The 57363-nt window shown below is 33.1% G+C and carries 65 protein-coding genes, 1 other RNA gene and 1 pseudogene (1 of these 67 only partly in view); 41 read left to right on the top strand and 26 right to left on the bottom strand.

Annotated elements, in window-relative coordinates; all coding sequences use genetic code 11:
* Positions 1 to 271 precede the first annotated feature (271 nt).
* Both E7419_04370 and E7419_04375 read right to left on the bottom strand, forming a co-directional pair.
* Positions 272 to 673, bottom strand: coding sequence for a dinitrogenase iron-molybdenum cofactor biosynthesis protein (locus tag E7419_04370; GenBank protein ID MBE7014426.1), 402 nt, complete (start codon positions 671 to 673; stop codon positions 272 to 274).
* Between the two features lie 68 nt (positions 674 to 741).
* On the bottom strand, positions 742 to 1500 hold the full coding sequence (locus tag E7419_04375; GenBank protein ID MBE7014427.1) for a helix-turn-helix transcriptional regulator: 759 nt from the start codon (positions 1498 to 1500) through the stop codon (positions 742 to 744).
* Between the two features lie 114 nt (positions 1501 to 1614).
* Here E7419_04375 and E7419_04380 point away from each other — a divergent pair, with 114 nt between their 5' ends.
* From E7419_04380 to E7419_04400, 5 genes are all read left to right on the top strand, one after another.
* Entirely contained in the window at positions 1615 to 2379 is a 765-nt protein-coding gene (locus E7419_04380; GenBank protein MBE7014428.1) for an SDR family oxidoreductase, read from the top strand.
* 3 nt (positions 2380 to 2382) lie between these two features.
* On the top strand, positions 2383 to 3186 hold the full coding sequence (locus E7419_04385; protein MBE7014429.1) for a type I 3-dehydroquinate dehydratase: 804 nt from the start codon (positions 2383 to 2385) through the stop codon (positions 3184 to 3186).
* 4 nt (positions 3187 to 3190) lie between these two features.
* Positions 3191 to 4186, top strand: a complete 996-nt coding sequence (locus tag E7419_04390) for a Gfo/Idh/MocA family oxidoreductase (protein MBE7014430.1) — start codon at positions 3191 to 3193, stop codon at positions 4184 to 4186.
* A gap of 78 nt (positions 4187 to 4264) precedes the next feature.
* A complete protein-coding gene (locus E7419_04395) occupies positions 4265 to 5242 on the top strand; it encodes an NAD(P)H-quinone oxidoreductase (protein MBE7014431.1) in 978 nt (325 codons plus the stop codon).
* Complete coding sequence (locus E7419_04400) at positions 5239 to 5892, top strand: MBL fold metallo-hydrolase (protein ID MBE7014432.1); 654 nt, start codon at positions 5239 to 5241, stop codon at positions 5890 to 5892. The genes E7419_04395 and E7419_04400 overlap by 4 nt, the downstream gene beginning before the upstream one ends.
* A 275-nt stretch (positions 5893 to 6167) precedes the next feature.
* On the opposite strand, the gene E7419_04405 is transcribed toward E7419_04400, so the two are convergent.
* Genes E7419_04405 through E7419_04415 form a run of 3 tightly spaced genes read right to left on the bottom strand, consistent with a single transcriptional unit; the run spans position 6168 to position 8309 of the window.
* A complete protein-coding gene (locus E7419_04405) occupies positions 6168 to 7052 on the bottom strand; it encodes a hypothetical protein (protein ID MBE7014433.1) in 885 nt (294 codons plus the stop codon).
* A 14-nt stretch (positions 7053 to 7066) separates the two neighbouring features.
* On the bottom strand, positions 7067 to 8014 hold the full coding sequence (locus tag E7419_04410) for a sodium ion-translocating decarboxylase subunit beta (protein ID MBE7014434.1): 948 nt from the start codon (positions 8012 to 8014) through the stop codon (positions 7067 to 7069).
* A gap of 52 nt (positions 8015 to 8066) precedes the next feature.
* On the bottom strand, positions 8067 to 8309 hold the full coding sequence (locus E7419_04415; GenBank protein MBE7014435.1) for a hypothetical protein: 243 nt from the start codon (positions 8307 to 8309) through the stop codon (positions 8067 to 8069).
* A gap of 104 nt (positions 8310 to 8413) precedes the next feature.
* Here E7419_04415 and E7419_04420 point away from each other — a divergent pair, with 104 nt between their 5' ends.
* Genes E7419_04420 through E7419_04435 form a run of 4 tightly spaced genes read left to right on the top strand, consistent with a single transcriptional unit; the run spans position 8414 to position 9365 of the window.
* Entirely contained in the window at positions 8414 to 8644 is a 231-nt protein-coding gene (locus E7419_04420) for a helix-turn-helix transcriptional regulator (protein MBE7014436.1), read from the top strand.
* Between the two features lie 8 nt (positions 8645 to 8652).
* Entirely contained in the window at positions 8653 to 8880 is a 228-nt protein-coding gene (locus E7419_04425; protein MBE7014437.1) for a helix-turn-helix transcriptional regulator, read from the top strand.
* Positions 8881 to 8887: 7 nt separating this feature from the next.
* A complete protein-coding gene (locus E7419_04430) occupies positions 8888 to 9130 on the top strand; it encodes a helix-turn-helix transcriptional regulator (protein MBE7014438.1) in 243 nt (80 codons plus the stop codon).
* Positions 9131 to 9164: 34 nt separating this feature from the next.
* On the top strand, positions 9165 to 9365 hold the full coding sequence (locus tag E7419_04435) for an XRE family transcriptional regulator (protein MBE7014439.1): 201 nt from the start codon (positions 9165 to 9167) through the stop codon (positions 9363 to 9365).
* Positions 9366 to 9399: 34 nt separating this feature from the next.
* On the opposite strand, the gene E7419_04440 is transcribed toward E7419_04435, so the two are convergent.
* Positions 9400 to 11601 carry an ATP-dependent Clp protease ATP-binding subunit gene (locus E7419_04440; GenBank protein MBE7014440.1) on the bottom strand — a complete coding sequence of 734 codons (2202 nt, stop codon included), beginning with the start codon at positions 11599 to 11601 and terminating at the stop codon, positions 9400 to 9402.
* 357 nt (positions 11602 to 11958) lie between these two features.
* On the opposite strand from E7419_04440, the gene E7419_04445 reads away from it, so the two are divergent.
* From E7419_04445 to E7419_04460, 4 genes are read left to right on the top strand one after another with little or no spacing between them, the layout of a single operon-like run.
* Positions 11959 to 12618 carry an ABC transporter ATP-binding protein gene (locus tag E7419_04445; GenBank protein ID MBE7014441.1) on the top strand — a complete coding sequence of 220 codons (660 nt, stop codon included), beginning with the start codon at positions 11959 to 11961 and terminating at the stop codon, positions 12616 to 12618.
* Positions 12619 to 12670: 52 nt separating this feature from the next.
* Positions 12671 to 13057 (top strand): hypothetical protein, encoded by a 387-nt coding sequence (locus tag E7419_04450; protein ID MBE7014442.1) that lies wholly within the window; start codon positions 12671 to 12673, stop codon positions 13055 to 13057.
* 15 nt (positions 13058 to 13072) lie between these two features.
* Entirely contained in the window at positions 13073 to 14509 is a 1437-nt protein-coding gene (locus tag E7419_04455) for a spore cortex-lytic protein (GenBank protein ID MBE7014443.1), read from the top strand.
* A gap of 3 nt (positions 14510 to 14512) precedes the next feature.
* A complete protein-coding gene (locus E7419_04460) occupies positions 14513 to 14761 on the top strand; it encodes a peptidoglycan-binding protein (protein ID MBE7014444.1) in 249 nt (82 codons plus the stop codon).
* A 70-nt stretch (positions 14762 to 14831) separates the two neighbouring features.
* Here the strand turns inward: E7419_04460 and E7419_04465 are convergent, their stop codons facing one another.
* Both E7419_04465 and E7419_04470 read right to left on the bottom strand, forming a co-directional pair.
* Positions 14832 to 15089, bottom strand: a complete 258-nt coding sequence (locus tag E7419_04465; protein MBE7014445.1) for a TIGR03905 family TSCPD domain-containing protein — start codon at positions 15087 to 15089, stop codon at positions 14832 to 14834.
* A gap of 3 nt (positions 15090 to 15092) precedes the next feature.
* Positions 15093 to 16241 (bottom strand): amidohydrolase, encoded by a 1149-nt coding sequence (locus E7419_04470; GenBank protein ID MBE7014446.1) that lies wholly within the window; start codon positions 16239 to 16241, stop codon positions 15093 to 15095.
* Positions 16242 to 16369: 128 nt separating this feature from the next.
* On the opposite strand from E7419_04470, the gene E7419_04475 reads away from it, so the two are divergent.
* Positions 16370 to 17215: a haloacid dehalogenase-like hydrolase gene (locus tag E7419_04475; GenBank protein ID MBE7014447.1), complete on the top strand. Its 846-nt coding sequence runs from the start codon at positions 16370 to 16372 to the stop codon at positions 17213 to 17215.
* Between the two features lie 47 nt (positions 17216 to 17262).
* On the opposite strand, the pseudogene E7419_04480 reads toward E7419_04475, so the two are convergent.
* From E7419_04480 to E7419_04515, 8 genes and pseudogenes are all read right to left on the bottom strand, one after another.
* Positions 17263 to 17367: pseudogene (locus E7419_04480) on the bottom strand (transposase).
* A gap of 1 nt (position 17368) precedes the next feature.
* A complete protein-coding gene (locus E7419_04485) occupies positions 17369 to 17611 on the bottom strand; it encodes a helix-turn-helix transcriptional regulator (protein ID MBE7014448.1) in 243 nt (80 codons plus the stop codon).
* Between the two features lie 199 nt (positions 17612 to 17810).
* Positions 17811 to 18083 carry a transcriptional regulator gene (locus E7419_04490; GenBank protein MBE7014449.1) on the bottom strand — a complete coding sequence of 91 codons (273 nt, stop codon included), beginning with the start codon at positions 18081 to 18083 and terminating at the stop codon, positions 17811 to 17813.
* Positions 18076 to 18354 (bottom strand): DUF2508 family protein, encoded by a 279-nt coding sequence (locus E7419_04495; GenBank protein MBE7014450.1) that lies wholly within the window; start codon positions 18352 to 18354, stop codon positions 18076 to 18078. Before E7419_04495 ends, E7419_04490 begins: the two co-directional genes overlap by 8 nt.
* A 95-nt stretch (positions 18355 to 18449) precedes the next feature.
* Entirely contained in the window at positions 18450 to 20339 is a 1890-nt protein-coding gene (locus E7419_04500; protein ID MBE7014451.1) for a cell wall metabolism sensor histidine kinase WalK, read from the bottom strand.
* A 33-nt stretch (positions 20340 to 20372) separates the two neighbouring features.
* On the bottom strand, positions 20373 to 21080 hold the full coding sequence (locus E7419_04505; protein ID MBE7014452.1) for a response regulator transcription factor: 708 nt from the start codon (positions 21078 to 21080) through the stop codon (positions 20373 to 20375).
* 2 nt (positions 21081 to 21082) lie between these two features.
* Positions 21083 to 22954: a tRNA uridine-5-carboxymethylaminomethyl(34) synthesis enzyme MnmG gene (mnmG, locus tag E7419_04510; protein ID MBE7014453.1), complete on the bottom strand. Its 1872-nt coding sequence runs from the start codon at positions 22952 to 22954 to the stop codon at positions 21083 to 21085.
* A gap of 242 nt (positions 22955 to 23196) precedes the next feature.
* Positions 23197 to 24234, bottom strand: coding sequence for a rod shape-determining protein (locus E7419_04515; GenBank protein ID MBE7014454.1), 1038 nt, complete (start codon positions 24232 to 24234; stop codon positions 23197 to 23199).
* 160 nt (positions 24235 to 24394) lie between these two features.
* On the opposite strand from E7419_04515, the gene E7419_04520 reads away from it, so the two are divergent.
* The 3 genes from E7419_04520 (at position 24395) to E7419_04530 (ending at position 27806) form a co-directional block, all read left to right on the top strand.
* Positions 24395 to 25999, top strand: coding sequence for a polysaccharide biosynthesis protein (locus E7419_04520; GenBank protein ID MBE7014455.1), 1605 nt, complete (start codon positions 24395 to 24397; stop codon positions 25997 to 25999).
* 207 nt (positions 26000 to 26206) lie between these two features.
* Positions 26207 to 26479: an HU family DNA-binding protein gene (locus E7419_04525; protein ID MBE7014456.1), complete on the top strand. Its 273-nt coding sequence runs from the start codon at positions 26207 to 26209 to the stop codon at positions 26477 to 26479.
* Positions 26480 to 26939: 460 nt separating this feature from the next.
* Positions 26940 to 27806 (top strand): DegV family protein, encoded by an 867-nt coding sequence (locus E7419_04530; protein ID MBE7014457.1) that lies wholly within the window; start codon positions 26940 to 26942, stop codon positions 27804 to 27806.
* A gap of 46 nt (positions 27807 to 27852) precedes the next feature.
* Here E7419_04530 and E7419_04535 read toward each other — a convergent pair whose 3' ends face one another.
* Both E7419_04535 and E7419_04540 read right to left on the bottom strand, forming a co-directional pair.
* On the bottom strand, positions 27853 to 28296 hold the full coding sequence (locus E7419_04535) for a C_GCAxxG_C_C family protein (GenBank protein MBE7014458.1): 444 nt from the start codon (positions 28294 to 28296) through the stop codon (positions 27853 to 27855).
* On the bottom strand, positions 28281 to 29114 hold the full coding sequence (locus E7419_04540; protein ID MBE7014459.1) for an Mrp/NBP35 family ATP-binding protein: 834 nt from the start codon (positions 29112 to 29114) through the stop codon (positions 28281 to 28283). The genes E7419_04535 and E7419_04540 overlap by 16 nt, the downstream gene beginning before the upstream one ends.
* Before the next feature lie 183 nt (positions 29115 to 29297).
* Between E7419_04540 and E7419_04545 the strand changes: the two genes are divergently transcribed.
* From E7419_04545 to E7419_04565, 5 genes are all read left to right on the top strand, one after another.
* Positions 29298 to 30029 carry a 16S rRNA (uracil(1498)-N(3))-methyltransferase gene (locus E7419_04545; protein MBE7014460.1) on the top strand — a complete coding sequence of 244 codons (732 nt, stop codon included), beginning with the start codon at positions 29298 to 29300 and terminating at the stop codon, positions 30027 to 30029.
* A 14-nt stretch (positions 30030 to 30043) separates the two neighbouring features.
* Positions 30044 to 30562 (top strand): hypothetical protein, encoded by a 519-nt coding sequence (locus E7419_04550; protein MBE7014461.1) that lies wholly within the window; start codon positions 30044 to 30046, stop codon positions 30560 to 30562.
* A gap of 20 nt (positions 30563 to 30582) precedes the next feature.
* Complete coding sequence (locus tag E7419_04555) at positions 30583 to 31965, top strand: glycine--tRNA ligase (protein MBE7014462.1); 1383 nt, start codon at positions 30583 to 30585, stop codon at positions 31963 to 31965.
* A gap of 88 nt (positions 31966 to 32053) precedes the next feature.
* Positions 32054 to 34321 (top strand): hydratase, encoded by a 2268-nt coding sequence (locus E7419_04560; protein MBE7014463.1) that lies wholly within the window; start codon positions 32054 to 32056, stop codon positions 34319 to 34321.
* 311 nt (positions 34322 to 34632) lie between these two features.
* A complete protein-coding gene (locus tag E7419_04565; protein ID MBE7014464.1) occupies positions 34633 to 35379 on the top strand; it encodes a polysaccharide deacetylase in 747 nt (248 codons plus the stop codon).
* A gap of 58 nt (positions 35380 to 35437) precedes the next feature.
* Here E7419_04565 and E7419_04570 read toward each other — a convergent pair whose 3' ends face one another.
* Positions 35438 to 36745 (bottom strand): FAD-dependent oxidoreductase, encoded by a 1308-nt coding sequence (locus E7419_04570; protein ID MBE7014465.1) that lies wholly within the window; start codon positions 36743 to 36745, stop codon positions 35438 to 35440.
* Between the two features lie 93 nt (positions 36746 to 36838).
* Here E7419_04570 and E7419_04575 point away from each other — a divergent pair, with 93 nt between their 5' ends.
* Positions 36839 to 39430, top strand: a complete 2592-nt coding sequence (locus E7419_04575; GenBank protein ID MBE7014466.1) for a GTP-binding protein — start codon at positions 36839 to 36841, stop codon at positions 39428 to 39430.
* A 178-nt stretch (positions 39431 to 39608) separates the two neighbouring features.
* Here E7419_04575 and E7419_04580 read toward each other — a convergent pair whose 3' ends face one another.
* Entirely contained in the window at positions 39609 to 40376 is a 768-nt protein-coding gene (locus E7419_04580; GenBank protein MBE7014467.1) for a hypothetical protein, read from the bottom strand.
* A gap of 20 nt (positions 40377 to 40396) precedes the next feature.
* Positions 40397 to 40897: a hypothetical protein gene (locus E7419_04585; protein MBE7014468.1), complete on the bottom strand. Its 501-nt coding sequence runs from the start codon at positions 40895 to 40897 to the stop codon at positions 40397 to 40399.
* A gap of 113 nt (positions 40898 to 41010) precedes the next feature.
* Here E7419_04585 and E7419_04590 point away from each other — a divergent pair, with 113 nt between their 5' ends.
* Positions 41011 to 41244 carry a helix-turn-helix transcriptional regulator gene (locus E7419_04590; GenBank protein ID MBE7014469.1) on the top strand — a complete coding sequence of 78 codons (234 nt, stop codon included), beginning with the start codon at positions 41011 to 41013 and terminating at the stop codon, positions 41242 to 41244.
* 2 nt (positions 41245 to 41246) lie between these two features.
* The gene (locus E7419_04595) at positions 41247 to 41633 is read left to right on the top strand and encodes a hypothetical protein (protein ID MBE7014470.1); all 387 of its coding nucleotides are present in this window, start codon (positions 41247 to 41249) and stop codon (positions 41631 to 41633) included.
* A gap of 140 nt (positions 41634 to 41773) precedes the next feature.
* Here the strand turns inward: E7419_04595 and E7419_04600 are convergent, their stop codons facing one another.
* Positions 41774 to 42313, bottom strand: a complete 540-nt coding sequence (locus tag E7419_04600; GenBank protein ID MBE7014471.1) for a copper amine oxidase N-terminal domain-containing protein — start codon at positions 42311 to 42313, stop codon at positions 41774 to 41776.
* 89 nt (positions 42314 to 42402) lie between these two features.
* Here E7419_04600 and hrcA point away from each other — a divergent pair, with 89 nt between their 5' ends.
* From hrcA to coaBC, 12 genes are all read left to right on the top strand, one after another.
* On the top strand, positions 42403 to 43443 hold the full coding sequence (gene hrcA / locus E7419_04605) for a heat-inducible transcription repressor HrcA (protein MBE7014472.1): 1041 nt from the start codon (positions 42403 to 42405) through the stop codon (positions 43441 to 43443).
* The gene (gene grpE, locus E7419_04610; GenBank protein MBE7014473.1) at positions 43440 to 43985 is read left to right on the top strand and encodes a nucleotide exchange factor GrpE; all 546 of its coding nucleotides are present in this window, start codon (positions 43440 to 43442) and stop codon (positions 43983 to 43985) included. Before hrcA ends, grpE begins: the two co-directional genes overlap by 4 nt.
* 37 nt (positions 43986 to 44022) lie before the next feature.
* Positions 44023 to 45858, top strand: coding sequence for a molecular chaperone DnaK (gene dnaK, locus E7419_04615; protein ID MBE7014474.1), 1836 nt, complete (start codon positions 44023 to 44025; stop codon positions 45856 to 45858).
* A gap of 64 nt (positions 45859 to 45922) precedes the next feature.
* A complete protein-coding gene (gene dnaJ / locus E7419_04620; protein MBE7014475.1) occupies positions 45923 to 47056 on the top strand; it encodes a molecular chaperone DnaJ in 1134 nt (377 codons plus the stop codon).
* The gene (locus tag E7419_04625; protein ID MBE7014476.1) at positions 47056 to 47952 is read left to right on the top strand and encodes a 50S ribosomal protein L11 methyltransferase; all 897 of its coding nucleotides are present in this window, start codon (positions 47056 to 47058) and stop codon (positions 47950 to 47952) included. Before dnaJ ends, E7419_04625 begins: the two co-directional genes overlap by 1 nt.
* Before the next feature lie 1044 nt (positions 47953 to 48996).
* A complete protein-coding gene (locus E7419_04630) occupies positions 48997 to 49524 on the top strand; it encodes a hypothetical protein (GenBank protein MBE7014477.1) in 528 nt (175 codons plus the stop codon).
* Positions 49524 to 50003 carry a DUF1273 domain-containing protein gene (locus tag E7419_04635; protein MBE7014478.1) on the top strand — a complete coding sequence of 160 codons (480 nt, stop codon included), beginning with the start codon at positions 49524 to 49526 and terminating at the stop codon, positions 50001 to 50003. Before E7419_04630 ends, E7419_04635 begins: the two co-directional genes overlap by 1 nt.
* A 34-nt stretch (positions 50004 to 50037) precedes the next feature.
* A complete protein-coding gene (locus tag E7419_04640) occupies positions 50038 to 50931 on the top strand; it encodes a YicC family protein (protein MBE7014479.1) in 894 nt (297 codons plus the stop codon).
* 24 nt (positions 50932 to 50955) lie between these two features.
* The gene (locus E7419_04645) at positions 50956 to 51219 is read left to right on the top strand and encodes a DUF370 domain-containing protein (GenBank protein ID MBE7014480.1); all 264 of its coding nucleotides are present in this window, start codon (positions 50956 to 50958) and stop codon (positions 51217 to 51219) included.
* Positions 51182 to 51805 carry a guanylate kinase gene (locus tag E7419_04650; protein ID MBE7014481.1) on the top strand — a complete coding sequence of 208 codons (624 nt, stop codon included), beginning with the start codon at positions 51182 to 51184 and terminating at the stop codon, positions 51803 to 51805. The genes E7419_04645 and E7419_04650 overlap by 38 nt, the downstream gene beginning before the upstream one ends.
* Positions 51802 to 51993, top strand: a complete 192-nt coding sequence (gene rpoZ, locus E7419_04655; protein MBE7014482.1) for a DNA-directed RNA polymerase subunit omega — start codon at positions 51802 to 51804, stop codon at positions 51991 to 51993. The genes E7419_04650 and rpoZ overlap by 4 nt, the downstream gene beginning before the upstream one ends.
* 21 nt (positions 51994 to 52014) lie before the next feature.
* The gene (gene coaBC / locus E7419_04660; GenBank protein ID MBE7014483.1) at positions 52015 to 53223 is read left to right on the top strand and encodes a bifunctional phosphopantothenoylcysteine decarboxylase/phosphopantothenate--cysteine ligase CoaBC; all 1209 of its coding nucleotides are present in this window, start codon (positions 52015 to 52017) and stop codon (positions 53221 to 53223) included.
* A gap of 53 nt (positions 53224 to 53276) precedes the next feature.
* On the opposite strand, the gene rnpB is transcribed toward coaBC, so the two are convergent.
* From rnpB to E7419_04680, 4 genes are all read right to left on the bottom strand, one after another.
* An RNA gene (gene rnpB / locus E7419_04665) (RNase P RNA component class A) lies at positions 53277 to 53625 on the bottom strand.
* A gap of 39 nt (positions 53626 to 53664) precedes the next feature.
* Positions 53665 to 53907 (bottom strand): 30S ribosomal protein S18, encoded by a 243-nt coding sequence (gene rpsR / locus E7419_04670; protein ID MBE7014484.1) that lies wholly within the window; start codon positions 53905 to 53907, stop codon positions 53665 to 53667.
* A 46-nt stretch (positions 53908 to 53953) separates the two neighbouring features.
* On the bottom strand, positions 53954 to 54379 hold the full coding sequence (locus tag E7419_04675; protein ID MBE7014485.1) for a single-stranded DNA-binding protein: 426 nt from the start codon (positions 54377 to 54379) through the stop codon (positions 53954 to 53956).
* 29 nt (positions 54380 to 54408) lie between these two features.
* Positions 54409 to 54705, bottom strand: coding sequence for a 30S ribosomal protein S6 (locus tag E7419_04680; GenBank protein MBE7014486.1), 297 nt, complete (start codon positions 54703 to 54705; stop codon positions 54409 to 54411).
* A 269-nt stretch (positions 54706 to 54974) separates the two neighbouring features.
* On the opposite strand from E7419_04680, the gene E7419_04685 reads away from it, so the two are divergent.
* The 4 genes in view from E7419_04685 to E7419_04700 are tightly spaced (at most 19 nt apart) and all read left to right on the top strand, a layout consistent with a single transcriptional unit that may run on beyond the window.
* Complete coding sequence (locus E7419_04685) at positions 54975 to 55685, top strand: hypothetical protein (protein ID MBE7014487.1); 711 nt, start codon at positions 54975 to 54977, stop codon at positions 55683 to 55685.
* 1 nt (position 55686) lies between these two features.
* Positions 55687 to 56466: a CpsD/CapB family tyrosine-protein kinase gene (locus E7419_04690; GenBank protein MBE7014488.1), complete on the top strand. Its 780-nt coding sequence runs from the start codon at positions 55687 to 55689 to the stop codon at positions 56464 to 56466.
* A gap of 19 nt (positions 56467 to 56485) precedes the next feature.
* The gene (locus E7419_04695) at positions 56486 to 57187 is read left to right on the top strand and encodes a hypothetical protein (GenBank protein ID MBE7014489.1); all 702 of its coding nucleotides are present in this window, start codon (positions 56486 to 56488) and stop codon (positions 57185 to 57187) included.
* A 12-nt stretch (positions 57188 to 57199) separates the two neighbouring features.
* Positions 57200 to 57363, top strand: partial view of a polysaccharide biosynthesis protein gene (locus E7419_04700; protein MBE7014490.1) — the start only. It continues 1678 nt past the right edge of the window; only the first 164 of its 1842 coding nucleotides appear in the window; the start codon lies at positions 57200 to 57202; its stop codon lies off the right edge, out of view.

Below are 57363 nucleotides of genomic sequence, written 5' to 3' on the forward strand. Positions count from 1 at the left end.
TGATTACTACAACAACGAAAGAATTTCTATGAAACTAAAAGGAATGAGTCCGGTACAATACCGAACTCATTCACAAGTAAGTTAATATTTAATTTTGTCTAAACTTTGGGGTTCACTTCAGTTTTACATCCCGTTTGTTTATCTTTTAAATGCAAAATTCGAAGTGCAAAATGCAAAATTACCTTATTGTCATTCTGAACGAAGTGAAGAATCTCTTAATCCAATTAGGAATTAGGAAGGAAGAAAAAAACACCCTTGGTTTTCAACAATCTTATTTACAATGCCCTCCGCATTCGTGGTCAGAGCAGTCGTGCTCACCGCAGTTGTGCCCGTCTTCATGATGATGGTTACAGGTAGCATCAGGATTGTAATTTAAACGAAGATGTAAATAATCATCAACTGCCATATCGGCATTGCCTGTAACACCCGGAAGAAGTTTGATTCCCGCTTCAGATAAGGCAACTCTTGCTCCCATGCCTATCCCGCCGCATATAAGAATGTCAACGTTGTTTATTTTTAAAAACTGAGCAAGTGCACCATGACCGCTTCCCAGAGTTTCTATTACTTTAGAACTTATAACGGTATTTCCTTCTATCTGATACAATTTAAATTCCTTTGTGTGTCCGAAATGTCCGTAAACATCTCCATTTTCATAAGTTGTTGCAATTATCATTTTAATGACCTCTTTTCTTTTTTCTACTGTATAATTTTAACTCTAAAAACTTAATATGTCAATCATAATTATGACTTATTTTTGAATTTTGAAGGAGTGCTACCTGTGACATTTCTGAAAACCTTTCTGAAATGATTTTCAGAATTAAATCCAATTAGTCTGCTTATCTCGGAAATAGAATAGTTACCATTTTCCAGATATTTTATTGCATTATTAATTTTGATAGAATTTAAAAAATTAACGGGTGTTTGCCCTAATTCTTTTTGAAACAAGTGGTAAAGGGTAGATTCACTAACGAAACACTTTCTTGATAAATCACCAATGGAAAAATTGTTATTCCAATTATCAGTTATATATTCAATGGCTATTTGCAAGGTTTTATCATATGAAATATTTGACTGCACCATTTGAGGGAGTGCTTTTTTAAGCAGCTTATAAAACATTGAATACGCTTCCAGTTCCTCAATATAGTCAAGTGATAACAGATTGGCTATTTCTATCAGGCTGTTCTTGATTTCTTTATCGCAATTTATAATTTGTGGTTCATATCGGAACTGTTCATAGTGCATAAAACAACTTACATAAATTACTTCGATTTCAGGGCTTCCGTGCCACTCAGAATAACAATATATATTTTCCGGAATAAATACAACATCTCCCTCAGTTACACTAAGTTTTTTATTCAAATATATATAGGTTCCACTACCTTTTATTATAACGCCAACCCGTGTTTTCCTTTGATTGCTGTTTCCACGGCAAAAATGATAATTCTTAAATACATGCTTTGACGTGGAAAGGTCCGAAACATATATTTTCCCGACTTGCATCTCTTTACACACCTCCAGAATAACATAATTGCAGAATAGTTACTTTTTTTACAGTATATCATATTGATCTTGCTTTTGCAAGATGATATGATAAAAAGGTAAGGAGGATTAAATATGGATTTTACAGGGAAAACAGCAATTTCAACAGGAGCAGCATCGGGAATGGGGCTTTTGTTTGCACAAAATTTTGCACAATATGGCGGGAACATAGTTATGTGTGATGTTAATGAGGAAGTTCTTAATAAATGCGTTGATGAAATCAACCAAAAAGGCAAGGGAAAAGCTATCGGTGTAGTATGCGATGTTCGTGATTATAAAGAGGTGTGCCACGCAAGAGATAAGGCGGTTGAATGTTTTGGAAGTATTGATATTATGGTGAATTTTGCGGGTGGTACGGCTGTCAGAATGCAAAAGGTTGACAGGGAGAAATATCCCGAGTTTCCTGATGTTCCGATTGAAGTCTATGATTGGGGTATAGATGTAAATTTAAAAGGACCTTTTTATTTTGCACACGCTGTACTCAAACAAATGAGAGAACAAAAAAGTGGTCTTATTATAAATATCGGTTCAATCACAGGGCAGGAAGGCGACAAATACGGTATGGATTATCCTACATCAAAAGCAGGACTTATGTTTGGATTGACAAAGTCTATTGCACAATACGGCTCGAAATATGGTATCAGATGCGTATGCGTTTCACCCGGACCTGTTCTTACACGTGCAGCAATGGCGAATATGCAAACCCTTCTTGGCAGAGCTGCAGAGCCGCAGGAAATAATAGATTTAATTTTGTTTATAGCATCTGAAAAAGGTCAATTTATAAATGGCGAAAATATTATGATTGATGGTGGCAGAAATGCTGCCGGCAGGAGGTGCTGATATATGAAACCTACTTTTTTAAATCAGAATCGTCCATTGATTACAGGTATGATATTGAAGGATAATCCCGACAACATAAGATTTGCAGTAAAGAATTCAATCTATGATGGAGCAGATTGTCTTGGCATACAACTTGAATGTCTGAAAAAAGAATATAAAAATGAAGAAAATTACGAAAAGATATTTGCTGCGTGCTCCGGGCATCCAATATATATAACCAATTACAGAGGATATGAAAACAGTGGGTTTTCAGACGAAGAACTTGCAGACAGGCTTCTTAAGGCACTGTCTTGCGGTGCAACACTTGGTGATGTTCCGGCAAGTTGGTTTGATAAAGATAGCGGAATGGGTATAGGCCTTGAACTTTCTATGAAACAATCTGCAATTGATAAACAGATGCGTTTGATTGATAAAATGCATCAGATGGGAAAGGAAGTTTTAATGTCTTCCCATGTGCTAAAGTTCACTTTGGCAGAAACGGTTTTGGAAATTGCCTATGAACAACAACGAAGAGGTGCCGATATTGTTAAAATTGTAACAGCGGCAAATTCTGACGAAGAGCAAATTGAGAATTTAAGAATAACTACATTGCTGAAAAAAGAGTTAAAAGTTCCGTTTTTATTCTTATCAGGAGGTACACATTCTAAAATCCATAGAATGATTGGTCCTCAACTTGGTTGTGTATCTTATCTTGCGGTAAGAGAGCATGATGAACGTGCTGTTTCCACTCAGCCTACAATAAAAGCAGCAAAAGCTGTACGGGATAATCTTGATTATTTGCCGGATGTTATAGAGAAAGGGCAATAGCAATATGAAAAAGATAAAAGTTGCGCAAATAGGCACGAGTGAAAACGGCCACGGAAATTTCATTTGGAAAAGTATGATAAAACAAAAAGACATTTTTGATGTTGTCGGATATGCGTTGCCGGAAAACGAAAGAGAAAAATTTCCAGATCGTTCGAAGGCTTTTGATGGTTATAAAGAAATGACTGTTGAGGAAATATTAAACAATCCGGAAATTGAAGCGGTTGTAGTTGAAACTGAGGAAATATATCTCACAAAATATGCCTTTATGGTTGCAACTGCCGGTAAGCATCTGCATATGGAAAAACCCGGAGGTGTTGACCTTTGCAACTTTAAAAAAATTGTTGAAACACTAAAATCTAAAAAATTAACTTTTTCAACAGGATATATGTATCGCTTTAACCCGAAAATTCAGGAGGCTCTTAAAAAAGTAAAAAATGGTCAGCTTGGTAAAATATATTCGGTTGAAGCGCATATGGACTGCAAGCATCCTGCCAAGGTCAGACAATGGTTTCAAAATTTCCCGGGCGGAATAATGTTCTTCTTAGGATGTCATTTAATTGATTTGATTTATCAAATTCAAGGAGAGCCTGAAGAAATTATTCCTTTTAATTGCTCAACCGGATATGACGAGGTTACAGCCAACGATTACGGAATGGTCGTATTTAAATACAAAAATGGTGTATCCTTTGCCAAAACCTGTGCAATTGAAAACGGTGGATTTTTGAGAAGGCAGCTTGTTATTTGCGGTGAAAAGGGTACGATAGAAATAAAACCACTCGAAGCTTCGGCGGATGGAGGACTATATACTGTCATGAACGAAGCATATAGCACCGATTGGCACAAAGAATGGGACACAAGCAAATCAGAGGTATATGACCGTTATGATGGTATGATGCGCAATTTTGCTGAAATTGTGAGAGGAAAAGAGAATCCATATTCTTATGAATATGAGTTTGGTCTTTATAAGTTAACGCTTAGAGCTTGCGGAAAGGAAGTGTAAGTATATAACCAAAAAGGAACTTCCACATAGGCGTACTGTTTAATTGAAAAAAATATAATAAGTGAAAGGATACAAATTATGAAAGCAATACTTGTAAATAATGATAAGAGTTTAAGATGGGATGATGTTCCAAATCCTGTGCTTAAAGAAGATGAAGTTTTGATAAAAGTTGAATATGCAGCTCTGAATCGTGCAGACCTTATGCAAAGAGAGGGCGACTATCCTCCGCCGGAAGGCTGCCCTGAATGGATGGGGCTTGAGGTTTCAGGGGAAATTGTTGAAATGACAGAAGGTGCAAAGGCAAAATCAAATTACAAAGTCGGCGATAAAGTTTGTGCATTACTTGGCGGCGGCGGTTATGCAGAATTTGTTTCAGTAAAATTTGATATGTGTATGCCAGTGCCAAAAAATTGCACTATGGCAGAAGCAGCAGCAATTCCTGAAGCATTTGCAACTGCATATTTGAAGTTGTTTGTTGAAGGTCATGCCAAAGCGGGAGATACGCTGCTTATGCAGGCAGGGGCAAGCGGACTTGCAAGCGTTGTTATTCCTATGGCAAAAGCGTTTGGTTTACGTGTTATTACAACAGTCATAAGTGATCCTGAAAATATTAAGCATCTTGGTGCCGATCTCGTGGTTGACACAAGAGAGAAGAACTTGCCTGAAATACTGAAAAAAGAAGAAGACGAAGGCAGAGCTGTTGATATTGCTATTGACTGTCTTGGTGGTCAAAATCTTGGAGATTGCCTGCCTTATGTAAAATATGGATGTCGATGGATAGTAATTGCGGCCCTTGCCGGAGTAAATACAACCATTGACCTTAAAAATATTTACAAAAAGAATATCAGAATTGTTGGCAGTACACTTCGCTCGCGTACTCCCCAAATGAAAGCAAAAATTCTTTTAAGCCTTGTTAATGAAGTCTGGGAAAAAGTGGCAAATGGTGAAATAAAACCTACTGTATATAAAGTTCTTCCGATAACTGAAGCTGAAGAGGCACACGATATTCTTTACCGTGGTGAAAATATAGGTAAGGTAGTGCTGAAGGTACAGTGAAGATTATAGCATTAAAGTACGGAGAATCAGTATTTGGTGAAAACTATATATTAAAAGGTGGCAGAAAAGATGTTCTTTTGCCGATTACATTTACAATCTATTTGATACAAACCGAAAATAAGAATATACTTGTGGATGTAGGTTGCGATGATGGAGCAGGATTTGAAATGTCATTGTTTAAAAATCCGGTTGATATTTTAAGAGAATACGGACTTTCTCCAAATGATATAACTGATGTTGTAATTACTCATTCACACCACGACCACATAGAAGCCGTCAGGTATTACAAAAATGCCGTTATACACATTCAAAAAGATGAATATGTTAAGGGGAAAAAGTATATTCCGACAGATTTCAATGTTCATTTGATTGATGATGAATTCCTGTTAGATGAGAATATAATAATAAAAAAAATCGGAGGACATTCCATTGGTTCCTGTATTGTTTTAGCAGATAACTATGTATTGTGCGGGGATGAATGTTATTATGAAAAATGCTTAACGGACAAAATCTGCACAGGCTCATCCTATAACGAAGAAGAAAGCGAAAAATTTATCGCAGAATTTTGCAAAAATAAGTATATTCCTTTATTGTTTCATGATGGCAAAATTATGCAAGGGAAATCAGGTTGCTTAGTTATTAAAAACTAAATATTACAATCATAAAGGGCGCTAACTCAATTTTGTGAAAGAATCACTCGTTGAAGTACGCCCTTTTATCGTTTCTAAATACTAATCAAATCTTCATAAAACTTTTTAATGTTTTCATATATGTATGTTGGTTTTACATCACTATTTTTAACATCTTCAATAGTTCCTTCTCCGCTTAGCCGTCGGATAGCTCTCCGACGGCTAACACAAAAACAGTCGAAATACCCGCATTAAAACCACTTGCAATATCGGTATAGAGCCTGTCACTAAAAAAATTATTGGCTTTTCTTTTTTGATATATCAATATCAATTTCAGGTGTTCCTATGTATATATCTTTATACCCTTCAACAGTGTCATATTTGACAATGGTATAGTCATCATATTTGTATATTTTACTTCCACCGTCTTTATACATTATGTTTGGAATAATGCCTTTTTCAACATCCCTGTCGCACTTGCTTATTATATCCTCCATAGTGATTAAGTTATCTCTCAGTGCTGTTGAAAGAGGTGTCAAGCCTGTGCCTATATTAATATATACCCTGTCTAAACCATAACTATATACTATATATTCATAACTTAGTATACTTGAGGCATAGTCTTTTTCGGGAAGTTTTATTTTTCCAAAGAGTGCAGTAAGCGACGGAGTTTTAGAAGGTTCTACTACTATTTCTCCAAATTCTACTACAAGTTTAAAACTGTAGGTTACCATATTTCTTATAGGATAAATTGGTTTTTGGGGATAACTTACCCGTATCTGAAGATAGTAAGTGCCTGCTGCCTTAGGTGAAATTGTAAAAGAATTCTTTTTAAAATCAACACTTTGATTAAAAGGCTCCCTTATCAAGCGAATTTCTTCTATTTTTCCTGAAAGATTTTTAATATGGAATAAAACTTCCTCATTCTTATTTATAACAATAGTACTTTCCTTTGAATATATAAGTTCCTCTGCGACTGGGTAACTTGATTGTGCACCATTCCAGTTTGTAGGCAGAGTCAACCCCTTGTAACTTGCATCATCATCTTTATAAATAACAAGGTCAGGTGGTTCTTTTACATGACTGTATCCTGGGTTTAAAAAAATGTATAATAGCCCTGCCAGGAGTGTAACAATTAAAATGACAAAAAATATACTTAAAAATTTTTTGTTTTTTAACATACTTATTTTCCTTTCTATTCTATCGAAAATTCTGCGTAATAAGTTTTTGTATTAAATTTTCCCATTTCAATAAAATCCATTATCTCTTTTCCTACTCTGTATCGTCCTTTTTTTAGGGGATTATATACTAAAGAAAAATCAATATTAAATTTTGTTCGCTCGTTTTTTAATATATTATAAGCAACCTGATTCCAGGCAAGAGGAGAATCGTATTTTGTTTTAACTTCTGTCCATTTGTCATTTTCAAAAATTTCAAGCGTATACTGAGGACCCGTGTTTAGTTCTCCTTTGAAATTTCCTCCAAACTGTTCGAGGTGTAAAACAATACCGTTTGGTGTAACATCTTCTGCCCACATATTGATACCCCACTCGTCATAAATTTCAATATGTCGGACTGCTATATCAACCTGATGGTCTTTAAGTTGTGAAGAAAAGAAATATTTTGTTATAGTTTCAAAAGTGATATCTTTGGTGTTTGCAAAAACAAGATATTCCGAGTCTTTTACAGCATTCGGATGTCTTCCTTTAATTATGTACGCGTATTTGTATTTAAGTAAATCCACGCCGTAATCTTCAACTTTTTTATAAATTTCCCAACCATTTTCGGTGGGAATTTCTTTTGTAATACTTGTTACATTTTGATAACCAAAATGCTCTTTTCCAATTTCAAAATTGGTTTCTTTGTCTTTTTTAGGTATTTCGTATTCGTCTGCTCCTTTAGTTAAATTCCCGTCTAAAGTTCCGCATCTTCCCGTAACTTTACTTAAAAGTCCGCTGTTATAATAAAGAGTTCTATCTATATTTATTATTTTGACAGGGGATATTTCATATCCTTCTTTTTTTTCGCTCACAAAAATACTTGTCGGACCGTCGGAACCTCCTATAATTCCTATTGTACCATTATTGCAACCGCAAAGTAAACATAACGATAAAACAAACAGTAAACAGATTATTTTCTTCATAAAAAAACCTCCTTTTACCTTTTTAGATATAAAGTGCAGGAAAAAAGTTCCATCATTTTTTAAAAAATAAGTAAATACGAATTATAATAATTCTTAATAAATAAAAAGGAAAAGATATTATATCGAAACAAAAAGAAATAATATCATAAATTATACCCTTGCGATAACATTCCACAATCCTTTTGTATTTTCCGCAACCTTCGCATAACTCTAATTCGTCAGATAAAATATAGTTTTCCTTTTTACATTTACCACCGCTTAATTTATTATAACACTCAAAACAAAATTCTGCCATAATTATTTTCTCCTTATTAAAAAATAAAATTGCACCTATATAAGTGCAATTTTAACACATATTAAGTATATAATCAAGAAAAAAATACTTATATAGGTGCAAATATGAATATAAATTTTGAAATACAAGTTGGCAAAAATATAAGAACGCTAAGAAGGAGAAACAAATATACTCAAGAACAATTATCTGCAAAAATGCAGGTAAGTGGTTGCGATGTAACAAGAAGTGCACTCGCCAAAATAGAGGCAGGGCAAAGGCACTTATATATTGATGAATTAAAAGCAATAAAAGAGATTTTAAAAGTGTCTTATGAGGAATTATTATGTATAAAGTAAATGGTATTATGGACATTAAAAAGTATGGGAAAATAAAGATTAAGTTATCTGAAATGATGGATAAAAGAGGCATAACAAGAAATAAACTAAGCACACTTACAGGCGTTAAATATGATGTTGTACATAGGTATTATAAAGCAGAAAATGTAGAGCGTGTTGATTTAGATTTTTTATCCAAAGTATGCTATGTTTTAAACTGTGAAGTGAAAGACATACTGGAATATGTTGAAGAGTGATAAAGATATGAATATAGGCGAAGCAACTAAATTACGAATACTTGAACTTTGCAATGAAAATATGATAACAGTTAATAAACTTGCGACTATAAGTGGAATAACACAATCTACATTAAGTAATATAGTAGGTGGAAGAAACAACAGTACAACAATTTCCACGATAAAGAAAATATGTGACGGATTAAATGTTTCAATCAGATATTTTTTTGAATCTCCATTATTTGATAATTTGGAACAGGAAATAAAATAGATTAAAATATAATATTATTCGCTTGGTGATTGAAATGATTTCGTACAAACCGTTTTATAATACGCTTTTTAAAAAAGGGATAACAGAATATAATTTAATATTCAAGCAAGGTTTTTCGGCAAATACTCTTCATCGTATAAAAAAGGGAGAGGCTATCAGTACCAAAACGCTTGATGCTCTTTGTTATGCCCTTGATTGTGAAGTTTCTGATATAATAAAATTTGAAAAAGAATAACACCTGTTTCGCTGTGAAACAGGTGTTATTCTTTTTAAATATTAAATATTAACTTTTCATTATCCGCATCAATTATAACTGAATTTCCGTATTTTAATTCTTCGCATATATACATATCTGCAAGGTGAGATTCGATTTCTTTCTGAATAAGTCTTTTTAACGGTCTTGCACCGAATTTATCGTCATACCCTTTATTTGAAAGATATTCTTTTGCGTTATCTGTAAGAGAAATTTTTATTTCCTTATCGCTTAAATCTTTTTGTAAATCGCTAATTAATATATCTACAATACCTTTTATATTCTCTTTTGATAAGTGATTAAATATAACGATTTCATCAACCCTGTTTAAAAATTCAGGGCGGAAAAATTCTTTTAAAGCAGAAGAAACTTTTTCTTTACTTGATGCTTTTTCATTTTCGATAAATCCAAAGGATGCGCTTCTATAGTCAGACCCTGCATTTGATGTCATAATTATAATTGTATTTTCAAAATGAACGCATTTTCCGTGACTGTCAGTTAACTTTCCGTCATCTAAAACCTGAAGAAGAAGGTTGAATACATCAGCGTGTGCCTTTTCGATTTCGTCAAGCAGAATTATGGAATAAGGATTTCTACGTACCTTTTCGGTAAGAAGCCCTGCATCATCATAGCCAACATATCCCGGAGGAGAGCCTATAAGTTTTGATACCGTGTGCTTTTCCATATATTCAGACATATCAAATCTTATAATGTTGTCCTCAGTGCCTAAAATTTCTTTAGAAAGAGTTTTAACAAGTTCAGTTTTACCAACACCTGTCGGCCCTACAAATATAAAGGAAGAAGGTTTTTTCTTCTTTATAAGACCTGCTCTGTTTCTTCTTATAACTGAAGATACACTGTCAATAGCCTCATTCTGACCAACAATTCTTAAAGCGAGTTTGTCTTTCAAGTTTTTTAATTTCTCAATATCTTTTTCTTTAAGTTCGGTAATAGGCACTCCCGAGAGTTTTTCAACAACTGCTACAATATCTTCTACTGTAACAGGAAGGGTAACACCGCCCTCTTCAAGTTCTTTTATTTTATCATTTAATTTTAATTCTTCAATTTTTAAATTTGAAATTTTTTCGTAATCAGGTTCTTGATTTTCTGTTCCTTTTTCCGCCTCTTCTCTTTCTTCTATTTTGGATAAAAGTTTTTTGTTAAGACGGTTAAGTTCTGCAAGTTTTTTATTTTCCAGATTTTTCTTCGAACCACATTCATCAATTAAATCTATTGCCTTATCAGGAAGAAATCTTTCAGGAATGTATCTTTTAGATAAGGATACAGCAGTTTTTAAAACTTCGTCAGATAAGGTTATCTTGTGATAAGTTTCATAAAAAGGTCTTAACCCTTTTAAGATTTCAAATGAGTCTTCCTCGCTCGGCTCGTCAATATTAACAGGTGCAAATCTTCGCTCAAGTGCAGAATCTTTTTCAATGTGTTTTCTGTACTCATTAAATGTTGTTGCACCGATAACTCTTATTTCGCCTCTTGAAAGAGCAGGCTTTAAAATATTAGCCGCATTCATTGCTCCTTCGGCATCGCCTGCGGAAACAATGTTGTGAAGTTCATCAATAACTAAAATAACGTTTTTTCTTTGCTTAACCTCATCTATTAATTTTTTAAGTCTTCCCTCAAACTGACCGCGGAATTGAGTTCCTGCAAGAAGTGCCGTAAAGTCAATAAGATAAACTTCAAAGTCGAGAAGTTTGTCAGGCACAGCCCCGTTTACAATACTTATTGCAACGCCTTCTGCAACTGCAGTTTTACCAACGCCCGGTTCGCCTAAAAGAACAGGATTGTTCTTAGTTTTTCTGTTTAAAATATGAAGAACTCTTTCAATTTCCTTTTCTCTTCCCACTACAACTTCAAGTTCACCATTTCTTGCGCGCCTTGTAAGATTAGTTCCGTAATTTTCAAGCATACTTTTTTTATTAATTTCTTCTTTTGAAGCCTTTTTATCATTTTTATTATCAAAATTAGGAGGAAGAGTCATACTGTCCGACACTCCCATATCCGTAAGAAAATCACCCATTTCAGAGTTCAAATCCTCTAAATCGGCATCGGATATCCCAAGTTGATTCATCATTTGTTCAAGCGGTTTTATACCCATAGTTTTAGCACAGGCAAGGCAGTATCCTTCGCTGACTTGCTGACCGTTTTCAAATTTATTTATAAATACAACCGCCATATTTTTCTTGCATTTACAACATAACATATATAAAAAACTCCCTTATATCTTAAAAGTCCTTTATCATTGTATAATAAAATTGATTTTTTTTCAACATTTTTTATAATAATTTACATACTATTCATATTTTTATTAAACAATAAATATGAAAACAAAAAATCTACAAGGTAAGAACCTTGTAGATTTCGTGACCTATTCTTTTGGGGATAAGAATAAATCTGATTTACACATTTTGTGTAAATCTATTAAAGGAGTAAGTCAAATAAATTCAATGTGGCATTATAATTGAATTTATAAAGTTTGTTATTTTTTTAACAAACTCTACAATATATTATAAGTTATTTTTTTAACAATGTCAAGAAAAAAATTATAAAAAGGTGCAAAATGATAAAATTAGATAATATAAACAAAATATATAATATTGGAAAAACTGCGGTAAAAGCTTTGCAGGATATAAATTTAGAAATAAAAAAAGGGGAATTTGTAGGAATAGTCGGGCAGTCGGGAAGCGGGAAAACAACTCTTTCAAATATAATCGCAGGTTTGCTTTCGCCAAGTTCAGGAATAGTAACGATTGAGGGGAATAATATATGGAATTTTAATGATCGTAAAATGAGCCTTTTTCGCAATAAAACTCTGGGATTTGTTTTTCAATCATTTAATCTTATTCCTGAAATGACGGCTTTAGAGAATGTTATGCTGCCTCTTGCTTATTCAAAGATTAAATATAAAAAAAGGGTGGAACTTGCAAAGGAAGAACTTATAAAAGTCGGACTTGAAAAAAGAATGTATCACAAACCGATAGAATTATCGGGAGGGCAAATGCAACGAGTATCAATAGCAAGAGCAATGATAAACAAACCTAAAATTATAATTGCAGATGAACCGACAGGCAATCTTGACTCAGTATCTTCCGAAACAGTAATGAATCTTATTAAGGAAATAAATGAGAAAGGGGTTACTGTTTTGATGGTTACACATAATTTGGAGTATGAAAAATATTTTACAAAAATTATAAAATTAAAAGACGGCAAACTGATTTAAGAGTTATAAAAAAGCACCTTAGAAAATATAATAAAAAAAGGAGGTGCTTTAAATGAATGGCAACGGAAAAATAATAGCAAGAGTGACACTTGCAAGTGAGAGTGTTCCTGTTAAAGATGCGATTGTAACTGCAAGTACAAATGTTGACGATAAACAAATTCTTTTAGGAACCCGAAGAACGGATGAAAACGGTAAAACTACACCAATAGACGTAGAAACTCCTGATATAGAATATTCGTTAGAACCTGAAAACAGTGTTAAGCCTTACACATCAGTTGATGTAAGAGTTGACCATCCGTCAGCTTACAGCGTGTTAATAAGAAATGTTCAGGTTTTTTCGGATAACACAAGTTTAGTAAATGTTTCCCTGATTCCTTTAAGAGAAGGAATTGACGAAGGAACGCAGGAAATAATAGAAATAACCAGTCAGAATTTATAAAAAAAGGTGGTTTGTATGGCAGAAGTGTTTCCTACAATACCTGAAACTATAACTGTTCATTTAGGACCGAAAGACAGTAACGCGCAAAATGTAACAGTGAGTTTTTCAGATTACATAAAGAATGTTGCCTCAAGTGAAATTTATCCGACCTGGAATGAAGAAGCCATAAGAGCGAATATATACGCACAGATTTCTTATGCGCTTAACCGTGTATATACTGAGTTTTACAGAAGTCAGGGTTATGATTTTGATATAACATCATCAACGGCAACCGACCAGAAATTTATTTACGGAAGAAATATTTTCGAGAATATAGACAGAATAGTTGACGAAATATTTGATTCTTATATAAGAAGAATCGGATTTGTAGAGCCTCTTGCTGCAAAATACTGCAACGGGACTACAGTAACGTGCGAGGGGCTTTCACAGTGGGGAAGTGAAAATCTTGCAAGGCAGGGTTTTTCAGCATTTGAAATTTTAACATATTATTACGGAGATAATATAGAACTTGTAACCGATGTTCCCATACGGGATTTGGAAGAGTCCTATCCGGGATTTGCTCTAAGGCGGGGTAATGGAGGGAGAGATGTTGCGACCATTCAGGTAGCACTTAATCAGATATCTCAAAATTATCCGTCTATTCCCAAAATTTATCCTGTTGACGGAATATTCGGAGAACAGACTGAAAATGCTGTAAGAAGATTTCAGAGAATATTTAATCTTACCGAAGACGGAATTGTGGGTAAAGCAACATGGTATAAAATTATAAGTCTTTATGTAGGGATTTTAAGACTTTCGGAACTGAATTCTGAGGGGCAGACTTATTATGGTTCAAACTTAAAATTTACCGATACGCTGTCTTTGGGTTCGCAAGGTGAAAAGGTATTTATACTTCAGTATTTTTTAAACGTGTTATCTGAATTTATAAGTTTTATTCCGCCTGTTGCAATTGACGGTGTGTTTGGCGAGTCAACAAGAGATGCAGTTATAGCATTCCAGAAATATGCAGGTTTAAATCCTGACGGTATAGCAGGGGAAAGAACATGGAACTTACTTTATAATGGGGTAAGGGGAATAATAAGAGCATTAAATATAGATTTTGATGTAAAAATAACAAGCCCTGCAAAATATCCCGGTACACCGCTTAGTCAGGGGTCGAGCGGAGCAGATGTAACTACTTTGCAAAATTATCTTAATTTTATTTCTCTTTCGTACAGGGGAATTTCTTTTGTCAGTCCGACAGGGTTTTATGGAGAACAGACACGAAGGTCAGTTGCAGAGTTTCAAAGAAGATTCGGTCTTTCGGAGACAGGTGTTACTGACGAGGCAACCTGGAATTTAATCGGAAAAACTTATGTTGATTTAATAAATGAGGTAAATGTTAATTTGACACAGTTTCCGGGAAGAAATATTGGTAAAGGAGATTCGGATTTTACTCATCCGTATGTATAGAAAATGATTAATGTTATAAGTGCAAACGGAACTCCTGTAAGAAACTTACAGGAAATGTTAAGGGCAATTTATTTTGCCAATGAAGTTTTACCTGAAGTTATAGTTGATGGAATTTTTGATGATACCACAACGGAAGCGGTTACAAATTTTCAAAAGAAGTTTAATTTAAGTCCAACAGGAGAGGTTGACATTTTAACCTTTGAAAAAATAGTAGAAGAATATAATAAAATAATAGATAGAGATAATGTATAACTTAAAATTATATAAATATTGCCATTTTGGGGACAGTCCCCAAAATGGCAATATTTGATTAATGAAAATTTTATGCGTTTTGTTCGTTGTATGCTTTTCTTACTGCTTTTGCCAGTTGGTCTGCACAGGAAGTGCTTTTAAAACCACAGGTGTTTCCAAGAAGTTTTTCCTCAATTTTTTCAACGGTTTGACCGTCTAAAATTTTAGAAATTGCTTTTAAATTTCCGTCACACCCACCCAAAAACTTTATATTGGTAATAATATTATCATTTATATCAAATGAAATAATTTTAGAACAAGTGCCTTTAGTTTCAAATTTATAATTCATAATTTAATCTCCCAATAATTTAATTACACTATTTGCAAGAATTTTAACACCGACAAGAAGAGAATCTTCATTAATAGTGTATTTTGCACTGTGAAGAGGATACGGGCAGTCCTCAGATTTTGTACCTACTTTTATATGACAGGATTTTACCTCTTTTGCAAAATATGCAAAATCTTCAGCCGTCATAGCATATCCCAACTCATAAAGATTTTCTTCTCCCAGAGTATCACATATAACATCTCTTACTGCATTTGTAACTTCATAGTCATTTACAAGAGGTATGTAATTAAGGTTAACATTAATTATACCGTCAATGTTATTATCATCTAAAATCTTTTTAACAGTGTTTCTTATCGACTCGGATACTACTATTTCTGATTGTTCGTCAATCATTCTTAAAGTTCCTTTTAAATGCGCAGAATCTTTAAAAACATTATGTGTACTTGCACAGTCAAAAGAACACATTGAAAGGACATTTTTAACGCCTTTGTCATTAAAATCTTTGCTAAGTTTTTTTAATGCTATTATTATCTCGCTGCCTGCGTATATAACATCTTTGATTTTTTCAGGGTATGCACCGTGACCGCCTTTTCCTATAACTTCAATTTCAATTAAAGTGTCAGATGCAAATGTTGTGCCATGCGATGCGTCTGCTTTGCCTGTTTCAATATCAGGCCACAGGTGGCAGGAAAGCATACAGTCAACTTTCGGATTTTCCAAAACTTTGTTTTCAATCATCATTTTGGCTCCGCCTTCACCTTCTTCGGCAGGCTGAAATATAAGTTTTAAATTACCTTTTAAAAGATGAGAGTTTTCTTTGAAAAATTTAGCAAGAGTAAGTGCTATCGCAATATGCCCGTCATGACCGCAGGCGTGCATAACGCCATCGTGTAAAGATGAAAAGGGAAGTTCGGTTTCCTCTTTTACGGGAAGCGCATCAATATCGGCTCTTATACCAATAGTTTTTTTGCCGTTTCCAAAAATGGTTGCACAAATACCCGTATCTGATATTTCCTTAATATCTTCTATGCCAATAGATTTTAAGTAATCAATAATTTTTGCTTTAGTTTTAAATTCAAAGTAGCCAAGTTCAGGAATTTTATGAAATTCCCGCCTTAAGTTAATAACTTCTTCATTGTATTTATCAAACATATAAAATCACCACAATCATTTTAACATATCGATTGACGAAAGTCAATTTTAGTGATAGAATAAATATAATCGTGGTACGACGTCCCCGATGGCACGTATAAAACGAAAAAATATATGGATGTGGTTAAATGGCTAAAAAACCTGTTATTGCTTTAATGTACGATTTTGATAAAACTTTAATAACCACCGATATGCAGAATTTTGGGTTTATTCCAAGTCTTGGGCTTACTAAAGACGAATTCTGGAAAGAGGTCAATGAGTTTACAAAAGAAAATCAGATGGATGCTCTTTTAAGTTATATGTATATGATGCTTAAATTTGCAAAAATTCACGACAAGAAAATTACCAGAGATGAATTTGTTAAGTTAGGGAAAAATATTGAATTCTTTCCGGGTGTTAAAGTCTGGTTTAAAAGAGTAAATGAATATGCAAAAGAAAAGGGCGCACAGGTGGAACACTATGTTATATCTTCGGGGCTTCAGGAAATCATAGAAGGCTCGGATATTTTCCCTGAATTTAAAAGAACCTATGCGTGTGAATATATATATGATGTCAACGGAGTGGCTGTATGGCCTAAAACAGTTGTTAATTTTACTACTAAAACTCAGTATTTATACAGAATAAATAAGGGAGAATTATCAATTTGTGACGATAATATTTTAAATTCCTATGTTCCGCATGAAGAAAGAAGAATTCCGTTTTCCAATATGATTTATATCGGCGATGGACTTACTGATGTTCCTTGTATGAAGTTATGTAAAGTTAACGGAGGTCATTCTATTGCAGTTTATGGGGAAAATCACGATACAGCTGAAAAACTGATAAGAGAATCAAGAGTCGATTTTATAACAAAAGCCGACTACACTAAAAATTCCGAACTCGATAAAATAGTAAGAACGATAATTGATAAAATAATTGTGGAAAATAAACTTGACGAAATTCATAAAGAACATAAAAAGAATTCTATATCATAGGGAACGACCTGTGTGTCGTTCCCTACGGATTCCATTACAAATAATTCTTCTCTATGTTGTGTACATACCGTTACAAAATATGCTCCATTCGTGGAATAATCATACCCTCTTAATCTCGTTGGTTTTCGGTTTGGTAAATTTATATCATTCATTTTACTTTAATTCCTGTTCAAGATGTTTAAATTCGTATGTGTTAAAAAAATCTGCTAAAGTTATTCCTAATCCGTCACATAACATCTTCAATGTAACAATACCCGGATTTTTACTTTTTCCATATAGTATATTCTTAATTGTCGAAGGTGCAATCCCTGATTCGCTTGAAAGTTTATTTATTGTTATTCGTTTTTCCTCACATAAATATAAAATTCTGTTTTTTATTAATTGATGTGTATCCATTTTAACAGCCTCCTTATAATTTATAGGCTAATTATAGACTAATATTATTGACAATGTAGGCTATATATGATACAATATAGGCTATAAGAAGACTTTTTAGTAGAAATACAGTAATTGCAAACCCTATTGTTGTCACCAAACAAACTTATTAAAAAAATTCAGCCATTTTAGGGACAATCCCTGAAATGGCTAAATTTTTTTAAATAAAGATAAAAGCCAGTATATAATTTAAAATTACACCGTAAATACCAAAAATTCCACAAATAAAAGTGGTAACAGGGTTTATTCCTGCAAAAAAATTAAAAGACATAGTAATAAAGTTTATAAGAAACATTAAAACAGAAAAAAGTGTTCCTCTTATTATAACTTTAAAGATCCAGATTAATGGTTTTTTAAAAAAGAAGATAAGAGTAAATGTAAGTAAAAGGCAAATAATAATTTCTCTTAAGTGTATTATTTCGATATTATTCAAGAGATTTACTTAAATCATAATTTAATCCCTCGGTAAAAACGTCTTTTAAGGAATGTTCCTTTGCTTCCTTCAAAAGATTCTGATACCTTTTTTCTGCTGCATTAAGTTCTAAAATTGCAAGTTCAACATTATCTGCCCCTACTACCATATCAAAATTATTTCTTGCCCTTTTAAGTTCAAACAGAGCATTTTTAATTCTTAATACTTCTTCATTTTCCTTTTTTACCGGTTGTTTTAATCTTTTTAAAATTTCAAGATAAAATTCTTTCATTTTATTTTCATTCCTTTGTCATAGAAACTTTTATATTATATTCTATGGCAATAAGGGGACAAAATATACCAATTTAAGAAAAGAACAGTAAAAAATTACTGTTCTTTTTCATCATTTGAGTTATCTTCTTTTTCGTTATCGGTTTCTTCGCTTGTTTCTCTAAGTTCTTCCGTTTGCATATTTTTAAACATTTCTTTATCATCAACGGCAATATCAAGCCTTTTTCCGTCAACCGGGAGAACAATACATACTTCGGTTCCTACATTTTCTTCACTTTCAATGTAAATATCCCCGCCAAAAGCAAGAATCATTTCTCTTGAAATTGCAAGTCCCAAACCTGTACCGCCCTGTTCTCTTGACCTTGCCTTATCAACCCGGTAAAATCTTTCGAAAATACGCTCCAGATCATTTTTTGGAATACCTATTCCATTATCCTTTATTTTTATATAGATGTTTCCATAAATTGCTCTTACAAATACGTCTATAATACCGCCTTTTGACGTGTATTTAATAGAGTTTGAAATAATATTTATAAGAATTTGTTCAAGCCTGTCTTTATCCATAAATAAAGGTGGAAGTTCGTTCATTTCGTGATAAGTAAGTTTATGGTCATACTTATTTGCTTCAATCTTCATTTTACTTACAACATCAAAGATAAGTTCGGATACATTTATGTACTCCCTGTTTGCTAAAATTATCTTACTGTCAAGTTTGGATAAAGTGAGCAGGTCGCCTATAAGCCTTGTCATACGGTCGGCTTCTTTGTTTACAACATCTAAAAATCCAATTTCGGTTTCTCTGTCAAGGTCATTTTCTCTTATTGTTTCAATGTATGTTTTAATTGTAGTAATAGGAGTTTTTAGTTCGTGGGAAACATTGGCAACAAATTCTCTACGTGAATTTTCAATGTTTTCCTGTTTTGTTATATCCTGAATGACCACCATTACGCCACGGTATTTTTCATTTTCAAATTTAAAAGGGCTTATTTCAAGTCTTAAGGATTGGTCATTAACATTTATTATTCTCTGTTCAACCTTGTGGTCGTCAAGATATATAAAATCCCCGATATATAAATCGTCAAAAAATTTAGTGAAATACTCATCAAAATTTATTTCCTTTTCGTTTTTTATTCCTAAAAGACGTTTGGCGGCAGGATTTATAACAATAGATTTTCCGTCAGCATCAAAAGCAATAATACCGTCAGACATATATCTCATAACAGTTTCTAATTTGTTTTTCTCAATGCCAAGTTCATTAACGCTTGTAGCAAGAGCATCTGACATATACTTAAATGTGTTGGAAAGAATACCGATTTCGTCATTTTCCTTAACTGACGGAACGGTTTCAAATTCTCCTTTTGCAAGTTTCTCAGCATGCTTTGTAAGTGTAGTGATAGGTTTTGAAATAGTTCTTGATAAAAATATTCCAAGAAGTATAGCAATCATAACTCCTAAAAGCAATGACTGGAGCACCATACCTATCATATTTTTTATAACATCATTCATTGCATCTTTAGAATCGACAATGTAAATAATGTATAAGGGTTTTGAATCTTTAATAATAGGAATGGCATACTCCATAATCTGACTTGATGCTTCGGTCTGGATACCGACTTTTCCTGTCAAAGCCTCAGAAATGGCAGGAGTTTTTGCAAGTGATTTGCCTTTTTTACTGTCTGTACCGTTTATATATGCGCCTGTTAAGCCATCTAATATATAGTAATTTCTATAGGAATAATCAATTCCGATATTAGCACTGTACGCGTTAAGCATAACTTCTAATTCTTCAACGGGTTTTTCGTTTGAACATGCATTTTCAAGTTGTTCTATAAAAACATCGTTAAAGGTAGAAGAAATTCTTGTACGGAATTCAGTGTGATAATAAACATTTATATTGTTTATAAGGAAAGTTCCCAGTACCGACATAATTGCAATTATGATAAGTACAAATATAAGAACTAATTTTTGTTGAATACCTTTTAACATAATAATTCTCCTGATAACTTTCTAAATGGCTGTTTATTTTATAGACTTAAAGTAATACCCAAGTCCTCTTTTTGTTACCACATATTCAGGTTCGGAAGAATTATCTTCAATTTTTTCTCTTAATCTTCTTACTGTAACATCGACTGTTCTTACATCTCCTAAATATTCATAACCCCATACCTGTTCGAGTAAGGCTTCACGGGAGAATATTTTTTCAGGTTTTTTAGCAAGATACTCTAAAAGTTCAAATTCACGTCTTGTAAGGTCGATGGGATTTCCGTCTTTTGTAACTTCATATCTTTCTGAATTGATAACAAGACGTCCCATTTTTATAATGTTTGACTCATCTTCAGCTAAAGCGAATGCTTCAGAAATATTTCTTCTTAAATTAGCCTTTACTCTTGCCATAAGTTCTCTTACACTGTATGGCTTTGTGATATAATCATCAGCCCCAAGTTCTAAACCTAACACCTTATCAATCTCATCTTCTCTTGCTGTAACAAGTAAAATAGGGATTGATTTTTTATAAGTTCTTAATTCTCTTAAAACCTGAAAGCCGTCCATTTTAGGAAGCATAACATCTAAAAGAACAAGGTCAAAATCTTCTTCTTTGGAAAGTTTAAGACCTTCTTCTCCGTCAAAAGCCTGTTTGGTTTTATAGCCTTCTTTTTCTAAATTGAATTTCAGAATATCGGATATTGGTTTTTCATCTTCAACTATTAAAATATACTTTTCACTCATAATTATTTATTCCTTTCAAGATAAATTAAAAGAACTGAAATATCGGCAGGGGAAACTCCTGAAATTCTTGAAGCCTGACCGATTGACTGAGGTTTAATAAGATTAAGTTTCTGCCTTGCTTCAAGCCTTAAGCCTGAAATCTTATCATAATCTATATCATTAGGCAAAAGTTTTTTATCAAGTTTTGCTACTTGCTCAGCCTGAGCAATCTGCTTTTTAATATATCCATCGTATTTAATTTGTATTTCCGCTTCCTGCCACACAGCTTTTTTTAGTGGTGGACGGGTTTTATCTACAGGCTCAAGTATTTCATAGGATATTTCAGGACGTCTTAAAAGTTCCGACAGTTTAATCCCTGTTGTAATATTTGAACTGTTATATTTTGTGAGTAATTCGTTTACTTCTTTAGAAGGAGAAAGTGAAATCCCATTTATTCTTTCAATTTCACGTTCAATCTGTTCTTTTTTATCTAAGAAATTCTTATAACGTTCTTCGGATATAAGACCTATCTTGTAGCCTGAAGGTGTAAGCCTTAAATCAGCATTGTCCTGTCTTAAAAGAAGACGGTATTCGCTCCTTGCAGTCATCATTCTGTAAGGCTCATTAGTGCCTTTTGTAACAAGGTCATCAATAAGTGTGCCTATGTATGCTTTGTCCCTTTCTAATATAAATGGCGGCTTATCTTTAATTTTTAGTGCCGCATTTATTCCTGCCATAAGCCCCTGTGCTGCGGCTTCTTCATACCCTGATGTTCCGTTGAATTGACCTGCTCCGTATAGCCCTTCAATTTTTTTAAATTCCAATGTAGGGTATAGTTCAAGAGGATTGACACAGTCGTATTCTATCGCATAAGCACTTCTTGTAATAATAACATTTTCAAGTCCTTTAATTGAACGGTACATTTGTTCCTGAACATCTTCAGGAAGAGAAGAGGACATTCCCTGAACATACATTTCTTCAGTATCAAGTCCCATTGGCTCAATAAAAACCTGATGCCTTTCTTTTTCTTTAAATCTTACTATTTTATCTTCAATTGAAGGACAGTATCTTGGACCTGTTCCTTCTATTTTTCCGCTATATAAAGGGGAACGATGAAGATTATATAAAATGATTTTATGGGTTTTTTCGTTGGTATATGTAAGATAGCAGTTTTCTTTGTTTTCGCCTATGTAGTCATTTTCAAATGAGAACGGAACAATTTCCTCGTCGCCTTTTTGTACTTCCATTTTGGAAAAATCAACACTTCTTTTTAAAACTCTGGCAGGAGTACCTGTCTTAAATCTTAAAAGTTCAATTCCCATATCTCTTAAAGAGGAAGATAACTTATTGGCAGGGAACATTCCGTCAGGTCCGCTTTCTTTTTCGTAATCACCTATTATAATCTTGCCTTTTAAAAAAGTTCCTGTTGCAATAATAACTGCTTTGGTTTTTATGATTGCTCCTGTTTCAGTTTCAACGGATTCTATTTTGCCAAAAGAATCCAAATTGATTTTAACTATTTCCCCTTGCTTTATAAATAAATTTTCCTGCATTTCAAGGGTGCGTTTCATTTCATTTTGATATTTTCGCCTGTCTGACTGAACGCGAAGGGAATGAACTGCAGGACCTTTGCTTTTATTTAACATTCTTGACTGAATAAAAGTCTTGTCTGCACATTTTCCCATTTCTCCGCCCAAAGCATCAATCTCTTTAACAAGATGGCCTTTGGCAGTTCCGCCGATATTAGGATTGCAGGGCATATTAGCAATCATATCAAGGCTTATTGAAAAAAGATATGTTTTTACGTTAAGTCTTGCTGATGCCAAAGCGGCTTCACAACCTGCATGGCCTCCACCGATAACTACAACATCGCAACTGTCTTTTATATAACTCATTATAAATCTTCTCCGTGATAAAATAGGGATGTTAAAAACCTTAAGACCGATTGTAGGGGAGGGCATCCGTGCCCTCCCGTAAATGCAAAATGCAAAAGGCAAAGTGCAAAATGAAGGTAAAGATATTTTTTAAAATCTTTGGAATTTATACTTTTTGCTAAATTCGTTCATTCTGAAACTTTTTTCTATCCCTTTAAATGGAGGTGTTTAAAAAATTAACTTTTTAAACACCTTCCTTTATGTTAGTTCATATTTTCGTAATTTTTTCTTTCTGCAACACTTGTTCCTGCAGCCTGAATAATATCCATACTTTCTAAAGACACACCTGTACCAACAGCAACGCAAGTGGTAGGATCTTCTGCAATTTTTGCAGGAATACCCGTTCTTTTTTCTACAAGTTTATCAAAACCTTGCATAAGTGCTCCGCCGCCTGTTAAAACTATGTGATTGGTAGCAATATCCCCTACAAGTTCAGGAGGAGTTCTTTCTAAAACATCGTGAATAGCATCAGCAATAGAATTTGCCGCTTCACTTAAAGCATCGATTATTTCATCACTTGACAGTTCAAGTGTATTAGGAAGCCCTGTAATAAGATTTCTTCCTTTAATTGTGGTTTTTAAAGTTTCGGAAAGAGGAAATACACATCCGATACTTGTTTTAATCTGTTCGGCAGTTCTTTCGCCGATAAGTATATTATAGTTCTTTCTTATATATTTAATTATAGCGTCATCAAAAGTATCGCCTGCAATTTTGATAGAACTTGAAACAACAACCCCGCCCAAAGATATAACTGCAATATCGGTAGTACCTCCGCCAATATCAACAATCATATTTCCGTTAGGTTCAGATATATCGATTCCTGCACCTATTGCAGCGGCAATCGGTTCTTCAATGACATAAGCCCTTTTAGCACCTGCCTGGAGTGCAACGTCTAAAACGGCTCTTTCTTCAACCTCAGTAACGCCTGAGGGAACACATATAACGATGTTTGGTTTGAAAAATTTTGAAAAGTTAACTTTTGATAAGAAACTTTTAAGCATTTTCTCAGTAGTATCATAGTCTGAAATAACACCATCTCTTAAAGGACGGATAGCAACAATATTACCGGGAGTTCTGCCTATCATTTTTTGTGCTTCGTTTCCTACGGCATAGACTTTTCCTGTAACCTTGTCAATAGCAGCAACGGAAGGTTCTCTTAAAACTATTCCCTGACCTTTGACATAAATAATTACAGTTGCAGTTCCTAAGTCTATCCCTATATTTTGCCTGAAATTAAACATATAAAAAACTCCTTAATTTTATCTTAAAAAAATCATTTTTATTATACTACACTAAAAAAAGTTTGTCAATTAAATTTGGTTACTTTAACTTTGCAGGTTGACTTATATTTCAAGTTATTATAAAATATACATATAACATACATTTTTAAATTAGGGAGGTATTAAATTGCCGGAATCTAAAAAGAAAGGCACTAATTTTTTAATAGGTGCATTTATTATTGCTCTGTCACATATCCTTGTTAAAATTATAGGTGCAGTTTACAAAATACCTTTGGATGGTCTTATTTTAAAAACTGAAGGTATGGGTATATATTCTTCTTCCTATACTATATATAACTGGCTTTTTGTTATTTCAACTGCAGGGCTTCCTGTTGCTATATCCAAAATGGTTGCAGAAGCCAGGGCGCTTGGAAAATTAAAAGAATCGGAGAAAATTTTTAAAATATCCAAAATTCTTTTATTCTTTGTCGGAATAACCGCATTTCTTATAATGTTTGTATTTGCTGTGCCTTTTTCCAGACTTATAAAAGCAGAGTCAAGTTATCTTACTATGATGGTTATGGCTCCAAGTTTGTTCTTTGTTGCAATGTCAAGCAGTTTCAGAGGCTATTATCAGGGGAAGGAAAATATGCTCCCGACTGCTATCTCTGAAATTATAGAAGCACTCTTTAAACTTATATTCGGTCTTTCTTTTGCGTATTTGGCAATGAAGTTATGGAACAAAGCCTATATAGGTTCAGCAGGTGCAATTTCAGGAATAACACTGGGGACATTTTTCAGTTTCTTATTCCTTGTTATATACCATAAAAATAAAAAGGAAGTTATAAAGATAAGCGAATTTGACGATACTGTCAGTTCGTCAAAAACTATCCTTATAAAACTTGTAAAACTTGCTATCCCTGTTACATTAGGCGTTTCGGTTTTTACATTAACGTCACTTATTGATACTGCAATGGTTATGAATCAACTGTATGGTCTTGGCTACGAAGAGATGCAAAGGCTCTCGATGTTTGGATATCTTAACCGTGCAATCACTCTTTTTAATCTTCCGCCAACTGTTATTGCTTCAATTGCAATTTCTATTGTTCCTGCAATTGCATCTGCTATTGCAGTAAAAGACGAAAAGAGTGCACATAAAAATGTTCAGTCCGCACTAAGACTTACGGTTCTTTTTGCAATGCCTTGTGCAGCAGGACTAAGTTCTCTTGCAAAACCTATACTGACATTATTATATCACGATGGCAACTATTCATTTTTACTTAATGTGATGGGAATTGCTACTTTGTTTGTAACAGTTGTTCAGGTTTCCAATGCAATTTTACAGGCATACGGGAAAGCATGGATACCGGTTAGAAATATGTTTATAGGCGGAGTAGTAAAAGTTGTTGTAAATTTAGTGCTTGTATCCCGTCCTGAATTTAATATTAACGGTGCACCGATTGGTACGACTTTATGCTATTTTACTGTTATGACACTTAATATTATGTCTATAAAAAAATATTCAGGTGTAAAATTAAGTGTATCAGGTTTTGTAGTAAAACCACTTATACTTGGTATTGTAACAGCAGTTTCTGCCTTTTATTCATATAATGTTTACGAAGGATTTTTGGGTAACACCATAGGTGTATTTGCTTCTATCTTAACTGCAGGTATATGTTATCTTTTTGTAATGCTTTTAATAAAATCTTTATCTAAAGATGATATACTTCTTCTTCCTAAAGGGAATGATATTTGTAAAATTTTGGAAAAATATAAGCTGATTTAAGTAAAAAAAGAAAAAAATTCAATCTTTTAACAAAGAAAGTATTGACAAATTGAATAAAATGTAAGATAATAACATTGTGTTATGTGGCATTTTTGCCCAAAATAATAAAAGAAGCGATGCTTTTTTAAAGAATTTAACTAAGTGTACATAACTAAGAAACACTTAATTAAAAATATAAATTTATATTATGAAAGGGGTATACTCATTATGAACAAAACTGAATTAATCAACGCTATCGTTGAAGAAGCAAAAATCTCTAAGAAAGATGCTACAGCTGCATTAGACGCTACTATCGATGCAATTACAAAAGCTCTTAAAAAAGGAGATAAAGTTCAGTTAGTTGGCTTTGGTTCTTACGAAGTTAGAAAAAGAGCAGCAAGAAAAGGTAGAAATCCTCAGACTAAAAAGGAAATTACTATACCTGCTACCAAAGTTCCAGTATTCAAAGCTGGTAAAGCTTTAAAAGATGCTGTTAAATAATTAGAATTTAATTATCTTAAAAGTATAAAAAAAATCCGGACAAGTTGTTCGGATTTTTTTTGCATATTGGGTTCAAGTATTACTGCATTAGTGCAGTAATACTCGAACACAATATGGTTTTAAAATGGAAATTTCGCGTAATATGGCAGAAATCCCTGCGAACATACGAAAGTATAATTCTTGAAATTTCTTTATCTTACCCAAAATTTCTCATTTTAAAACTCGCAGACCTTAAACCTTGGAAAATTTTCAAGATTTTTGATGCGGAGTCTGCAGTCAGGCTGTCGCCTTACAAAGACGACAAATTAAAAAGATTGGAATTTAACAGGTTTAAGGCATATTGGGTTCAAGTATTACTGCACTAACTCAGCATTTTATGAATTAAAAATGAATATTATTTAATATCTCTTGATTTTTCTTTATAAAATTGTTATTATATATAAAGAGGTGACGCGAGATTATGGATAAAATTAAAATCATAACGGATACTGCATCAGATATAGATATAATAACAGCGAATGAAAATGATATATGTATGTTGCCTTTTACTATTGTAGTTGACGGGAAACAATACAAAGAGCAGTATGATTTATCAAAAGAAGAATACTGGAGCATTTTATCTGAATGTGAAACTATTCCTTCCACTGCACAAGTTAGTCCTCAGGAATTCTTAGATTGTTATATAGAACAGTATAAATTAGGATATAATAAATTTATTGTTGTGCTTATAAACGGAACAGCAAGTGGTACTTTCAACAGCGCTAATCTGGCAAAGGATATGTTTTTGGAAAAATATCCTGATGAGGTTGAGTTTAAATTTATTGATTCCAAACTATATACAGCACTTTATGGCAAACCGATTCTTGACGGAGCAAAACTTATAAAAGAAGGAAAGAGTTTTTCTGAGGTATGCTCATTTTTGGAAAATCGTATTTCAAAAATGAGAGCATACGCGTATATGACAACTTTGAAATTTGCCAAAATGAGTGGCAGAATATCGATTTTGTCTGCGATTGTCGGGGAAGCACTGGGCTTGAAACCTGTTATGAAAATTTATGACAGGAAGGTGGAAGTGTACTCTAAAACGAGAGGCGAAAAAGCCGCTTTATCCAAAGTGTTGGAAGCAGTAAAAGAAGATGCATTCGACATAGAAAATGAAGAAATAATTTTAGTACATGGAAGCAATTCGGAAGAAATATTATTAAAAATAGAAGAGGAAATTAAAAAAGTTTTAAATCCTAAATCTATTATAAGATGGAAACTCGGTTGCTGTATTACTACCAATACAGGTCCTGAAACAATCGGTGTTTTATACTACGGAAAGTAAAATTTAAAATGCGGTGTCTGAAAAATCAGATACCGCATTTTTAAAATTAATCAAAATGTTTACATAAAATTCTTACTGCTGATTTTACCATTTCTACGCATGGTCTTTTCTTGTAATACTCATCAGTTCTTTTTTCGGGAATCGGTTCTTCTCTTTTTACCGAAAGTCCAAGTAATTCCCTGCAAACAATTGAAGAATTTTCCTCTTCAAATTCTTTTACAATATTTTGAATAAAAGAATAAAGTTCCTTTTTTGCCTGGTCGTCCTTCGGATTATTATAACCCTTTAATATACTTGATACTAGCACCATTCCGCTTACTGCACCGCATACTTCTCTTAGCCTTCCCATTCCTCCGCCAAATCCTGATGACATAAGGGTAAGAGTATCAAAATCAAAGGGCAGTAAATCAGAAAAAGCGCCAACAACTGCCTGAGAACAATTATATCCTTCTTTAAACAATTTTTCGCTTTTTTCTACTCTTTGCATAATAGTTTCTCCACTGTATTCGCACAGTTGTCAAGATGTTTTTTGCTATAGAGTTCAATAAGACCGCTGTCAACATTTTCAGCAAGAATTGGGTCAATAGGCATTTTTGCAAGAACAGGAACACCGAATTCTTCAGCAATTTTGTCAATATTGCTTTCTCCGAAAACTTTAATTTGTTTTTTGCAGTCAGGACATTCAAGATAACTGTAATTTTCAACTATACCGATAACAGGAATATTCATAAGTTTAGCCATATTAAGCGCTTTTTTTACAATCATTGAAACCAGGTCCTGAGGAGAGGTAACAATAATTATTCCGTCAACAGGAATAGTCTGGAAAACGGTAAGAGGAACATCGCCTGTTCCAGGAGGCATATCGATAAACATAAAGTCAACATCTGACCAGATAACGTCTGTCCAGAATTGTTTAACGGTACCTGCTATAACAGGACCTCTCCATACTACAGGGTCCGTTTCATTTTCGAGTAGCAGATTGAGAGACATTATATCAATCCCTGTTTTAGATTTAACAGGATAAAGTCCAAACTGATTTCCCATAGCCTTTTCTTTTAAACCAAACGCTTTGGGAATCGAAGGGCCGGTAATATCTGCGTCTAAAATGGCACTGTTATATCCTTTTCTGTTCATTAGTATAGCCATTAAAGAGGTAACCATGGATTTACCTACTCCGCCTTTACCGCTTACGATACCGATTACTTTCTTTATGTCAGAAAGTTCGTGGGGTTTTTCAATCAGACTTTCAGGTTTAGCCTGAGAGCATTTTTCTGAACAACTGCTGCAATCATGTGTACATTCGCTCATTTTTCATTTCTCCTTATATATGTAATTTATTCTATTATAGTACATTTTATAAATTAAATCAACTTTTTTAGAAGATTATTAAGAAATTTGTAAAGATAATACTTGAAAAATACAATTGATTTTGGTATAATAATCGTATGTTTATGCTTATAAACATTTTAATGTGAAAGGAAATCCTTTGTTATGCCCAGATTTTTTGCAAATGCTTTTGATATAAAGGAAGAAGGAATAGTTTTAACGGGCGAAAATATGCATCACCTTATAAAAGTGCTAAGGCATAAAAAAGGTGATGAGATTATCGTGTGTGACGGAGCAGGTTTTGATTACCTGTGCGTTATTTCAGATGTCAAAGAAGATAAAGTAAATCTTAAAATTCTTGATAAATACGGAAGTTTAGGTGATCCTGAAATTAAAATTTCTTTGTTTCAGGGTGTTCCTAAAGGGGACAAGTTCTCTCTTATTGTAGAAAAGTGTGTTGAAGCGGGAGTTTATGATATAACCCCTGTTAATATGGCAAGATGTATATCCCATCTTTCGCCAAAAGATTTTTCAAAGAAAAAAGAGAGGTTTGAAAAAATTTCTTTGTCTGCTTCTAAACAATCAGGCAGAGGAACTGTGCCGAATATAAACGAACTTATAGAGTTTGATGAATTTATAGATAGAAAAGATAAATTTGACCTTGTTGTTTTCCCTTATGAAGAAGCAAAGGATAAAACATTAAAATCTGTTATAAAAGACTTTAAAGGCAAAAAAATAGCAATGATAATAGGTCCTGAGGGCGGTTTTTCAAAAGAAGAAGTTCAGAAACTTGTTTTAAACGGGATAACACCTGTTACACTTGGCAGAAGAATTTTAAGAACCGAAACTGCCGGTATGGCGGCGATATTTAATATATTATATGAATTGGAACTATAGAAAGGAATTTGACAATGGGAAAGAATACAAAAAAAGATATTCAGAAAAAAGCAGAAATTAAAAATCAGTTAGAGCATATTTCTAATAAAACACTTGTGATATTTACCGTTTCTTTAATATCGGGAATAGTGCTTTTGTTTTTATACACTGCTTTTAAAGGAGTTGGCTCCTATATTCCTAAACTTCAGGGATTTGTTACATTCGTTTCAGTATTTGCTTTAATAAGTTTTATAGCAATGCTTATAGTTTCTTTGGTGTTAAAGAAGAATGAAGTATCAAGAGGGCTTAAGAACTGGTCATTTGTTTCTCTTGCAATAAGCGTATGTTCTTTCTTTATCTATCCTGTTGATATAGTAACCGGTTTATTTTCTATGATAGGGCTTTCAAATAAAGGCGGAGTAATTGCAATGAAACTTTCTAAAATTATGGGTTCAACTGCAATTTTAGCAATCATCATCGGTCTTATCATATATGTGACTATCGTATTTATTTACTATAATATAAAATCAAATAAAATTAAAAAAAATAAGTAATTTGGAAAGGGTTTTTTAAGATGAATAATTCAGAAAAAACAATGGAAAAAATAGTAGCGTTATGTAAAGGCAGAGGCTTTGTTTATTCCGGTTCTGAAATATATGGAGGACTTGCAAATACTTGGGATTACGGTCCTTTGGGAGTAGAATTTAAAAATAATGTAAAAAAAGCATGGTGGAAAAAGTTTATTCAGGAAAGTCCTTATAATGTAGGTCTTGATGCTGCTATATTAATGAATCCGAAAACATGGGTTGCATCAGGTCACGTAGGCGGTTTTTCCGATCCTTTGATGGATTGTAAAGACTGTAAAACAAGGCACAGAGCCGACCACTTAATTGAAGAAGCAGAAGGCGTAAGCCCTAACGGATGGTCTAATGAACAAATGCTTGAATTCATTAAGGAAAAAGGCATTAAATGCCCTGACTGTGGCTCAACCAATTTTACAGATATAAGAAAATTCAATCTTATGTTTAAAACTTTTCAGGGTGTTACAGAAGACAGTAAGGCAGAATTGTATTTAAGACCTGAAACTGCTCAGGGTATATTTGTAAACTTTAAAAATGTTCAAAGAACTGCAAGAAAGAAATTGCCTTTCGGTATAGGTCAGATAGGCAAGTCTTTCAGAAACGAAATCACACCCGGTAACTTTACATTCAGAACAAGAGAGTTCGAACAAATGGAACTTGAATTCTTCTGCAAACCGGGCGAAGATTTAGAGTGGTTTGATTACTGGCAGGAATATTGTAAAAATTTCCTTTTAAGTTTGAATATAAAAGAAGAAAACATTAAATTAAGACAACACGAAAAAGAAGAACTTTCTCACTATTCAAATGCTACAACTGATATAGAATATTTGTTCCCATTTGGCTGGGGAGAACTTTGGGGAGTTGCTGACAGAACTGACTTTGACTTAAAACAGCATATTGAACATTCAGGGGAAAACTTAGAATATACTGACCCTGAAACAGGCGAAAAATATATTCCGTACTGTATTGAACCATCTTTAGGGGCAGACAGGGTTGCTTTGGCACTTTTGGTTGAAGCCTATGATGAAGAAGTTGTAGATGAAGAGAAGAATGATGTAAGATGTGTTTTAAGACTTCATCCTTATCTTTCACCTGTTAAGTGTGCAATTCTTCCTTTATCCAAGAAACTTTCTGACGGTGCTTTAGAAGTATATAATAAACTTTCCAAAAAGTTTAACTGCGAATATGACGAATCAGGAAGTATCGGAAAACGTTACAGACGTCAGGACGAAATCGGTACACCTTTATGTATTACTTTTGACTTTGATTCTCTTAATGATAATGCTGTTACAGTAAGAGACAGGGATACAATGCAACAGGAAAGAATTAAAATAGAAGATTTGGAAAAGTATATTGAAAAGAAATTAGAATTTTAGCATAAAAGAGTGTTTAAAAAGCTGTTGCTTTTCAAACACTCTTTTTAAAATAACATATAATACATTCATATACGGGGAGGTATAAGAAATGATAGATTTAATAAAAGACGGAGTGTATCTTATAGACGGAAAAGATATACTAAAAAGCGAAGAATTTTCTCAAAAATTAAATTTAAAACCTGATAAAGACCTTTATAAAAAAGGTACTATGGCTTATAAAATATTAGATAAGCATAACACATCAGGGGATATGGAAAACCTTAAAATAAAGTTTGATAAAATGGCATCTCATGATATTACCTATGTTGGTATTATCCAGACTGCCAAAGCGTCAGGTCTTTTAGAGTTTCCCATACCTTATGTTTTAACGAACTGCCACAACTCACTTTGTGCAGTAGGTGGCACTATAAATGAAGATGACCACTTGTTTGGTTTATCTGCCGCAAAGAAATACGGCGGAATATATGTTCCTTCTCATCAGGCAGTTATCCATCAGTATATGAGAGAAATGATGGCTGAGTGCGGAGCGATGATTTTAGGCTCGGATAGTCATACAAGGTACGGAGCATTAGGTACAATGGCAATAGGCGAAGGCGGTCCTGAACTTGTTAAACAACTTCTTAACAGAACTTATGATATTTCCTATCCTGGAGTAATTATGGTTTACTTAAAAGGTAATGTTGAAAAAGGCGTAGGCCCTCAGGATGTTGCTCTTAGTATCATAAAAGAAGTTTTTGACAATGGTTTTGTTAAAAATAAAATAATGGAATTTGTTGGTCCAGGTATCGAAAATCTTAGTGTAGAATTCAGAAACGGAATAGATGTTATGACAACGGAAACAACCTGTCTTTCATCTATATGGAAAACCGACCTTAAGGTTAAGGATTATTACGATTGTCACGGAAGAATTGGCGAATTTAAGGAACTTAATCCTGAAAATATTGCTTACTATGACGGTGCTGTTGTAGTTGATTTATCAAAAATCAAACCATCAATTGCAATGCCTTTTCATCCAAGCAATGTTTATACCATTGAAGAACTTAACAAAAACCTTTCAGATATAATAAGAGATGTAGAAATTAAAGGTGCAAAACAACTTGATAACCCTGATATTAATTTCTCTTTAAAAGAAAAAATTGTAAACGGAAAATTAAAAGTTGACCAGGGTGTTATTGCAGGATGTGCAGGTGGTACTTTTGATAACTTAACAGATGCTGCAGATATCTTAGATATGGGTAACATTGGTAATGATGAATTTATGTTAAGTGCTTATCCGTCAAGTCAGCCTGTTTATTTAGAACTTATTAAAAACGGCTCTGCTACTAAACTTCTTCGTGCAGGTGTTTCAATAAGAACTGCATTTTGCGGACCATGTTTCGGTGCGGGTGATGTTCCTGCCAATAATGCTCTTAGTATCAGGCATTCTACAAGAAACTTCCCTAACCGTGAAGGCTCAAAACCATCAGGAGGTCAGATTTCTTCAGTTGCTCTTATGGATGCAAGATCAATTGCTGCAACTGCTATAAACGGAGGTTTCTTAACCCCTGCAACTGATATAGATGTTAACTTTACAAAACCAAAATATTATTTTGATAAATCGGTTTATGAAAGCAGAGTTTATTTCGGAAACGGAAAAGCAGATAAAACCTGCGAACTAAAATACGGACCGAATATTGCTGACTGGCCAAAAATGTCAAATCTGACAAATGACCTGATTTTAAAAGTTGTATCAGTAATTACCGATCCTGTCACAACAACTGATGAACTCATTCCGTCAGGCGAAACATCTTCTTACAGGTCTAATCCTTTAAAACTTGCTGAATTTGCCCTGTCAAGAAAAGATCCACAGTATGTTGGATGCGCAAAAGAAGTTGGCAAATTGGAAAAATTAAGATTAGAAGGAAAAAATCCTTCCGATTTTGATGACGAAATAAAAAATGTTTATGAAAAAATCAAAACTATAAAAGATATTGACATTTTAAACACTGGTATAGGAAGCGTTGTTTATGCAAATAAACCGGGTGATGGTTCAGCAAGAGAACAGGCAGCATCTTGCCAGAAAGTTCTTGGCGGTTGGGCAAATATTGCTTTAGAGTATGCAACAAAAAGATACAGAAGCAATCTTATAAACTGGGGTATGCTTCCATTTATATCAAAACAATTAAATGTTAAAAAAGGCGACTATATATTTGTTCCTGATATCGCAAAAGCAGTTAAAGAAAAGCAGGATGAAATCAAAGTTTATATAATAAACGATAGCGAAATCAAGGAAGATACGTTTATTTTAAAAGATTTAACCGATGATGAAAGAGATATTATTTTATCAGGATGTTTAATTAACTATTATAGAGGCTAAAGATAAAAGGAGATGCGACAGCATCTCCTTTTATAATTAATTTTTACTTTTTTTGTAAATAAAAAAATGTGTTAAAAAAATTTAACTTCGTCAATACTACTATCGAGGGAGTGATTTTTATGAAAAAAATATTATCTTTAACTTTAATTATAGTTCTTGCTGTGTCTTTAGTTGCCTGTACACAGGTTAAAGAAGAAGCAGAAGATTTAATGCCGGATGTTATGGATGATGGAACAAACAGTAACACAGATACTAACAACAATAATAATGACACCGGTATTATGACTGATACTCCGACAGGAAGTATAACAATGGGTGAGTTTTTAGTTGAAGATTATATGCCATGTGTATCCGAATATTCAAAATATTCGGATACTTGTTATGGCTTTGGGTTTAAAAAAACTGATAAAGGTAAAACTCCGTCAATAGGCTCATATCAAAAATTACTCGAAGGTACAAATTCGGTTTATATAGGTAATACAGATCTTAAAAATATATATCTTACTTTTGATGAAGGCTATGAAAATGGTTATACTGCAGGAATTTTAGATGTATTAAAAGAAAAAAATGTGCCTGCTGCATTTTTTTGCACGGGCGATTACTTAAAAAGAAACACCGAACTTGTAAAAAGAATGATAGATGAAGGGCATATTGTAGGCAATCACACATGGAATCATAAGTCTATGCCATCAGTTTTGTCAGATGCCGAATTTAGTGAAGAACTTAGGAAAATAGACGAATTTATGCTTTCAAATTTTAAGATACAAACAAAGTATTTCAGATATCCAAACGGAGAATTTTCTGAGAAATCATTAAACAGAGTTAAGGATATGGGTTATAAAACAGTTTTCTGGAGCCTTGCCTTTAAAGATTGGGAAAAAGATGTTATAAAAGGTGCAACTTATTCGAAAGAAGAGGTTTGCAACCATATTCATAACGGAGCCATTATTCTTCTCCATGCAGTTTCCAAAGATAATTTAGAGGCATTACCATCTATTATTGATACTTTAAATGAAGAAGGTTATGTTTTCTCAAACCTCGATAATTTAAAATTCTAATCACCATAAAAGGGACTGTCCCTTTTATGGTGATTGTTGTTTGTTGGTAAAATTAATTTTAAAACTTTTTAAGGTTATTATTTGCAGGGTTGTCAAGTATATTTCCATTTTCGTCAAATCTTGAGCCGTGACAGGAACAATCCCAGCTATGTTCGTATTTATTCCACTTTAACGCACAACCTAAGTGCGGACACCTTTTGGGGAAAGGATTAATATAATTAACAGCAGTATCAAATAAATTAACAAAAAGCTGAGGTTTTAATATACTTCTCTGGGGAGAAAAAATATCAAGATAATCATTTTGTTTATCGCAAATCAAGTCAGTAAGGCACATTGCGGCAACCATTGCTCCCGTAAGTCCCCATTTGTTAAAACCTGTTGCAGTAAAAATAAAGTTGTTGTCTTTTGAATATTTTCCTATATAGGGGACTTTGTCAAGACTCATTGTATCCTGTGCTGCCCAACTAAAACATATAGGCGAATTTTTATAATATTGATTTACAAAACTTTTTGCGTTATTTTTATTATCACTCTTAGTACCTGTCCTGTGAGCATCTCCGCCTATGATAAGATAGTCATTATAACTTCTTAAAGATAAACCTGTATCTTTTTCATCAATATACATATTATCTAACTTTTGAGCATTTTTTACAGCAACAAAACTGGAACGGTTCTGATATAACTTCACAAAATAAAAACCTTCTTTATTTATAATCGGAAAATGAGTAGCAACTATGATTTTATTCGCTCTTATTATTTTTTTATCCGATGTTTCCACATACCCTTTTTCAATTCTTTTAACCCATACATTTTCAAATATATTTAAATCTTTGGCTATTTCTTTTATAAATTTCAAAGGGTGAATTTGTCCCTGATTATTAACTGACAATGCACCTTTTATCATAAAGGGAAGTTCAGTTTCTTTTTCAAACTTACCATCTATGCCAAGTTTTTCGTATGCTTTTAATTCTTCCTCAATCTTTTTTAAATTGCTAAGAGTATACGTGTATGCTTTTTTATTTTCATAATCAAAAGAATAAAGATGCGATAATTCTTCAAACTTTTTTACGGCAATGTCGTATATAGTAAAGTATTTTTTAGCGTATTCTATGCCTTTTGTTTTAATAAGGTCAGAATATATAAGACCGTGTTGTAAAGTTATTTTTCCTGTTGTGCCTTTAGTTGTTTTTGATGCAATTTCATCTTTTTCAAGAAGCATATAGTCAATACCTTTTTCTTTTAAAAAGTAAGCGCAGAGAATTCCGAAAATTCCGCCTCCTATTATAAGAACATCAGTAGAATTTTTAACATCTCTTTCCTTAAATTCAGGCATTTTTATGTTATCCTGCCAAATTGATTTATTCATATAATCATCCTTTCTAATACTATTATTCTAAAAAATATATACAATTATAAAACTTTATAGTATAATATTAAAAAAATGAAAGGTAATTTTATAATGAAAAGAATAACAGCGGGAATTCTTGCTCATGTTGATGCGGGTAAAACAACTTTGTCTGAAGGTTTTTTATATACTGCAGGGAATTTAAGAAAAATCGGCAGAGTTGACAAAGGAGACAGTTTTTTAGATACAGATTTTTTGGAGAAAAAAAGGGGAATAACCATCTTTTCAAAACAGGCTGTCCTTAACTTTTTGGATACTTATATAACTTTACTTGACACACCCGGTCACGTCGATTTTTTTGCCGAAACCGAAAGAACAATAAGTGTGTTTGATTATGCCATTTTAGTTATAAACGGAACTGACGGAGTTCAGAGCCACACCAAAACTTTATGGGAACTAATGCTAAAAAAGAATATTCCTGTGTTCATTTTTGTTAATAAATCTGATCTTGAAGGGTTTTCATATACTAATACTCTCAGTCAGTTAAAAGAAGAATTCAATTGTAATTTTATTGATTTTTCTGTTTCTCAAAATGAGGAATTTTATGAAAATATTGCCCTGTGCGATGAAGAAATTATGAGTGAATACTTAAATAACGGAAAAATTGATTCAGAAAGCATAAAAAAGGCGATAAAATCAAGAAAAATCTTTCCTTGTTATTTTGGCTCTGCTCTTAAAATGGAGGGAGTTGAAGAATTTCTTAGTTTGTTTTGTAAATTTACTTTAGAAAATCCTAAAAAAGAAGAATTCGGAGGAAAAATATTTAAAATAAATGAAGATGCTAAAGGTAACAGGCTTACTTTTATTAAGATAACAGGCGGAACTTTAAAAGTAAAAGAAACTGTAAACGGCGAAAAAATAAATGAAATAAGAATATATTCAGGGGAAAAATACGAAAGCGTTGACACAGCCGAAACAGGTATGGTATGCGCAGTTACAGGGCTTAAGAGTACTTATGCAGGTCAGGGGTTAGGATTTGAAGGGAATAATCTTAATCTTACTGCAGAGCCTGTATTTAACTATAGAGTAATTCTTCCTAAAGGAGAGGATATTTCAAAAGTTATTTCAAATCTTTCAAAACTTAACGAAGAAGAAACGAAACTTAATTTAAACTGGAACGAAAGGCTTAAGGAATTAACTTTATCCGTAATGGGCGAAATTCAGCTTGAGGTTTTAAAGGAAATTTTATTAAACCGTTTTGGTATAGAAGCAGAGTTTGAAAAGGGAAATGTTATATATAAAGAAACTATTACAAATACAGTTGAGGGTGTTGGGCATTTTGAACCTCTTCGTCATTATGCTGAGGTGCATTTGTTGCTTGAACCTCTTGAGGCAGGAGCGGGAATGCAGTTTGAGTGTGATGTGTCGGAAGACGAACTTTCTAAAAACTGGCAACGTCTTATATTTTCTCATATGATGGGTAAAACTCATTTAGGAGTCCTTACAGGATCGCCTGTAACAGATATTAAGATAACTCTTAAGGCGGGAAAAGCACACTTGAAACACACTGAGGGCGGTGATTTCCGTGAAGCAACTTATCGTGCTGTAAGGCATGGATTAAGATGTGCTGACAGTGTTGTTTTAGAGCCTTATTGTGAATTTACAGTAGAAGTGCCAAGCGAAAACACAGGCAGAGTTATGACTGACCTTGACAGACTTGGTGCAACTGTTAATATGCCTTATACAAAAGGAAGCTTAACCATAATTTCGGGAGAATGTCCTGCAAAGGATATTACTGATTATAAGAAGGAACTTATAAGTTTTACAAGAGGTCTTGGGAAACTTAACTTGAAATTTTCAAACTATAAGCCATGTAAAAATCAGGACGAGGTTATCGAAGAGATAGGATACAATCCCGATTCTGACATTTCAAATACAGCCGATTCGGTTTTTTGCTCTCACGGAGCAGGTTTTAATGTTAACTGGAAAGATGTTAAGGAATATATGCATTTAGATAGTATATTAAAACCAAAAGTAAAAGAAGAGCCAATAAGGAAGAAGGAAAAATTCTTTGCAACAGACGAGGAACTTTTAAAAATTTTTGAAAACACTTACGGGAAAGTAAAAGTTAAAGAGCCATACTTGGCAATGCATACGAAAAGGGAAATAACGGAGGTAAAAAATACAAAGATAAATATAAAAAAATATGACAGGGAGTATCTTCTTGTTGACGGATATAATATAATTTTTGCGTGGGACGACCTGAAGAGTATGGCAAAAGTAAACTTGGAAAGCGCAAGAAATATGTTAATAGATCGCCTTGTTACCTATAAAATATTTAAGAATATTGAAATTATAGTTGTATTTGATGCTTATAAGGTAAAAGGAAATCCAGGAGAAAAAGAAAAGATAAACGGAATAAATATAGTTTATACAAAAGAGGCTCAGACTGCCGACTCTTATATTGAAAAGGTTACTAAAGAACTTATAAAAAATTATAAAGTAACAGTTGCCACATCGGATAATTTAGAACAAATGATAATCTTCGGAAGCGGAGCATTAAGAATGAGTGCAAGAACTTTTTTGGATGATTTAAAAATTGTGGAAGAAACGGTAAGAAAAATGATAGATGAGTATAATCTTGATGTTAAAAATTCCGATGCATTTAAAACAGTATGGGAGAAATTATTAAGTGATAAAAAATAAAAAAGACGGTTTTAGGTTAAATGTCTTACGAACGGTTTTTAAAAGGCTGAACGAAATCAATCGTTCAGCCTTTTGTCGTAGGGGCGATTCACGAATCGCCCGCTTTATAAGGTTTTAGGATTATCCTAAATTATTGGAAGATGCGATACATCTTCCCTGCTTGTTACAGTGCCGGACATTATTTATATAGTGCTAAATCTGTAAAAGCTACATGAGCACCATCACCTTGTGGCTTAACTTTTATTGTCAATTGGTTTACACCTTTTACATCAACATCCAAGGAGAACGGCATAGAAGAAGTAACATTTGTTGCTTTATATAAAAGCTTGTTATCGCCATAAATCCAAACATCCGTTGCTTCTGTGTGTGCATTTTGTTTTCCCCATGTAGTTATATCATAAGATTTTGGAAGAACAATTTTGCCATTCAATTTTTTATATTGACTATTTAGTGGATATCGTATTAAAATCTGCGCTTCATCAACTTCATCATCGATTGGTCTCCAATCAGCCGACCAAAATAATATCCCGTTTGTATATGTATTATTATTAAAATCGGTTATGCTTCCGTTAATAATTGTAAAATCTGAACCGCTATCCTTTTCTTTATAATCATTATACTGTATTCTATCCAAATAATTATCTGGTTTTGTCTGGTCTTTCTTCCCAATGTAAACGCTCTGTGTTGAGCCGTCCCATTCAACATCCTTACCAAATGCATTTGAAATAGCACGAACAGGTAAATATGTTGTTCCATTCATTGTAAATGGTTCAACTACATTGCCATTAGCATCTTTTGGCACGATTTCTCCACCATCAATGTAAATCTTAATATTGTTGTAGAACAATTCAGCTGTTTCACTGATTTGCTTTGCAAACACCATTCCGCTTGTAAACATTGCACCAATAAGTATTCCTGCAATCAATCCTTGTAATCTTTTTTTCATTTTATTTTTCTTCCTCCGCTTTATATGTTTTTTTTAATTTTCTTTATCAAAACCATATTTACAATTGTAACAAATAGCGTAATATAAGGAACATAAGTTAATTCTATTACTTTTAATATTGCAGATGTTAATCCCACAACCAGTATAAATAAAACTGAAACAATATTTAGAATTAATGTTCCAATAAAGCCATACCTATATCTTTTTTTACTGTTATTTATTGTTTTAACAATATAGATAACAAGAAAAATAATACCTAAAATAGAAATCAAAGCAAGTAGCATTGTAACATAGAAAATTGTATCGCTTTGATAATTACTGCCTGCAAAAATGTATCCAAATAATGAATAGTAAGAAGTGCTTTCCTTCATTCCAAAAAGAGAATACAATCCTGCTACAACAGGAATTTTAATCCATTTTAAAAAAGGTAATATTATTGTAAATACTGAGAGCAAAATATTAACAGCATAAATAATTTTGTTCTCCCCTTTGTAATTTTTTGTTTCATTGATTTCGTTCAATTTAAATTCCTCCTTATTTGTATTTATTATTATTCGTACGGTAATAATTATTCTAAGTTTATCATATTTATATTCTTTTGTCAATATATTAAAATTATAATAGGTGATAAAAAATGAACATAGAATTTAAGAATAATTATATAAAAATAGGGCTGAAAATATCATATTATAGAAAATTAAAATCGTTAACTCAAGAGCAACTTGCTGAAAAATTAGATTGTGGCGTATCTTTTATAGGACAGATTGAAGCACCTAATATCTATAAAGCTATTTCTTTGGACACATTATTTAAGATTGCAAAGGCGCTCGAAATACCGCCATATAAATTGCTATATTTTGAGGATTAATAATGGATTTACCAAAGCGAAAACCCACAAGATTAAAGAATTATGATTATTCCGGGAACGGAGCATATTTTGTGACAATATGTACACATAATAGGAAATGCATTTTATCAGATATTGTAGGGGAGGGTCTCTGCACCCTCCCGAAAAATACATTAACACCAATAGGAAAAGAGATAGAAAAATCAATACAATATATTGACGAAAATTACGAGGGTGCAATAATTGATAAATATGTTATTATGCCTAATCATATTCACTTAATTGTGATTATAAATAATTCGGGAGGGCATGGAAACCCTCCCCTACAAAATATTATCGGCAACATGAAATCTTTTACAACAAAAAATATGGAGATATTCTTTGGCAACGCTCATTTCACGGTCACATAGTACGAGGTAAAAGAGATTATAAGAAAATATGGGAATATATAGACACGAATCCTTTAAGATGGGCAATGGATTGTTTTTATAATGACGAAAGGTCGTAGCAATTTGCTACGACCTTTTACTGCTTTTAAAAACCGTCTTTTTTAATTTGTATATATATCAACAATAAAGTTTATACCGTCCCAGTCAACTTTGCAGTTTAAAGTTTCCGAAAGAAATCTTACGGGAACAAAAGTCCTTGACTCTTTTATAAAAGCAGGTGAATCGGTATAATAAATACTGTCATTAACAATTACTTCAAAAGAATTAACAGGCATAAAAATATGAATATCCTGATGCCTTATTTCAACCGATTCGGAAAGTTCCCACCATATAATGTCTTTATTATCGACACCGATTGCATTAAGGATTGCCCTAAGTGGCAGATAAGTTCTTCCGTCTATAAGTAAAGGGGGAACATCTGAATAAATAAAATCATTATCAACTCTTACCCTTACTGGTTCTTCAGAAAAAATATCAAAAGAAAACAATGTTAAAACCACAAAAAGTATGCATATAAATCTTTTCAAAGTTATTCTCCTTAGTTTTTTAATACTATAATTATAATATTTTATTAAGAAAATTGCAAGTTTTTTAACAAATTGTGAATATTTGGTATAATACTCTTGACAAACACGTACAATAGTGGTATCTTATAGATTGTTAGCACTCAGGTCGAGTGAGTGCTAATAAAAGGGGAAGGCATTTAAAATCAAGAGGGGGTGGAACTCTTATGAGTTTAAATGAAAGAAAAAAGAAAATATTAAAGGCAGTAATAGAAGATTATATAAACTATGCAGAGCCTATCGGTTCGAGGCATATTGCAAAAAATCATGATATATCTTTATCAAGCGCAACCATAAGGAACGAACTTGCCGATTTAGAGGATTTGGGTTATCTTGTTAAAACTCATACATCTTCAGGAAGAGTACCCTCAGATTTAGGGTACAGAACTTATGTTGATACTCTTATTGAAAAATATATTGTTTCCATGCAGGAAATAGGGAGCCTTAAAGCGCAGATGCAACAGAAAGTAAGGGACCTTGATTTTTATATAAAGCAGGTGCTAAACATCTGTTCAAATCATACAAATCTTACTGCGGTTGCCTTAACGCCTGACTATACTAAGGGGACAATTAAAAATATTGATTTTTTAATGCTTGATAAAAGCAATATAATGCTTATACTTGTTACTGACACAAACGTTGTAAAAAGCAAACATATCCATCTTAAAATGGAGGTTGATCTTGAATTTATATTAAGCCTTAAAGATGAACTTAATGAATATATCTCAGGGCATACCATTGAAGAAATTATAAGAACAAGTTTTGAAGAACTTACCTTGAAATTAAGGGGAGATCATGGAGCAGTTGTTGAAATATTGGAATTTGTATATTCAACAATCAGTGAAATAAACGAAAATGAAATTTATTTAAGCGGTGAAACCAATATGCTTTCTCTTCCTGAATTTAAGGATGTAAAAAAAGCGAAGGACTTTCTGGAACTTGTTCACGACAAAGCGAAAATGAAAGATATTTTGGTATCAAACTTAAAAGATGATGTTTTAAAGGTTGTCATTGGAGATGAAAGTGCTTCATCTGATACAAAAGGTTTGAGCATGGTTTTGTCAACATATAAAATAAGTGATTCGGTATTCGGGGCAATCGGAATAATCGGACCTACAAGAATGGATTATACAAAAGCGATTTCATCGCTTGATTATATAACAAATTCGCTTAATGAAGCGTTGGACGATAAAAGCGGAAAGGAATGAAAAATTTGAAGAAAGAAGAAGTTAATCAGGAAGAGATTAATAAAGAAGAAACAGAACAAAAGGAAAATAATGAAGAAACTGAAGAAACAGTTAATGAAACTTCAGAGGAAACAGCAGAAGTAAAGGAAGCAGAAGATGATTTTAAAGATAAATATCTTCGTGTTCTTGCCGAATTTGATAATTTTAAGAAAAGAACGCAAAAAGAAAAGGCAGAACTTTATGACTTTACTTTATGCGAAGTGGTATCAAAAATACTTCCTGTGTATGACACTTTAAAACTCGCACTTAATCATGAAACTACAGATGAAGCGTTAAAAACAGGACTTGATCTTACTTTGAAACAGTTTGAAAAAGTTTTTTCTGATATGAATGTATCGGAAATAGAAGCGCTTGGAAAAACATTTGACCCGAATTTACATAACGCAGTTATGCATATTGATGATGAAAATTACGGGGAAAAAGAAATTGTTGAAGTGTTTCAGGTAGGTTATAAAATGAATGAAAAAGTTATAAGATACAGCATGGTAAAAGTTGCAAATTAAATAATTTGATATGTTAATTAATTAGGAGGAAATAAAAATGGCTAAAATTATTGGTATTGACTTAGGTACAACAAATTCATGTGTAGCAGTTATGGAAGGTGGAGAAGCAACCGTTATTCCTAACGCAGAAGGCGGAAGAACAACAGCTTCAGTTGTTGCTTTTGCAAAAGATAACGAAAGATTGGTAGGCCCTGTTGCTAAAAGGCAGGCTATTACTAATCCTGAAAAAACTATTATCTCAATAAAAAGAGATATGGGTTCTGATAAAAAAGTTTCAATCGATGGCAAAGACTATTCACCTCAGGAAATTTCTGCTATGATTTTACAAAAATTAAAATCTGATGCAGAAAATTATCTTGGCGAAAAAGTAACACAGGCAGTTATAACAGTTCCTGCGTATTTCAGCGATTCTCAAAGACAGGCTACAAAAGATGCAGGTAAAATTGCAGGCTTAGAAGTTTTAAGAATTATCAACGAACCAACTGCTGCTGCACTTGCTTACGGTCTTGATAAAGATAACGAACAAAAAATTATGGTTTACGATTTAGGGGGCGGTACTTTTGACGTATCTATCTTAGAAATCGGAGACGGTGTATTTGAAGTTCTTGCTACAAGTGGTAACAATAAACTTGGCGGCGACGACTTTGACCAGAAAATTATAGATTATTTAGCAGAAGAATTCAAAAAAGACAATGGCATTGATTTAAGACAGGATAAAATGGCTCTTCAAAGATTAAAAGAAGCAGCTGAAAAAGCAAAAATTGACTTATCAGGCGTTACAACTGCTAATATTAATCTGCCTTTTATCACAGCAGATGCTACAGGTCCTAAACATCTTGATATTACTTTAACAAGAGCAAAATTTGACGAACTTACAAGTGACCTTGTTGAAAAAACTATGGTTCCTACAAGACAGGCACTTTCCGATGCAGGTCTTAATGCATCAGAAATTGATAAAGTTCTTCTTGTTGGTGGTTCCACAAGAATTCCTGCAGTTCAGGAAGCAGTTAAAAAGTTTATAGGCAAAGAACCATTCAAAGGTATTAACCCTGATGAATGTGTTGCTATCGGTGCTGCAATTCAGGGTGGTGTACTTGCAGGTGACGTTAAAGACCTTCTTTTACTTGACGTTACTCCATTATCACTTGGTATCGAAACATTAGGCGGAGTTTGCACAAGACTGATTGAAAGAAACTCAACTATTCCTACAAAGAAAAGCCAGGTGTTCTCAACTGCGGCAGATTCTCAGACAAGTGTTGACATTCATATCTTACAAGGTGAAAGAGAAATGGCAGCAGGCAACAAAACTCTTGGAAGATTTCAACTTACTGATATTCCTCCTGCACCAAGAGGAGTTCCTCAGATTGAAGTTACATTTGATATAGACGCTAACGGTATTGTTAACGTATCTGCAAAAGATTTAGGAACAGGTAACGAACAGAAAATCACAATTACATCAAGCACAAATCTTACAGAAGAAGAAATCGACAAAGCAGTTAAAGAAGCAGAAGCATTTGCTAATGAAGATAAAATTAAAAAAGAAGAAATTGATGCAAGAAACAATGCAGATTCTTTAATTCATCAGACTGAAAAAACAATAAATGAAGCAGGCGATAAATTAACTGAAGATGATAAGAAAGCAATTACTGAAAAAATTGATGCACTAAAAGAAGCATTAAAGGGAACAGATGTTGAACTTATCAAAAAAGGCACAGAAGAATTAAATCAGAAAATTTATGAGTTTGCTCAGAAACTTTATCAGCAGGCTGCACCTAATATGGACCCAAATGCTAATCAGAATGCGGGTGCAAATGATAACAATGGTGCTTATGAAGCAGACTACAAAGTAGTTGACGATGAAGAAAATAAATAAAATATAACTTAATGCTGTTTAACAGGGCTTTTCGCCCTGTTAAATGCGCTTTGGCGGGGTAAATATGGCAGAAAAAAGAGATTATTATGAAGTTTTAGGGGTTTCAAAGAGTGCATCGGCAGATGAAATAAAAAAAGCATATCGTAAAATGGCTAAAAAATATCATCCCGATGTCAATCCTGATAATAAAGAAGCACAGGCGAAATTTACGGAAGTTAACGAAGCGTATGAAATACTTTCCGACCCTGAAAAGAAAAGTAAATATGATACTTACGGTCACAGTGCTTTTGACCCGAATGCAGGATTTGGCGGGCAAGGCGGTTTTTCAGGTTTTGGAGGATTTTCTGATATATTTGAAAGTATGTTTTCAGATTTTGGAGGCTTTTCTTCTCAATCCCAGAGAACCGGTCCTCAAAGGGGCAGAAATTTAGAAAAAGTTATCGAGATTGACTTTTTGGAAGCCGCTTTCGGTGCGGAAAAAGAAGTAACCGTTTCAAGAAGTGAAAAATGTGAAAAATGCGGTGGTACAGGCGGTAAAACTAAAAATGATGTTAAAACCTGTCCTACCTGTAACGGAACAGGTCAGGAAAGAGTTGTTCAGAGAACTGTGCTTGGTCAGTTTGTTAATATGAGAACTTGCTCTCATTGTAACGGAAGGGGAAGTATTGTAGAAAATCCATGTCCTGAATGCAGAGGAAATGGTAATGTAAGAAAATCAAGAACCATTAAAGTAAATATTCCTGCAGGTATTGATCACGGACAGAGAATTTCTTTAAGAGGAGAAGGCGAATCCGGTAAATTCGGAGGTCCTTCAGGTGATTTGTATATAAGTGTTGTAATAAAGAAACATCCTATTTTTGAAAGAGAAGGATATGATGTTTTTGTAGATATTCCTGTTACTTTTTCTGAAGCGGCTTTAGGTGCAAAAATAATAGTTCCTACCATTTACGGTAAAGTGGAAATGAGTATTCCTGAGGGAACGCAGAACGGGGATAGGTTTGTTCTTAAAGGAAAAGGTATTTCCAGTATAAGAGGCATTGGAAAAGGCAATCAGTATGTTACGGTTAATGTTGAAATTCCAAAAAAATTAAGTTCAAAGCAAAAAGAAATCTTAAAGAGTTTTCAGGAAACCTTTGAACCGCAAAATCATTCAAAGAAAAAGAAATTCATTGATAATATAAAGGAGTTATTTAACTGATGTACTGGAATGAAATTTGTATAACAATCGAACCTGAAAGAATAGAAGAAGCAAATATCTTCTTTTATAATCAGGGAATATTGTCTTTAAACATTGAAGACCCGAATGATATAGAAGAGCATCAAAATAAGGTAAGATGGGACTATATTGATGAAGAAATACTGCAAAGAGATAAAAATAAAGCATTCGTTAAAGTATACATTGAAGAAGATGATGAAGCCAACCGTATTGTAGAAGAAGGTAAAGAACAGGGCTATAATATAACTTTAGTAAAACTTAAAGCAGAAGACTGGGAAAACGGCTGGAAAAAATATTATTCTGCCTTTAATATAACCGATGACCTTGTTATAGTTCCCGCATGGGAAGACTATGATAAAAAGGGAGACGAAAAAATAATAACATTAGACAGTGGTATGGCTTTTGGCACAGGAACTCACGAAACAACCAAAATGTGTGTATCGTTTATAAAAGATATAGTCAGCGAGGATACAAAAAAAGTTCTTGATATCGGATGTGGTTCAGGTATATTATCTATTGCGGCATCACGATACGGAGCAAAGGATATACTTGCGGTTGATATTGACGAACTTGCAGTTAAAATTGCTAAAGAAAATGTTTTCTTAAATGACCTTGATGACAGCATAAAAGTAATTGAGGGCGATTTAACAAAAAATGTAGAAGGTAAATTCGACTTAATAATTGCAAATATTGTTGCCGATATAATAAAAGAACTTATTCCTGAAATAAGAACATATCTTAATGAAAATGGTAAATTTATCATTTCAGGTATAATAAAAGAAAGAGAAGAGGAAGTTTATAACTTCGCTAAAGAACACGGTTTTAATATAGAAAAAGTTTCCTCAAACGGCGGATGGAGTGCAATGCTTCTGTCATAAAAAAAGAGGGCGTTCAAACTGATATCCCCTTTAAATTGCATAATGTAACTATATCTAAACAAAATATTGACTTTTGTAAAGCATTTTGTTATAATACATATAGAAAATGTGGAAACCCAAGATGGTTGCCACAAATAATACACTAACAACAAATGAGGTTAAACCTCGAAATGCGTGAGCCTATCTGTTAGCGGCAGATGGCTCACTTCTCTTTTCTATTGGTTTTGTAGTATGTATAGAGAGCAAAGGCTAACCCTGCAATGCTACACAAACTTCCAATGACCGTCAAAGTGTTCATGCATCAACCTCCTTTAAGACAATCTCTGCCTTGCGAGAACGATACATTCACCTATCCTTCCTGCTCTCACAGGCAGGTAGGCAACCATCTTTTTTAACCATCCAACCGTCTACAAAGATTGGCAAAAACTCAACTGTTTGACGGTGGATTTCCACGAGAGATATTATACTATAATCGACAAAATATGTCAATATATAAACTTAGAGCCAATCGTGTGACTAACTCCTTTGTTATTTGTTGATAAGAAAAGCATGGGAGCCATTTAGGGACGTACATTTTTGGCACGTTTATAAAATGGAAGTAAAAGAGATAGATTGTTGTATTGTGGACAGTTTTAAGGTCTTATATTTAAAAAAAGCCTGAGTCGTTTGTTCATACAAACGACTCAGGCTATTGTAGAGAAACACAACAAGGTTCTCCGAAATTCTCGATTTTTAATTCGTTAGAATTTCGTGAGGTTCTTATTGTAAACTAACACAACAAGGTTCTCCGAAATTCTCGATTTTTAATTCGTTAGAATTTCGTGAGGTTCTTATTTTTTCTTTTCCTTAAATTTAAGATAATCCTCAATTTTTCCCGTTTTTAAAAATTCATCCCATAACTTTTTTCTTTCCATAAAAATCACCCTTGTTATAATGTGTAAAATACTAAAAACTATCCTTTAAATCGGTTGACAATATTTGCTTAATGTTATAAAATAAGAGAGTAAAGAACAATAGCATTTTTAAAAAAGAAAAGGTGATTTTATGATTAAAAAAACATTTTTAATAAGTTTAATAATTATTGCCTTAATTTTAGTGGGCGTATCACTTATAAATAACAATGAGCCGTCTTCAAATCCGTTGGGGGAAGATGAACTTATTACAGTTAATACAAAACTTTATTTTTCAGATGAATTGTCATCATCTTTAGTTGCAAAAGATGTGACTTTTGAGATTAACAAAAATGAAGATAAATATTATTTTACATTAAAAAAACTTATTTTGGGACCAACTGATAAAGGAATGTATCCATCTGTTAATCAAAAAACAATTGTTAATAAAGTTACGGTTGAAAACGGACTTTGCACAATTGATTTTTCAGATACACTCTTAGAGTATAACACAGGTGGGTCAACAAGGGAAATGATGTGCCTTTATTCTATAGTTAATACAATGTGTGAATTTTCTGAGATAGAAAGTGTAATATTTACTATAGATGGTAAAAATATTTCTACATTCGGTCAGTTTGATATGAGCGAACCATATAAAAAAGATATGTCAATGGTGAATTAATGATGGGGAAAAAAGCCTGTGCTTTTACGGGGCATAGAATAGTATCTGATTATATTAAAATAAGAGAAGTTTTAAGAGATAAACTAAGAGAACTTATAAATGATGGTTATACTGTTTTTTATAACGGAGGAGCAATAGGCTTTGATGCTTTTTGCGCTCTTGAAGTGATAAATTTAAAAAAGGAATTTAATATAAAATTAAATCTTATTCTCCCTTGTAAGAAACAGGATGAAAAATGGAATGAGAGGCAAAAAAATATATATAAATTTATTTTAGATAACAGCGACAGCATAGAATATGTATCCGAAAAATATGAAAACGGATGTATGCAAAAAAGAAACCGTTTGCTTTGTGAAAGAAGTGACCTTCTTTTTGCGTATTTAAAAAGGGAAAGCGGAGGAACATATTATACAGTAAATTATGCTAAAAAAATTGGTAAAGATGTATTTAATATAGCAAATGCCTTGACAAATGCTTAATAAAACTGATAAAATTATATATAATTAGAATAAAATGGCAAAAATGGAGGAAATTATGATAAGAAGCATGACCGGTTTCGGCAGATGTAAAATGTCGGTTAATGAATATGATATAAATATCGAAATAAAATCAGTTAATCACAGATATTTAGACCTTAATTTAAGGCTTCCTAAATACTATTCTTTTCTGGAAGAGAAAATAAGAGAGAAAATTTCGCAAACTATTTCACGAGGCAAGATTGAAGTATCGGTATACATAAAACTTATAAACAGTGACGAAAAGCAGATAGTTTTAAATGAACCACTTTGCGACAATTATATTTCAGTATTAAATTCACTTAAAGAAAAACTTGGTACTGATGATAAAATTGATATAAGGCTTTTGTCAAGATTTAACGATATTTTTGAATTGGAATATAAAGACGCTGACGAAGAAGTAGTATGCGAAACTGTTCTTAATGTTCTAAGCACGTGCCTTGAAGATTTTGTTTTGATGAGAGAAAGAGAAGGCAAAAGAATTGAAGAGGACCTTACAGAAAGACTTGACAAAATAGAAAGATTGGGAAAAATAGTTGAAGAAAGAGCACCAATGATTGTAAGTGAGTACAGGGAAAAACTTCTTGCAAGATTAAAAGAGGTTATTTTGAATGTGGACGAGCAGAGGGTTATCCAGGAAGCCGCAATTTATGCTGATAAGATAACAACTGCTGAAGAAACAGTAAGACTGGCAAGTCACATAAAAGAATTCAGAAGTCTTATTAAAAAGGGTGGCCCGATTGGTAAAAAGTTAGATTTCATTGTTCAGGAAATGAACAGAGAGGTTAATACTATCGGCTCTAAATGTAATGATTTTGATACTGCAAAAGTTGTTGTTGAACTAAAATCCGAAATTGAAAATATAAGAGAGCAAATTCAAAATATAGAATAGTAGATTAACGGCTGGGAGAATATTATGAAACTTATAAACATAGGATACGGGAACGTAGTTCTGGCAGATAAAATAGTGGCGGTTGTAAGCCCTGATTCTGCTCCTATTAAAAGAATAATTCAGGAAGCAAGGGAAAAGGGAAATCTTATTGATGCAAGTTACGGAAGAAGAACAAGGTCGGTTATAGTTACTGACAGTGACCATATTATTTTGTCTTCAATAGAGCCTAAAACCGTTGCAAATCGTCTTGATGAAAATTCTGAGGAGGTATTTAAAAGTGACAGGTAAACTTTTTGTCATTTCAGGACCTTCGGGAGTTGGAAAAGGAACACTTGTAAATAAAATTTTAGAAAAGAATAAAGAACTTTTCCTGTCTGTTTCTGCAACAACAAGAAATAAGCGTGAGGGTGAAATTGACGGGATTAATTATTATTTTAAGGAAAAAGAAGAATTTGCAAAGATGGCTGATGAAAACGAATTTTTGGAATGGGCAACCTTTTGCGAAAATTCTTACGGTACACCTAAACGTCCTGTTTTTGACAAATTAAATGACGGTAAAGATGTAATTTTAGAAATAGAAATTCAGGGGGCAATGCAGGTTAAGAAAAATATGCCTTCCTGTGTGCTTGTGTTTATTGCACCTCCATCAAAGGAGGAACTTATAAACCGATTAAAAGGGCGAGGTACCGAAACAGAAGAGGTTATAAAATTAAGAGTAGAAACGGCAACAAAAGAACTTAAGGTTGCCAAAGAGTACGACTATATTATTGTAAATGACAATATAGAAAAAGCTGCAGACGATATTTTGTCGGTTATTAAAGCAGAAAAGTGTAAAAAAGAAAGAATCATTGAAGATTTGGAGGTATTAAAATGATTTTTAAAGAATTTCAAAGTTTAGTTGACGAAGCCGGATCAAGATACGGTCTTATTATTTCTGTTACCAAAAGAGCAAGAGATATTAAAGACGGCAGCGATCCTCTTACAGTATCAAATTATGATAAATCTGTTTCTATTGCAACAAAAGAGTTTGCGGAAGGAAAAATTGAGATTGTTAAAAGCTGAAGGGCTTAACGGAGGGAACTGATGCTTAAAGGAAAGAATGTTGTTGTTGGAGTATGCGGAGGTATTGCTGCTTACAAGGTTTGCGATGTTGTAAGCCGACTTAGAAAAATATCTTGCGATGTTAAAGTAATTATGACAAAATCAGCATGTGAGTTTGTGTCAAGTATGACTTTTCGCACTTTGTCGCAAAATGAAGTTGTAACAGATATGTTTGAGGAGCCTGGTGAGTGGGACGTTAAGCATATATCACTTGCCAAAAGTGCTGATCTTTTTGTTATTGCACCTGCAACGGCAAATTTTATAGGTAAAGTGGCAAATGGTATAGCGGACGATATGCTTACAACAACTGTTATGGCTACTAAGAAAAAGGTGCTTATCGTACCTGCTATGAATACTGAAATGTATACTAATCCGATTGTTCAGGAAAATATAGAAAAATTAAAAAAATTAGGATATATGTTTATGGAACCCGGAGTAGGTCTTTTAGCATGTGGCGATAAAGGGAAGGGAAGACTTCCTGATCCTGAAAAAATCGTAGAAAATATAAAAGGAATTTTATATCCTAAAAAAGATATGGCAGGGAAAAAAGTTTTAATAACTGCAGGGCCTACAAGAGAAGCAATGGATCCCGTGAGATTTATTTCAAATAATTCTACGGGTAAAATGGGAATAAATATTGCTAAAGTTTCCTATTTAAGAGGTGCTGATGTTACTTTGGTTTTAGGTCCATCTGCAGAGAAAATTGATTTTCCGTGCAATCTTGTAAATGTTGTTTCTGCGAGTGAAATGTATGATGCAGTTATTAATAATGTTAAAGATAAAGATATAATTATAATGTCTGCTGCAGTTTCAGACTATTCGCCTAAAGATGTTAATTGTGAAAAAATTAAATCCTCTTATGATAATCTAACATTATCTCTTGAGAAAAACAAAGATATATTAAAAAGTGCATCAACCCTAAAAGATGAAAACGCTGTTATTGGCGGATTTTCTATGGAAACTGAAAATATGGAAGAAAATTCGGTTAAGAAAATGAAAGAAAAAAATATTGATTTTATTGTTGCCAATAACTTAAAGCAAAAAGGCGCAGGATTTAGCGTAGATACAAATATTGTAACGATTTTTGATAAAAATGGAAACAAGGAAGAATATCCTATAATGTCAAAATTTGATGTTGCAAATAATGTAATTGATAAGGCGTTAAGTTTTACTGAAAATTATCAAAATTAAAAAATCAGATGTCAATCAGACATCTGATTTTTTTAAAAGAAATTGTTTTTTAAATAATGAGAAAATCTGTAAGCCGGGTTCTGTCATTTAAGATAGTCATCTGTCTGGGACTTAAATTGCTTTAAGCCTCAAGCCACAATTTGAAAAATGTCGGGCAAACTTAATTTTTCATTTAGTGTTGCTTCGGATGGGGTTTACACAAGGTCACGGTCTCCCGCCACCTTAGTGAGCTCTTACCTCACTTTTTCACCCTTACATAATAATATCATTATGCGGTAATTTTCTGTTGCACTTTCCTTAGAGTCGCCTCCACCGGACGTTATCCGGCATCCTGCCCTGCGAAGCCCGGACTTTCCTCACTTTAGAATAAATTAACTAAAGCGCGACTATCCAATTTTCTCAAAAATAGCAGGCATAAAGCCTGCTATTTAATTTGATTTATTAGTCTGTTGTGAAAGGTACAAGAGCAATATGTCTTGCCTTTTTAATAGCAGTTGTTAACTGTCTTTGATGTTTCGCACAAGTTCCTGTAATTCTTCTTGGAAGAATTTTGGATCTTTCTGAAAGATATTTTCTTAGTTTTGGAACATCTTTATAGTCAATTGAAGTTGCTTTTTCAACACAGAAACTGCAAACTTTTCTTTTCATTCTTCTTGGTTTGAATGTTTTTTCGTTTTCTGCCATCTGGCACACCTCCTATATATTGATATTTAGATATCAGGCTAACTGATTAGAACGGAAGACTGTCATCATCATCAAGGGGCATAAATTCATTATCGGAAGGTTTAACCTGTTCGGAAAAATCACTGCCTGCTGAATTTCCCTGAGGATTGTCCTTTTTGCTTCCTACAAAATTAACTTCTTCGGCAATAATGTCAGTCGCATAACGTTTCTGACCGTCCTGCCCGTCCCACGATCTTGTCTGAATAGAACCTGAAACAAGAGCTAACTGTCCTTTTACAAAATATTTTTTAACAAACTCAGCAGTTTTGTTAAAAGCAACAATATTTAAAAAGTCTGTCTGCTTTTCTTCGCCTTGTCTTTGAAATCTTCTGTCAACAGCAAGAGTGAAACGTGTAACGACAACACCGCTTGGTGAAGTTGACTGTTCAGGATCTCTTGTCAGGCGACCCATTAAAATTGCTTTGTTAAACATAATAAATACCTCACATAATCTAAGAAATATTAGTTTTCTTGCTTAACAACTATATCACGAATGATACCGTCAGTAATTTTGTAAATTCTTTCAAGTTCCTGCGGGAATGAAGGGTTAGATGTGAACTCAATGAACACATAATATCCTTCAGTCAAATCGTTAATTTCGTATGCTAATCTTTTTTTACCCCAAATATCAATATTTGTAAGTTCTCCGTTAGCAGAAATTAAAGTTTTGAATTTTTCAACTATTTCATTGATTTTTTCTTCTTCTAAAGTAGGATTAACAATGAATATAGTTTCATACTTGTTTTTAATTTCAACCATTTCTTACACCTCCTTCTGGACTTTTGGCTCACAGTTTATCCATGAGCAAGGACTCTGCGTAATCAGATATTAAAGTATCCTCTTACTTGCAGTCTTTATATTATATATTATAAAGAAAAAAATGTCAAGTTTTTTTATTAACAAAAAATATATTAGTTTTTTATTGATTTTTTTTGTATTTATGGTATAATGATATTTGTAACTTTGTGTGCAGAAAATAGAACGTTAGTTTTATATGGCGCAATTTATAAAAACGGAGGAAAATTAAGATGAATAATCAAATTAACTTGATGGATGTAGTGGGTATGATTCTTAAAAGATGGTGGATTGTTGCTGTTTCTACTGTTCTTTTGGGAGCAATATTTTTTACAGTATCTGAATATTTTATACCTGAAAAATACACATCTAACGGTAAACTTTTAGTAAGTAATACTGTTAATACAGTGTCGGAGGACGGCAGTGTTGCTGCGGAAAGCATAAATACTCTTAATGCTTCTGCAAGACTTTTAAGTACATATATTGAAATTTTTAAAACTGATTCATTCCTTTCTAAAATCGCGGCAGACAGTGGAACAAAATATACTGTTGGTCAAATAAAAGGAATGGTTACATATACATCGCTAAATCAGACAGAGGTTCTTCAGGTTTCAGTTTTGTGTCAGGATAAAATTGATGCAAGGCAGATTTGCGAACTGATACTTGATAATGCTCAGTCGGAAGTTGAAAGAATAGGAAGCGGCGGGTCTGTTACAATTATTGATGAAGCGTCTTCTCCTACAACTCCTACATCTCCAAATAAAACACTTAACAGTATTATCGGAGTGTTACTTGGTATTATCTTAGGTGTACTTATAATTTTCGTAATTGAATTTTTTGATATAAGAATAAAAACAGAAGATGACTTGGTTTCAAAGTTTGATTTACCGATTTTGGGAGTAATTCCTGACTTGGAATCATCACTTGTTAAAGGAGGTAAATAAGATGTCTATATTTAATAGTAAAATAAGAATTCCTCTTGGGAAAAAGAAAAAACCTATCTCTTTAGAAGATGATATGGTAAATATAATAAATGACAACACTAAGTTTAATATTAAAGAAGCCTACAAGACAACCAGAACAAATATTATATTTGCATTAAACAGCGATAAAGGATGTAAAAGAATTATCCTTACCAGTTCTGTACCGGGCGAAGGTAAATCTTTAACATCTATAAATATTGCCATCACATTTGCTATGGCAGATACAAAAGTTTTAATTATTGACTGTGACTTAAGAAAACCTAAACTTCATAAATATTTAGGTGCAGACAATAAAAAAGGCCTTTCAAATGTACTTGGAGGATTTGACAAGATAGAAGACTGTATTAAAGAAAATAAAGAACTTAATGTTCATTTTCTTACTGCAGGGCATACTCCTCCTAATCCTATAGAACTTTTATCAAGTGGAAAAATGGAAAAACTGCTTGATGAACTTTCAGATCAGTACGATTACATCTTCCTTGATACACCGCCTGTCAATGTCGTTGCTGATACATCTGCAATTGCAAAATTCTCGGATGGTATACTTTTCGTTGTACGTCATAAATTTACAACACAGGATATGGTTTATAAAGCAATCAGCACATTGGAATTTGCTAATGCTAAGTTGTTAGGATTTGTACTTAATGATGTTGATTTGTCTTCATATTCTTATACATCAAAAGTTGGTTATGGCGGATACCGTTACAAAAATTACTATCAATACAGTAACTACTATTATTGATAAATAAGGCGGTGGTTTGATGATTGATTTTCACTCGCACATTTTACCATATATGGATGATGGAGCACAAAATGTTGAGATGTCAGTAAAAATGCTTGAACTCTCTAAAAGGCAAGGAATTAATACCATCGTTGCAACACCCCACTTTTATATAAGAAAAGGAACTGTTTCGGACTTTCTTTTAAAAAGAGAGGACAGTTTCAATAAACTTAAAGAGTATATCGATAAGAATAATCCTGATGTTCCCGAAATTATTTTGGGAGCAGAAGTTGCATTCTCGGAAGAAATTCTTTCAGTTGATATAAGTAAACTTTGTATTGAAGGGACAAGTTATGTTCTTCTGGAACTTCCGTTTTCTTATTTCAACCAATGGATATATGATGAAATATACAATATGTCTATGAAAAATGGTGTAGACTTTATTTTAGCACATATTGAAAGATATGTAGGAAATAAGAATGATTTTTCGGCTGTCAAACCATTTTTTGATTTAGATATGCTTATTCAGGTTAATGCAGATACATTTATAGATAAGCATTTTAAAAAAACAATTCAGACTTTACTTAAAAAATACAGGATTGACCTTATCGGTTCAGATGCTCATAATCTTGAAAAAAGAGTGTCTAATATGGATAAGGCGATAAAAATTATAAAAAAGAAATACGGCGAAAAAACATTGCAAAAAATTATGGACAACGGGAAAAAAATATTAAATAAATAGGTTGGTTGATTTATGAAAAATATATTACATAAACTTTTCTTGATGTTTGTTGATTTTTGTCTGGTTGTTGTTTCATACTTGCTTGTTATCCTTTTAATAAGAGAAGACTTTACTGATTTTATAAGAACACCGCAGGTTGCATACTCAGCCATGATAACAGGAATAGGAATTGTAAT

It is taken from the genome of Oscillospiraceae bacterium, from assembly GCA_015068525.1.
In the GTDB taxonomy this organism is placed as follows: domain Bacteria; phylum Bacillota; class Clostridia; order UMGS1840; family HGM11507; genus SIG450.

Bases quoted from the DNA above. Each gene is read 5' to 3' on its own strand.
- E7419_04370 (MBE7014426.1), bottom strand. From the start codon at position 673: ATGATAATTGCAACAACTTATGAAAATGGAGATGTTTACGGACATTTC.
- E7419_04375 (MBE7014427.1), bottom strand. From the start codon at position 1,500: ATGCAAGTCGGGAAAATATATGTTTCGGACCTTTCCACGTCAAAGCAT.
- E7419_04380 (MBE7014428.1), top strand. From the start codon at position 1,615: ATGGATTTTACAGGGAAAACAGCAATTTCAACAGGAGCAGCATCGGGA.
- E7419_04385 (MBE7014429.1), top strand. From the start codon at position 2,383: ATGAAACCTACTTTTTTAAATCAGAATCGTCCATTGATTACAGGTATG.
- E7419_04390 (MBE7014430.1), top strand. From the start codon at position 3,191: ATGAAAAAGATAAAAGTTGCGCAAATAGGCACGAGTGAAAACGGCCAC.
- E7419_04395 (MBE7014431.1), top strand. From the start codon at position 4,265: ATGAAAGCAATACTTGTAAATAATGATAAGAGTTTAAGATGGGATGAT.
- E7419_04405 (MBE7014433.1), bottom strand. From the start codon at position 7,052: ATGTTAAAAAACAAAAAATTTTTAAGTATATTTTTTGTCATTTTAATT.
- E7419_04410 (MBE7014434.1), bottom strand. From the start codon at position 8,014: ATGAAGAAAATAATCTGTTTACTGTTTGTTTTATCGTTATGTTTACTT.
- E7419_04415 (MBE7014435.1), bottom strand. From the start codon at position 8,309: ATGGCAGAATTTTGTTTTGAGTGTTATAATAAATTAAGCGGTGGTAAA.
- E7419_04420 (MBE7014436.1), top strand. From the start codon at position 8,414: ATGAATATAAATTTTGAAATACAAGTTGGCAAAAATATAAGAACGCTA.
- E7419_04425 (MBE7014437.1), top strand. From the start codon at position 8,653: ATGGACATTAAAAAGTATGGGAAAATAAAGATTAAGTTATCTGAAATG.
- E7419_04430 (MBE7014438.1), top strand. From the start codon at position 8,888: ATGAATATAGGCGAAGCAACTAAATTACGAATACTTGAACTTTGCAAT.
- E7419_04435 (MBE7014439.1), top strand. From the start codon at position 9,165: ATGATTTCGTACAAACCGTTTTATAATACGCTTTTTAAAAAAGGGATA.
- E7419_04440 (MBE7014440.1), bottom strand. From the start codon at position 11,601: ATGTTATGTTGTAAATGCAAGAAAAATATGGCGGTTGTATTTATAAAT.
- E7419_04445 (MBE7014441.1), top strand. From the start codon at position 11,959: ATGATAAAATTAGATAATATAAACAAAATATATAATATTGGAAAAACT.
- E7419_04450 (MBE7014442.1), top strand. From the start codon at position 12,671: ATGAATGGCAACGGAAAAATAATAGCAAGAGTGACACTTGCAAGTGAG.
- E7419_04455 (MBE7014443.1), top strand. From the start codon at position 13,073: ATGGCAGAAGTGTTTCCTACAATACCTGAAACTATAACTGTTCATTTA.
- E7419_04460 (MBE7014444.1), top strand. From the start codon at position 14,513: ATGATTAATGTTATAAGTGCAAACGGAACTCCTGTAAGAAACTTACAG.
- E7419_04465 (MBE7014445.1), bottom strand. From the start codon at position 15,089: ATGAATTATAAATTTGAAACTAAAGGCACTTGTTCTAAAATTATTTCA.
- E7419_04470 (MBE7014446.1), bottom strand. From the start codon at position 16,241: ATGTTTGATAAATACAATGAAGAAGTTATTAACTTAAGGCGGGAATTT.
- E7419_04475 (MBE7014447.1), top strand. From the start codon at position 16,370: ATGGCTAAAAAACCTGTTATTGCTTTAATGTACGATTTTGATAAAACT.
- E7419_04485 (MBE7014448.1), bottom strand. From the start codon at position 17,611: ATGGATACACATCAATTAATAAAAAACAGAATTTTATATTTATGTGAG.
- E7419_04495 (MBE7014450.1), bottom strand. From the start codon at position 18,354: ATGAAAGAATTTTATCTTGAAATTTTAAAAAGATTAAAACAACCGGTA.
- E7419_04500 (MBE7014451.1), bottom strand. From the start codon at position 20,339: ATGTTAAAAGGTATTCAACAAAAATTAGTTCTTATATTTGTACTTATC.
- E7419_04505 (MBE7014452.1), bottom strand. From the start codon at position 21,080: ATGAGTGAAAAGTATATTTTAATAGTTGAAGATGAAAAACCAATATCC.
- mnmG (MBE7014453.1), bottom strand. From the start codon at position 22,954: ATGAGTTATATAAAAGACAGTTGCGATGTTGTAGTTATCGGTGGAGGC.
- E7419_04515 (MBE7014454.1), bottom strand. From the start codon at position 24,234: ATGTTTAATTTCAGGCAAAATATAGGGATAGACTTAGGAACTGCAACT.
- E7419_04525 (MBE7014456.1), top strand. From the start codon at position 26,207: ATGAACAAAACTGAATTAATCAACGCTATCGTTGAAGAAGCAAAAATC.
- E7419_04530 (MBE7014457.1), top strand. From the start codon at position 26,940: ATGGATAAAATTAAAATCATAACGGATACTGCATCAGATATAGATATA.
- E7419_04540 (MBE7014459.1), bottom strand. From the start codon at position 29,114: ATGAGCGAATGTACACATGATTGCAGCAGTTGTTCAGAAAAATGCTCT.
- E7419_04545 (MBE7014460.1), top strand. From the start codon at position 29,298: ATGCCCAGATTTTTTGCAAATGCTTTTGATATAAAGGAAGAAGGAATA.
- E7419_04550 (MBE7014461.1), top strand. From the start codon at position 30,044: ATGGGAAAGAATACAAAAAAAGATATTCAGAAAAAAGCAGAAATTAAA.
- E7419_04555 (MBE7014462.1), top strand. From the start codon at position 30,583: ATGAATAATTCAGAAAAAACAATGGAAAAAATAGTAGCGTTATGTAAA.
- E7419_04560 (MBE7014463.1), top strand. From the start codon at position 32,054: ATGATAGATTTAATAAAAGACGGAGTGTATCTTATAGACGGAAAAGAT.
- E7419_04565 (MBE7014464.1), top strand. From the start codon at position 34,633: ATGGGTGAGTTTTTAGTTGAAGATTATATGCCATGTGTATCCGAATAT.
- E7419_04570 (MBE7014465.1), bottom strand. From the start codon at position 36,745: ATGAATAAATCAATTTGGCAGGATAACATAAAAATGCCTGAATTTAAG.
- E7419_04575 (MBE7014466.1), top strand. From the start codon at position 36,839: ATGAAAAGAATAACAGCGGGAATTCTTGCTCATGTTGATGCGGGTAAA.
- E7419_04580 (MBE7014467.1), bottom strand. From the start codon at position 40,376: ATGAAAAAAAGATTACAAGGATTGATTGCAGGAATACTTATTGGTGCA.
- E7419_04590 (MBE7014469.1), top strand. From the start codon at position 41,011: ATGAACATAGAATTTAAGAATAATTATATAAAAATAGGGCTGAAAATA.
- E7419_04595 (MBE7014470.1), top strand. From the start codon at position 41,247: ATGGATTTACCAAAGCGAAAACCCACAAGATTAAAGAATTATGATTAT.
- hrcA (MBE7014472.1), top strand. From the start codon at position 42,403: ATGAGTTTAAATGAAAGAAAAAAGAAAATATTAAAGGCAGTAATAGAA.
- grpE (MBE7014473.1), top strand. From the start codon at position 43,440: ATGAAAAATTTGAAGAAAGAAGAAGTTAATCAGGAAGAGATTAATAAA.
- dnaK (MBE7014474.1), top strand. From the start codon at position 44,023: ATGGCTAAAATTATTGGTATTGACTTAGGTACAACAAATTCATGTGTA.
- dnaJ (MBE7014475.1), top strand. From the start codon at position 45,923: ATGGCAGAAAAAAGAGATTATTATGAAGTTTTAGGGGTTTCAAAGAGT.
- E7419_04625 (MBE7014476.1), top strand. From the start codon at position 47,056: ATGTACTGGAATGAAATTTGTATAACAATCGAACCTGAAAGAATAGAA.
- E7419_04630 (MBE7014477.1), top strand. From the start codon at position 48,997: ATGATTAAAAAAACATTTTTAATAAGTTTAATAATTATTGCCTTAATT.
- E7419_04635 (MBE7014478.1), top strand. From the start codon at position 49,524: ATGATGGGGAAAAAAGCCTGTGCTTTTACGGGGCATAGAATAGTATCT.
- E7419_04640 (MBE7014479.1), top strand. From the start codon at position 50,038: ATGGCAAAAATGGAGGAAATTATGATAAGAAGCATGACCGGTTTCGGC.
- E7419_04645 (MBE7014480.1), top strand. From the start codon at position 50,956: ATGAAACTTATAAACATAGGATACGGGAACGTAGTTCTGGCAGATAAA.
- E7419_04650 (MBE7014481.1), top strand. From the start codon at position 51,182: ATGAAAATTCTGAGGAGGTATTTAAAAGTGACAGGTAAACTTTTTGTC.
- rpoZ (MBE7014482.1), top strand. From the start codon at position 51,802: ATGATTTTTAAAGAATTTCAAAGTTTAGTTGACGAAGCCGGATCAAGA.
- coaBC (MBE7014483.1), top strand. From the start codon at position 52,015: ATGCTTAAAGGAAAGAATGTTGTTGTTGGAGTATGCGGAGGTATTGCT.
- rpsR (MBE7014484.1), bottom strand. From the start codon at position 53,907: ATGGCAGAAAACGAAAAAACATTCAAACCAAGAAGAATGAAAAGAAAA.
- E7419_04675 (MBE7014485.1), bottom strand. From the start codon at position 54,379: ATGTTTAACAAAGCAATTTTAATGGGTCGCCTGACAAGAGATCCTGAA.
- E7419_04680 (MBE7014486.1), bottom strand. From the start codon at position 54,705: ATGGTTGAAATTAAAAACAAGTATGAAACTATATTCATTGTTAATCCT.
- E7419_04685 (MBE7014487.1), top strand. From the start codon at position 54,975: ATGAATAATCAAATTAACTTGATGGATGTAGTGGGTATGATTCTTAAA.
- E7419_04690 (MBE7014488.1), top strand. From the start codon at position 55,687: ATGTCTATATTTAATAGTAAAATAAGAATTCCTCTTGGGAAAAAGAAA.
- E7419_04695 (MBE7014489.1), top strand. From the start codon at position 56,486: ATGATTGATTTTCACTCGCACATTTTACCATATATGGATGATGGAGCA.